This window comes from Pseudarthrobacter ribosi (assembly GCF_055412865.1).
The window spans coordinates 1-55,996 of record NZ_JBVAYZ010000021.1; the positions used below are offsets into that span (position 1 = coordinate 1).

Here is a 55,996-nt window from a genome sequence, read left to right on the forward strand (position 1 = left end):
CCAGCGCCGGCAAGGACAGCGGACGCTCCGGCGACCGCCGCCGTCGTCCGGCCGAGGCTGAAACCAGCACCGGCCCCGCCGCCGAGGCACCGGCCCGGTCCGCCGCGGCCGCGCCGACCGAGGTCGACCGCGCCACCCGCGCACGCCGACGCACCCGCACCCGCCGCCACAACGGGGAAGTGGTTGCCGGCGAGGCACAGGCCGGGGCTCCGGCAGGCAGCACCGAGGCCTAAACCCCCTCATGACTAACACCGTCTGGGCGCCGGACGGCAGCAACCTGGTGGTACACGCGGACAACGCCGCGTACCTCCCGACGCTGCCGGACGGCGCCTTCACACTCATTTACGTGGATCCGCCCTTTAACACCGGCCGGGTCCAGAAGCGCCAGGAAACTAAAATGGTGCTCAACACCGGCGGCGACGGCGACCGGGTCGGGTTCAAGGGCCGCTCCTACGACACGATCAAGGGCGCGCTGCACAAGTACGACGATGCGTTCAGCGACTACTGGACCTTCCTGGAACCGCGCCTCGTCGAGGCCTGGCGGCTGCTCGCCGACGACGGCACCCTCTACCTGCACCTGGACTACCGCGAGGTGCACTACGCCAAGGTGATGCTCGACGCGATCTTCGGCCGCGAGTGCTTCCTGAACGAGATCATCTGGGCCTACGACTACGGCGCCCGCGCCAAGTACCGCTGGCCCACGAAGCACGACAATATCCTCGTGTACGTCAAGAACCCGGCGAAATACCACTTCGACAGCGCCGAAGTGGACCGGGAGCCCTACATGGCGCCCGGGCTCGTGACTCCGGCGAAACGGGAGCTCGGCAAGCTGCCCACCGATGTCTGGTGGCACACCATCGTCTCCCCCACCGGCAAGGAAAAGACCGGCTACCCGACGCAGAAGCCCGAGGGGCTGATCCGCCGCGTGGTGGCAGCCTCCAGCCGGCCCGGTGACTGGTGCCTGGACTTCTTCGCCGGCTCCGGTACGCTGGGCGCCGTGGCCGCGAAGCTCGACCGCAGGTTCGTCTGCGTGGACCAGAACCAGCCGGCCGTCGACGTCATGGCCAAGCGGCTCGCCCCGCACGCCGCCTTCACGGTGTTTCCCAGTTAGCCCCATTGCGCTATCACTTGTGGCGGCCATTCCGGCTCGGTAGGGACCAAAGCTGCAAGGTCAACGGCCCGCGCAGGGGATCCGCTCTGTCAGCGCACCACCGGGGTTCCGGTTCCCTGGTCCTCGATCCGGGCAAACACTTCCGGTGAGGTCAGGTTCTCGCCCAGCCGGTTCGGTTTCCCGGCGCCGTGGTAGTCGGAGGACCCCGTGACCAGCAGCCCGTGCCGGTCCGCGAGTTTTTGCAGGAACGCCCTGCCCTCCTCGGGATTGTCGCGGTGGTAGATTTCCAGCCCGGCCAGCCCGGCGTCGATCATTTCCTGGTAGATGCGCTCCCCCACAATCCGTCCGCGGGCGGACGCCACCGGGTGGGCGAACACCGGCACGCCGCCGGCGGCACGGACCAGTTCGACGGCGAATGCCGGGTCCGGCGCGTAGTGCTGCACGTAATAGCGTGAGCGCGAGGTCAGGATGGAAGCGAATGCCTCGGTGCGGTCCGCCACCACGCCCGCGGCGACGAGTGCGTCGGCGATGTGCGGCCGGCCCAGGGTGGCACCCGGCGCCACATGGTGGATGACGTCGTCCCAGCTCAGCGGATAGTCCTCCGCGAGGAGGCTGACCATCCGCTCGGCCCGGGTGAAGCGCGCATCCTTGGCTTTAGTGATTTCCTCCAGCAGCCCGGGGTGCGCCGGGTCGTGCAGGTAGCTGAGGAGGTGCACGCTAATCCCCTCCATCGTCCGGCAGGAAATCTCCATCCCCGGAACCAGCGCTACACCGTGCCCGCGCGCGGCGAGGGCGGCCTCCGCCCAGCCGTCAGTGGAGTCATGGTCGGTCAGGGCGACGACGTCGAGCCCCGCCTCCGCCGCCGAGGCCATCACCGCGCCGGGCGCTTGGGTGCCGTCGGATACATTCGAGTGGGCATGCAGGTCAATCCTCACCTCACCAGCCTAATAGATCGCCGCCGCGGCGCCCGGGATGGACGCCGCCAGCCTGTTGGCCTAAGCCGCTCCGCTGGTGAGACTATGGGACGGTGAAAGATGCAGATAACACCCAAGTCTCCGCTTCCCAGCCCCTCGATGAGCGCGTCAACAACCGCTCCCAGCGGCCCAGCTCCGATGCCTTCAAGGCGTTTATGGCCAGCAACTGGGCCCCGTCCAGCGACCAACTCCCGGAACGCGACGCCGTCGCCGGCCACGCCGCCACCCGCCGGCGCGCCATCTCAGAGCAGTTCAAAGGCGAACGTCTGGTCATTCCCGCCGGCCCGCTGAAGGTCCGCTCGAACGACTGCGACTACCGCTTCCGGCCGCACTCCGGCTTCGCGCACCTCACGGGCCTGGGACTGGACCACGAGCCCGACGCCGTGCTCATCCTGGAACCCGTGGAGGCGGGCAAGGGCGACGACGGCGGCCACCACCACGCGACGCTGTACTTCCGCCCGCTGGCCGGCCGCGACACCGAGCAGTTCTACGCCGACTCCCGGTCCGGCGAATTCTGGATCGGCGCCCGCCCCAGCCTGGCCGAGTTCAACGCCCGTCTGGGCCTGGACACCGCGGACATCAGCGAACTCGAACTGGGCATCACCAAGAACGTGGGCGCCCCGGAAATCGGCGGGATCTCCATCCGGCTGGTGCGGAAGGTCGACGAGAACATCGACGCGCTCGTGGACACCGCCCGTTACAACACCGCCAAGGACCCGGAGAACCTGGACCTGGGCATCCTGGATGCCCTCGACGAGAAGCTCTCCGAGGCCCTCTCCGAACTGCGCCTGCTCAAGGACGAGTGGGAAATTGAGCAGATGAAGACCGCCGTCGCCGCGACGGTGCAGGGCTTCACGGAAGTCGTCAGGGTCCTGCCGCGGGCACTCACCCACCAGCGCGGCGAGCGTGTCGTCGAAGGCGCGTTCTTCGCCCGGGCCCGGGAGGAAGGCAACGAACTCGGCTACGACACCATCGCGGCCTCCGGCAACAACGCCACGGTGCTGCACTGGACCCGGAACACCGGCAAGATCAACGCCGGCGAACTGCTGCTGCTCGACGCCGGGGTCGAGGCGGATTCGCTCTACACCGCGGACATCACCCGCACCCTGCCGGCCACCGGCACCTTCTCCGAGGTCCAGCGCAAGGTCTACGAGGCTGTTCTGGACGCCGCCGACGCCGGTTTTGCCGCCGCCCAGCCCGGCACCCGGTTCCGCGACATCCACACCGCCGCGACCACGGTGCTGGCGGAACGGCTGGCCGCCTGGGGCCTGCTGCCGGTCTCCGTGGAGGAAGCCATCAGCGCCGAGGGCCAGCAGCACCGCCGCTGGATGCCGCACGGCACCAGCCACCACCTCGGCCTCGACGTGCACGACTGCGCCCAGGCCAAGCGCGAACTGTACCTCGACGGCGTCCTCACCCCCGGCATGGTCTTCACGATCGAACCCGGGCTGTACTTCAAGGACGAGGACCTGGCGATCCCGGAGGAATACCGCGGAATCGGCGTCCGCATCGAGGATGACATCCTGATGACCGCAGACGGCCCGGTCAACCTCAGCGCTGCCCTGCCCCGCAAGGCCGACGACGTCGAATCCTGGATGGCGGGAATCTACCAGGAAGCTGACGGCCCGGCGGCGTAAGTCCACGCCCGCCCGGCGGCGTAAAGCCCATGCCCGCCCGGCTTCGCTGGCGCACTGGCGCCGACACGCAGAAGGCCTCCGCCCGGATCGCTCCGGGGCGGAGGCCTTCTGCGTTGCCGGTCAGTGCTGCGAACCGCCCTCATCCGGACCCTGCTTGGGCGTATCGGTGACGCGGACGCCGTACTGCGGGCGGCCGTCCGGCAGGTCCGGGTAGGCGAACCCGGCCGTCTTGGGCGCCTCTTCCGTCTCCGCCGCGGTATGGCCAGGCTCTGCCGGCTGGTGGGCGGGCTGCTGGCCCGCGTCCGGCTCCTGGCCGGGCTGCTGCTGTCCAGCGGGCTGCTGGCCGCCGGCGTCGGGGGCGCGCTGGCCGTACGGGTCGTTCCAGGCCGCGGGGCGCTGCGGGGCGTTGCCCTGCTGGCCCGGCTCCTGGGCTCCCTGCCCGGGACCGGGCTGGTACGGCTGGTGCTGGTAGTCGCGCTGGGAGTAACCGGCCGACCCTGCGGACGCCGAGGCGTCACGCTGGGTCATCGGAAGCTGGTGGAGCAGCCGCCGTGCCTCGTTCGCCGCCTCGAAGGAGACCACGACGTCGTAGTTGGTCGCCACCACCTGGCTCGTGGACGTGAAGTCGCGTTTGCCCTTCTGCATCGCGTACGTGACGATGCCGAACAGCATAAAGAAGGCCGCGCCCATGAGCACGGAGGTCACGATCGAGAAATACCCCGGCGTGGTGGAGAAGAAGGAGAGCATGATGCCCACGAACAGGCCGAACCACATGCCGCTCAGTGCACCCGACAAGGCAACCCGGGGGTAAGTCAGCCTGCCGGTGACCCGCTCCACCATCTTCAGGTCATTGCCGACAATCGAGACCATCTGCACCGGGAACTGCTGGTCCGCGAGGTAGTCCACCGCCTTCTGGGCATCCAGGTAGGAATTGTAGGAACCGACCGTATCGCCCTTGGGGACACTGCGGGCCTCGTCCGGGCCGTTGGGGGCGCCAGACCTGGGAGCACCAAAAATGTTTGACATACGCCTATTCTTACCTATCCGGCTGGGCACCGGCTGTAAATTCAGCTAAAAGAGAGCGGACTCGGTAGCCTGTACAGGTGAGCACAAATCATACGCGGGTGTTTGTCGCGCGCCTCCTCGGACTGGACGTCTTTGACCCACTGGGCGACCGTCTGGGCCGGCTGCGCGACGTCGTCGTGCTCTCCCGCGGAACCCGGGGCGCCCCGCACGTGGTGGGCATCGTCGTCGAGGTTCCCGGGAAGAAGCGCGTTTTCGTGCCGATGACCCGGATCACTTCGATCGACCAGACCCAGATCATCTGCACCGGGCTGGTAAACCTGCGGCGCTTCGAACAGCGCGGCGCGGAAACCCTCGTGGTGGCCGAGATGTTCGACCGCCGTGTGACGCTCGCCGACGGCAGCGGGGACGCCACGATCGAGGACATCGCGATGGACAAGCACCGCTCCGGCGACTGGTTTGTCAGCAAGCTCTTCGTCCGCCGCGGCCATTCCCTCTCCCCGCTGAGCAGGCTGCGCCGCAACGAGACCCTCATCATTGACTGGGCCGACGCGCACCCGGACGCGCGCACCGAACCCCAGGCGGCCACCCAGTTCGTCGCGACCCACGAGGACCTCAATCCTGCGGACTTCGCCGAAGCCCTGCACGAGATGAGCGACAAGCGCCGCTTCGAGGTCGCCAGCGAACTGCAGGACGAACGCCTCGCCGACGTCCTGCAGGAGATGCCCGAAGACGACCAGGTGGAGATCCTCTCCGCCCTCGACGTGAACCGTGCCGCGGACGTGCTGGAGGAAATGGACCCGGACGACGCCGCCGACCTCCTCGCGGAACTGCCCAGCGCCCAGGCCGAACAACTGCTCCAGCTGATGGAACCCGAAGGCGCCGAAGACGTCCGCCGGCTGCTCGAATACGACGAGGACACCGCAGGCGGCTTGATGACCCCGGTCCCGGTTATCCTGCCCCCGGAAGCCACCGTCGCCGAGGCCCTGGCCCATGTCCGCCGTGAAGAGCTCTCCCCCGCGCTGGCGTCGTCGATCTTCATTGCCCGGCCGCCGCTGGAGACGCCGACGGGCCGGTTCCTCGGCGTCGTCCACATCCAGCAGCTGCTGCGCTTCCCGCCGCCCGAGCCGCTGGGCAACCTGGTGGACAAGACCCTGGAGCCGGTGTCAGACCTAGCCCACATCAGCGAGGTGGCCCGCACGCTGGCGACCTACAACCTCAACTCGCTCCCCGTCGTCAACAGCGACGGTCGGCTTGTGGGGGCGGTGACTGTTGACGATGTGCTGGATCATCTGCTGCCCGATGACTGGCGCGCCCACGAGGACGATGTCCCGATAAGGAAGCTTGGAGGCCGCATTGGCTGATAACAGCACACCCCGGAACCCCCACGTCCGGCCGGGCAGCAAATCGGCCAAGGGAAGCCTCGATACACCCCTGAGCGGCCGCCAGCGGATCCTGCCGAAGTTCTCACCCAACCCGGACGCCTTCGGCCAGACCACGGAAGGCTTTGCCCGCTTTATGGGCACGCCGCAGTTCCTGGTCTACATGACCGTCTTTGTCGTCCTCTGGCTCGTCTGGAACACCTTCGCCCCGGTGGAGTGGCAGTTCGACTCCCTGGCCCTCGGCTTCACCCTGCTGACCCTGATGCTCTCGCTGCAGGCCTCCTACGCCGCGCCGCTGCTGCTCCTGGCCCAGAACCGGCAGGACGACCGTGACCGTGTCTCCCTGCAGCAGGACCGCCAGCGTGCGGAACGCAACCTCTCCGACACCGAATACCTGACCCGGGAGCTCGCCTCGCTGCGGATCGCCCTGCGCGAAGTCGCCACCCGCGACTACGTCCGGGCCGAACTGCGCAGCCTGCTTGAGGACATGCTGGAGGCGCAGGAGGAACTGCGCACCCACGATCCTTCCGCCGGCGTCCACGAGACGCCGCGGGACAAGGTCAAGGACAAGCTGAAGGACCGCCGCGACAAGCAGCGCGGCCCGCGGACCCAGCAAATTCCCCGGGTCAAGTCCGAGGGCAGGAACGACCGCAAACCCGCCAGGAAACCCGACACCGCGCCGGACACGCTCCAGGGTGCCGGGCCGGACAACGCCGGTGCACCGGCGCACCCCGCTTCCCCCGAGAACTGAGCCGTCACCGCATGAACTCCAGCCAGGACAGCACCACCCAGGGCATCCCCGCGGCCTCCCCGCTGGACGGGGCCGTGCATGCCGCCCTCGCCACCGTCATCGATCCGGAGCTCCGGCGTCCCATCACGGAGCTCGGCATGGTGGACGCGGTGGAGGTTTCCGACGGCGGCCGGGTGCGGGTCGGGGTGCTGCTGACGATTGCCGGCTGCCCGCTGCGCGGAACCATCACCGCCGACTGTGAGGCGGCGCTGTCCGCCATCCCCGGGGTCACCGGCGTTGAGGTCGACCTGAAGGTGATGACGCAGGCGCAGCGCGATGTGCTCAAGGAGCAGCTGCGCGGCGCCGGCGGGCAGCGCGGGATCCCGTTCAACGCCCCCGGCTCGCTGACCAAGGTCTACGCCGTTGCGAGCGGCAAGGGCGGCGTGGGCAAGTCCTCCGTAACGGTGAACCTCGCCTGTGCGCTGGCCGCCCAGGGGCTGCGCGTGGGGATCGTGGACGCGGACGTCTACGGCTTCTCCGTCCCGGCGCTAATGGGGATCACCCAGACCCCCACCCGCGTGGATGACATGATCCTGCCGCCGGTGGCGTACGGGGTCAAAGTCATCTCGATTGGCATGTTCGTCACCGGCAACCAGCCGGTTGCGTGGCGCGGTCCCATGCTGCACCGCGCCTTGGAGCAGTTCCTCACCGACGTCTACTTCGGCGACCTCGACGCCCTGTTCCTGGACCTTCCGCCCGGTACCGGCGACATCGCCATCTCCGTGGCCCAGCTGCTGCCCAAAGCCCAGATCCTCGTCGTGACGACGCCCCAGACAGCGGCCGCGGATGTGGCCGAGCGGGCGGGCGCCATCGCGACCCAGACCGGCCAGAGCGTCGCCGGCGTCGTGGAAAACATGTCGTACCTGGAAATGCCCGACGGCGGCCGGATGGAACTGTTCGGAAGCGGCGGCGGCGCTGTGCTCGCCGAGCGGCTGTCCGCCACAGTAGGCACGGACGTTCCACTGCTGGGACAGATTCCGCTGGACATCCTGCTGCGGGAGGGCGGCGACGCCGGGATTCCCCTGGTGCTGGGCCGTCCCGAAACACCGGCGGCCGTGGCACTGCTGGACATCGCCGGGAGGCTCGCCTCGGTCCCGCGCGGGCTGAGGGGAAAGTCGCTGGGCCTGCAGCCTCGTTAGGTTGCTTCGGAATCGAAGGGTGCCGGCTCGCCGTCGGGGAGCCGCTCGACGATCCGGGCCGGCCGGCGTTCCGCGGCCGCCGCGGCGGCCGCCGCCACGGTGGCTACCGCCGGGGCACCGGCGCTGACCGGCTTGATGTCGTCGTCCAGCAGCGCTTCCTTGATGATCCGGCGCGGATCGTACTGCCGGGGGTCGTACTTCTTCCAGTCGACTTCATCGATATCGATGCCGACTTCTTCCTTGATCTGCTCCCGCGCGCCTGACGCCATCCGGCGGACTTCCTTGACGATGTTGGCAAGTTTCTGGGTGTATTCGGGCAGCCTGCTGGGACCAATCACCAGAAGGCCGATGATCAGCAGAAGTAAGAATTCCGGTCCATTGATTCCAAGCACTGTAGGAAGATTACCCTCTCAATCGGGACTGGGACGATTCGGCCGTGACACAGGGCTCATACCCGTGGCCGGCGCCGCCGCCGAGGTGAGATTTCGCGCCCATTGCGGAGCAGCCCATGGGCACGAGCTCTCACCTCGGGCCGGCATCGGCCCGTCACGGGGCCAGCAGCTCCATAATCCTGCCCAGTCCGCGCTCCAGCCGCGCGGCGAAATCGCTCCCGGTGCCGTCGGCTGTCTCGACCTGCCCGGATCCGCCGGGGCCGGCCGGCCCCGCTGCCGCGGCACGGGCCCGCACGAGGGCGGCCACGCCGTCGTCGGCCTGCTCGGCCGGCTGGTCCGAGACGTACGTGAAGGTGATGTCGCCCGCCTGGTAGATCGCGGCGAAGGGTGGGGCATGGTGGACCCACAGCGTCCCGCGCCCGGCCCCGGCACCGCCGCCCGCAGCGTGAGACACTGCCGGAACCGCTGCGGCGGTGAAGCCGTCCGACGTCGCCAGGCGGCCCGTGAGCACGTTGACCGGTGCCGGCGGGGCGGTTTGCGGGCTGCCGGAGTGCCCGGGCGCGCCGCTCTCCTGGGCGTCGCTGTCCGGCGCGCCGCTGTGCTGTTCCAGGACGGTCGCGAAACTCCGGCCGTCGGTGAGGCGCAGTTCCAGGATGTCGCCGCCGGCGAGCACCCCGGCCCTTGCCCAGACGAGGTGGTATCCGAGTTCGCGCAGCTCGGGGCAGGTCCAGCCCTCGGAGCGCAGGGAAGCGAGCTGTTCGTCCGTGAGTGCTCCGGCCGGGGTGAAATCGGGTTCGCCGGTGAGGCTCCACCCTGTCGGCGCCCCGGGCCCGGCGTCGACGGCGGCAGCAGCCCCGGAGGCGGCAAGGTCGCGCTGCAGAAAGACGGGGGCGGGTGCTCCGGCGGCCGTCGGGACGCGGTCCCCGCCCATCAGGTAGGCCGATCCGCCGAGCAGCGCGGTGGCGGCTGCCGCGCTCCCGGCGACGAGCACCGCTGCCCGAAGGGCAGGACGGAAACCGCGGGCCGGGCGGAGCCCGCCGGCGACCGGCAGGGCGGCTAGGGGTTCATCGCGGGCCAGATCCGCGGTGCGTGCCAGCAGCCGTGCGGTGAGGTCATCGCTGGCCACGGGCACTTCGGCACCGCGCAGCCGCTCCAGGTACTGGCGTTCCCGGCGCTGCCGAAGCCGGCATTCCGCGCACGAGTCCAGATGCCGGGGCCGCCGTTCGTGCGGGCCCCGGAGCAGTCGTTTCAGCAGACGCATTGCCTGGGTCAGAGGAGACCGGCGATGCGCGGCATCTTCAGCCGCGGCTTCAGCGAGGCCTTGGCGGCCGGCGGCCGCGGGTCGCGGTGTGCGAGCTTCTCCCGCAGCATGGTCCGGCCGCGGTGGATCCTGGAGCGGACCGTGCCGAGCTTGATGCCCAGCGCCTCGGCGACCTCGTCGTAGGACAGGCCTTCAAGGTCGCAGAGGACGACGGCGGCGCGGAAATCCGGGGGAAGTTCTTCCAGGGCGGCCTGCACGTCGACGTCCAGGTTGTTGAACTCGAAGCTCTGCTCGGGCCCGGGTTCGCGTCCAGGCAAACGGGATTCGGCGTCGTCGGCCAGTGCGTCGAAGCGGATCCGGCTCTTGCGCCGCGCCTGGTCCAAAAAGAGGTTGGTGGTGATCCGGTGCAGCCACCCATCGAGCGTTCCCGGCTTGAAGTTCTCCAGCGAACGGAAGACGCGGACGAACACTTCCTGGGTGAGGTCCTCGGCGTCGTACTTGTTGCCGGTGAGCCGGTACGCGAGGCGGTACACCTTCGCGGAGTGGTTGGTCACCACTTCCTCCCAGGTGGGCCGGACCCACTCGGCCTCTGCCGCGGGCTGGGACTCTTCAGTTGCAGGGACAGCTGCCACTATCGACATTGTCCGCTCCCCTCGTGGATGGTGCTTACGCCGTGGACGGTGCTTGCGGCTGCAAGCTCCTGCATCCTTTGATTCGGCGCCGATCACCTCGCGGATGAGCGGATATCCATCATTTCAAATCAAGCTGGGAATTACCTGACGCCGGCGGGCCTTCCGCCCACGGCAGAACCGGCCGCCGGGGCCGCAGTGTGACCGCCGCAGCGGGGGCGCCTCCCGGCGGGATACCACCTGACACAGTACGCTGGAGGGAACAATCCCCCCTGCCGCCCAGAAAGCGAAATCCATGAGCGCCGATAAGTCCACGAGCTGGTCCTACGCAGAAGATCTGCCTGCCGAGGATGAGGTCCTGTTGCACGCGCGCGAACGGTCCTTCGAACTGGGCGTCACCCCCGTCGGCCCGGGCGTGGGAGCCGTCCTGACCGTCCTGGCCGCCGCCTCAAAAGCCCAGACAGCTGTCGAAATCGGCACCGGCGCGGGCGTCTCCGGCGTCTGCATCCTGCGCGGCCTGGGTCGGCAGGCCGTACTGACCACCATCGACGTCGACGTCGAACACCTCAAAGCCGCACGGGAAGCGTTCCAGGAAGCCGGCAGCCCGGCCAACCGCACGCGGACCATTTCCGGCCGGGCCCGCGACGTCCTCCCCCGGCTGACCGACGCCGCCTACGACCTGGTCTTCATCGACGCCGACAAGCCGAACTACCCCGGCTACGTGGAGCAGGCCATCCGCCTGCTCAAGTCCGGCGGGCTGCTGATCGTCAACGATGCGCTGGACAAGGACCGCGTCGCCAACCCGGCCGCACGGGACGCCACCACCGTGATCCTGCGCCAGGTGGGCAGGGCCATCCGCGACGACGACCGCCTCGCCTCGGCGATGCTGCCCACCGGCGACGGCCTGCTGGTCGCCGTCAAGAAGTAGCCGACTGGAACTCACGGTCGAGGGCGGCGGGCAACTCCGCCGCAGGACAGCGAAAGCGGGCGGGGTCCGCAGCCATCCGGCTGCGTACCCCGCCCGCTGTCATGAGTTCGGTGACGCTATTCGGTAACGCCGACGAGGCATTCCTTCAGGTTGGCAGCTTCGGCGGAATTGAGTTCGACCACGAGCCGTCCGCCGCCTTCGAGCGGAACACGCATGATCAAGCTGCGTCCTTCTTTGGTAACTTCCATCGGGCCGTCGCCGGTGCGTGGTTTCATTGCCGCCATAAGGAATATCCCCTCCATTAGTCCAGTGACATAGCAGCCCGACCGGGCTGCGTCCGCTTAGTCAATCAAGCTGCCCGGCGGCCGTGATGGATGCCATCAGGGCCATAAACTCAGTTTGCTTCTTGTCCTTGCTTACCAACTATTATCGCGTAACAACGCGGCTGTAGCTAATCGTTGGACTTTCCGGCTCGCCGCGTCGCGCCGGGCCGGCAGCCGCCAAAGGTGCCGTGCGTCACGGCGGATAGTCCCCGCCGCCGGGCAGCGGAGCCCAGGCCCACAGCCACACGATCCAGACAATCTGCAGCAGCACGAACATGACCACCACCGTGCCGCGGTACGCGCGGGACCGGGAGATGAGGGCCGCGGCAAGGGCCAGCGGGAACAGCGGAAGCAGCATCCGGAAAGTACTCGTCTGCGGGTGCAGGAAAAGCAGCAGGTAGCCTATGTAGCAGGCACACCACAGCCGCAGTTCCGGGCCCAGCGCCCGCACCGGACGGCTCAGCAGGAGCAAGGCGAACAGGGCAACGAACACGAACGGTGCCAGCAGCCCCAGCACCGGCCCGAAGAGCAGGACGCCGGTGTCGAACCAGGGCTTGAACGGCACAAGGTCGTGGCCGCGCCAGACCGTTTCGGTCTTGGTGTAGGCCTCGATATCCCCGGTGACAGCCCAGGCGATCCCCGGCCACATCAGGGCCCCCAGTCCGCTGACCGCCGTCAGACCGGCGAGGGACCAGAGCTGGGTTCCGGTCTGCGGCACGACGGTGTGCGGCACACCGCCCGCCGCCGGGTCCGGGCCTACCCCGCGTGCCGTGCGGCGGGACGCCGAGTAGGCCTGCCACCCCCGGTAGAGGAACAGCAGCCCCGCCATCGCCGCGAACGGCACGCCGGTCGGCCGCGACAGGCACATCAGCACAACGACGGGCAGGGCCCACAGGTAACGGCGTGTCACCACCAGCAGCAGGGCAGAGGCCAGCAGGAGCAGGTTCAGCGCCTCGGCGTAGGGCACCTGGAGCACCGGGGACACCGGAAAGGTGGAAACGAACACCGTTCCCCAGAGCGCGCTCCGGTGCGATGCCTTGTGCCGGAACAGCCGGTAGATGACCAGCGCCGCGCCGAGCCCGCACGCCATAGCGATCAGCGTCAGGCTGAACGCCGGGTGCAGTCCGGTCACCGCGGCGACCACGCGGCCCAGCACCGGAAAGAGGGCATAGAACGCCCAGGCGTTCTCCTGGACGTTCCCGGCACCGTCAGTCGGAAGGACATCCGGATAGCCGTTCAGGAGGATCTCGCCGTACCAGCGGGCGTCCCAGATATTGACGAAGGACCAATAGTCCGGCTTCGCGGGAAACCAGGGGTTCACGCCCTGGTGCAGGGCCGCGGCCATGAAAATGCAGACACTGATGAACCGGGCGGCGACATAGAGGGCGCCCACCTGGACCCACCAGGGCCAGTGCGCCGCCCGGGCGGCCGCCGCTGCGACGCCGCCCCGGGCCGCGGCAGTCAGGTCTAGCAGCCCGGAGCTGCGGGTTCCGTCTGCCGGCTCCTCGCGGCTGTGCGGCTGCACCGCCGCCGGCAGGTGCGCCTTTGGCGGGTCGCTGCTCACGGGGCCTTCTCCGGTCCCCGTCGCCGGCGTCCCAGTTCGGTCCCGAGGTCCGCGATTATCCGGTCCTTGGTGGCGAGCTGGTCCCGCAGGTCGTCCAGCACCTGGTCCACCTGGTCCATCCGGTAGCCCCGCAGGCCGATGGCGAACCGGAGACGGTCGATGTCGGCCGGCTCCGCCTCGGCTGGCAGCAGCACCGGCGGGAGGTTGGCGACCGGCTGGTCGAAGCCGTCATCCAGGGCCCTGCGTTCACCGGCATCGGACCCGCGGCGGCCGCGGAAGAAGCTCGGCGCCCGGCCGGTGCCGAGGAGGAAAGCGGCGCCGACGAGCGCAATCGCCAGGAAGATCAGGAAGAAGCTCACTCCCCCATCGTGCCAGAAGCCGGCGGGTCCGACAGGTGGCCTGTCAGCCCCGCGTGCCGCCGGCGGGTCCGGTGCCGTTCCCGGCGGCGGAGCCGGTGCCGTTGGGGTTCCGGTGCCGGGCGGCGCCTTCGACCACGAGCTCCACGGCGTGTGCCGGATCGTCGACGACCTGCAGCAGGTCCAGGTCCTCCTCGGACATCATGCCCTCGGCCACCAGCGTGTCCTGGATCCACTCCACCATGGGGCTCCAGAACGCTGTTCCGATCAGGACAATCGGGAAGGAGGTGACCTTCCGGGTCTGGACCAGGACCATCGCTTCGAAGAGTTCGTCCAGGGTGCCGAGGCCGCCCGGCAGCACGATGAACCCCTGGGCGTACTTCACGAACATGGTTTTGCGGGCGAAGAAGTAGCGGAAGTTGATGCCCAGGTCCACCCACTGGTTCATCCCCTGTTCGAAGGGCAGTTCGATGCCGAGTCCCACGGACACCCCGTTGCCCTGCACGGCGCCCTTGTTGGCTGCCTCCATCGAGCCGGGACCACCGCCGGTGATCACTGCCAGCCCGGCTTCGGCGAGCTGGCGCCCCACCTCGACGGCGAGTTCATAGTTCGGGCTGCCGGGCAGGGTCCGCGCCGAGCCGAAGACGCTGACCGCCGGGCCCAGGTCGGCAAGCGCACCGAACCCTTCCACGAACTCGCTTTGGATCCTGAGGACACGCCACGGGTCAGTATGGACGAACTGTCCCGGCCCCTTCGTATCCAGCAGGGTCCGGTCGGACATCGTGACCTTGGCGGCTTTGCGCCGCAGCTCCAGCGGACCCTTGTGCCGGATCCCGGCCGGGGCCGGAATGTCGCGGGTTTCGCCGGTGGTCTTTGCGGCGGCCTGTCCGGCTGCCTCTTCGACTGGTTTACCGACAGATTTGCCGGCTGCTTTTCCGGCTGTTTTGCCGGTAGTGGCCGGGGGTCCTTGTTGCTGCGGATCGGTACTCATGCCCACAGGTTAGCGCGGATACGCGCCCGCGCCAGTCCGGCACGGCCCGGACATGCCGGCGCCCGTGCAGGAGGCCGTGGCCGGCCCCGGACACTACCCGAGGACACCGGTGGCAGGCTGACCTGCAGGTATCTCTTGAATCACGATCTGTAGGAAGTGGGAGTGATTGCGGTCATATTCGGCGGATGTTCGCTAGATTCTTCTTATGACTACTCAAGTGCCCGGCGATGCCCTCGTCTCCCTGAATGCCGTCAATAAGCACTACGGCGAGTTGCACGTCCTGAAGGACATCAACCTGAATGTCCGCAAGGGCGAGGTTGTAGTCGTCATCGGACCATCGGGTTCCGGCAAGTCAACGCTTTGCCGTGCCATCAACCGCCTCGAGACCATCGACGACGGCGTGATCAAGATCGATGGAAAGGTGCTGCCCGCCGAGGGCAAGGAACTCGCCAAGCTGCGCGCCGACGTCGGGATGGTCTTCCAGTCTTTCAACCTCTTTGCCCACAAGACGATTCTTGAGAACGTCACACTCGGCCCGATCAAGGTCAAGGGCCTCTCGAAGACCGAGGCCGACAAGGACGCCATGGCCCTGCTGGAGCGCGTCGGCGTCGGGCACCAGGCGCCCAAGCTTCCGGCCCAGCTCTCCGGCGGCCAGCAGCAGCGCGTCGCGATCGCCCGCGCCCTGGCCATGAAGCCGAAGGTCATGCTTTTCGATGAGCCGACCTCCGCCCTGGACCCGGAAATGATCAACGAAGTCCTCGACGTCATGATCCAGCTGGCCAAGGAGGGCATGACCATGATTGTGGTCACCCACGAAATGGGCTTCGCCCGCAAGGCCGCGCACCGCGTGGTGTTCATGGACGGCGGCCAGATCGTCGAGGACGACACCCCGGAAGAGTTCTTCACCAATCCCAAGAGCAGCCGCGCCAAGGACTTCCTCTCCAAACTTCTGACCCACTGAGTTCCCTCCGAGTTCGCACCCTGGCCGCCGCAAGGCGGCCTTCCAATGAAAGGTAAGTCATGATGGCATTTTTGACCCGAAGGAAATCCCTTCTGGTTGCCGCGTCCGCAGCTCTGGCCCTCAGCCTGAGCGCCTGCGGCGGCAGCACCTCCTCTTCCAACCCGCCCGTGGCCGAGAAGCCGAGCTTCGCTGCCGATTCAACCATGGCCAAGCTGTCATCCGCCGACAAGATCATCATCGGCACCAAGTTCGACCAGCCGCTGTTCGGCCAGAAGGGCCTCGACGGCAAGCCCATCGGGTTCGACGTCGAGATGGGCAAGCTGATCGCCGCCAAGCTGGGCATCGCCGCCGACAAGATCGAGTGGGTCGAGACGGTCTCCGCCAACCGCGAGCAGTTCATCAAGCAGGGCAAGGTCGACCTCATCGTCGCCACCTACACGATCAACGACAAGCGCAAGACCGAAGTTGACTTCGCCGGCCCGTACTACGAGGCCGGCCAGGCGCTGATGGTCAACAAGGACAACACGTCCATCACCAAGCCCGAAGACGTCAAGGGCAAGAACGTCTGCTCAGTGACCGGCTCCACTCCGGCCGCCACGATCGTCGAGAAGTATGGAGCGGTCCTCGTCCCGGCTGCCACGTATTCCGCTTGCCTCGAGCCGCTGCGCAACAAGCAGGTTGAAGCGATCACCACCGACAACGTCATCCTGGCCGGTTTCGTGGCCAAGGAGCCGGACGCCTTCAAGCTGGCCTCGGACGAGACCTTCACCAAGGAGCCCTACGGTATCGGCCTGAAGAAGGACGACACCGCCTTCCGCATGTGGATCAACGACCAGCTGGAAGCCTTCGACAAGGACGGTTCCTACAAGAAGGCCTGGGAAGACACCGCCGGAACGGTCATCAAGACCGCTCCCGCCCTTCCCACGATCGACCGCTACTAGCCCGGCGTGGCGGTTGCCGGTGCACGCGCCCGACGCGGCTCCGGTAACCGCCATTCCCGTCTCCCGCTCCACTTACCTCAAGGCAGCCTAAGGAACCTATGGACGTCATCATTGATAACCTTCCCGCTTATGTGGACGGTTTTCTCAGAACCCTCTTCCTGTCCGTGGTCTCGGGGATCTTCGCATTGATTTTCGGCACCCTGCTCGCAGCAGCCCGTGTCTCGCCCATCACCGCACTGCGCGGCTTCAGCATGACGTATGTGGAGATCGTCCGGAACACCCCGCTGACCATCGCGTTCTTCTTCGCCGCCGTGGTCCTTCCCCGGCTTGGGGTGACGTTCCAGCAGTTCGAGGTTGCCGCCATCATCGCCCTGAGCGCCTACACCTCGGCTTTCATCGCCGAAGCGGTGCGTTCCGGTGTCAACAGCGTCCCGGTGGGCCAGGCCGAAGCCGCCCGCAGCATCGGCATGAAATTCAGCCAGGTCCTCACCCTGATCATCCTGCCGCAGGCCCTGCGCACGGTGATCCCGCCCATGATCAACATCCTCATCGCCCTGGTAAAGAACTCCTCGGTGGCCGGCGCCTTCTACGTCCTGGAGCTTTTTGGCACCGGCCGTCAGCTCGCCAACGCCAACGGCGACGCCGTGCTGTGGGTCCTCGTCGGCGTTGCGTTCTTCTACCTGCTGATAACCGTCCCGCTTGGCTACCTCGCCAACCTGGTTGAACGAAAGGTGGCGATCGCCCGATGACTTCCGTCCTTTACGACGTCCCCGGCCCCAAGGCCCGCCGTGTCTCCCTGATCGGCTCTATCATCGGCGTCGTCGCGATTGCCGGGCTGCTCTGGTGGGCCATCTCCATCCTCGCCCAGCAGGGAATTTTCGAACCCGAACGCTGGGCCGTCTTCCAGATTCCCGAGGTCTGGGTGCTGATCGGCAACGGCATCGTGGCCACCCTCACCGCCGCGGCGGTCGCCGCGGTCATCGCCTTCCCGCTGGGGCTCGTGCTGTGTCTCATGCGCATCTCCGACGTCGCCTGGATCCGCATTCCCACCCGGATCGTGCTGGAATTCCTGCGCGGCATGCCCGTGGTCCTGATGATGTTCTTCGTGCTGCTGGTGTTCGCGACCGGTTCCTTCACCGCCGTCGTCGCCGGCCTGGTGCTGTACAACTCGGCGATCTTCGCGGAGATTATCCGCGCCGGTATCCAGTCCCTGCCGAAGGGCCAGCGTGAAGCCGGCCTCGCGATCGGCCTCACCAGCTTCGCCTCCCGGCGCAGCATCGAACTGCCCCAGGCGATCCGGCGCATGCTGCCGTCCCTCGTGGCGCAGCTCGTGGTGCTGCTGAAGGACACCTCGCTGGGCTACATCGTGTCCTACGAGGAACTGCTGCGCAAAGTGCAGATCATGGCCGACTTCCTCGGCCCGGACTACCTGTTCCCGGTGTTCTTCGTGGCGGCGGCAATCTACATCGCCATCAACTTCTCCGTCTCCCGGCTCGCGATCTGGATCGAGAAGCGCGGTTCCAAGAAGGCTGCCGGCGGCGTCGTGCACGTTCCGGTCGCAGGGATCCCGGTCAAGTAGGTTCCCGGCGGCGCATCCTGCGCCCCCATCAAGGCTGCACCGCACGCCAAAAGGTCCGGAATCCCGCGAGGGGTTCCGGACCTTTTGTGCTGTCAGTTGTATTGCCTGTGTCAGGCCGTGAGCCAGCTCCGCAGGACCCGCAGGCATTCGCGGACCGCGTCGGCCTCGACGTGTTCGTTGTCCTTGTGCGCCAGCAGCGGGTCGCCGGGTCCGAAGTTCACCGCCGGGATGCCCAGTTCGCTGAAGCGCGCGACGTCGGTCCAGCCGTATTTGGGCTTGGGCGCGGCCCCGACAGCGGCGACAAAGGACGCCGCGGCGGGGTGGTTGAGTCCCGGCCGGGCGCCGGCGGCGCTGTCGGTGCGGACGACGTCGAATCCCTCCAGCAGGTCCCGGACATGCTGCTCCGCCTCGTCCGGGGTTTTGTCCGGGGCGAAGCGGTAGTTGATTTCCACGACGCACCGGTCCGGGATGACGTTGCCGGCGGTCCCGCCGTTGACCTTCACGGCGTTGAGGCTTTCCCGGTAGTCCAGGCCGTCCACGGTGATGGTCCGGGGCTCGTAGGCCGCGAGCCGGGCCAGGATCGGCGCGGCGGCGTGGATCGCGTTGCTGCCCATCCAGGCCCGGGCGGAATGCGCGGCTTCGCCGAGCGTGGTCGCTTCGAAGCGGATGGTCCCGTTGCACCCGCCCTCCACGGTCCCGTGCGTGGGTTCGAGCAGGATGGCGAAGTCCCCGCCCAGCAGGTGGCCGTGGTTCCGCACCAGCCGGCCGAGCCCGCTCTTGACGGCTTCAACTTCCTCGTGGTCGTAGAACACGAAGGTGACGTCCTTCTCCGGCTCCGCGCCGCCGTCGAACAGCCCCGCGGCCAGCGCCAGCTGGACCGCGACACCGCCTTTCATGTCGGTGGTACCGCGGCCGTAGAGGATGCCCTCGCCGGGCGACCCCGAGGGCCAGTAGGACGGGACGGTCCCGAGGGATCCCTCCGTGGTCGGCAGGGGCACCGTGTCCAGGTGCCCGGCGAGGATGACCCGTTCGGCGCGGCCGAGGTTGGTGCGGGCAATGATCGAGTCGCCGTCGCGGACCAGCTCCAGCTGCGGGATGGAGCGGAGGGCATGCTCCACGGCGTCGGCCAGTTCCTGCTCCGCACCGGAGACGCTGTAGATGTCGATGAGCCTGGCGGTCAGCAGCGCCACATCCTGGCGGAGGTCCAACCGGGCGGCGGCGTGGGGGCGGGAGTTCGGGCGCGAGTTCAGGTCCGGTGCAGTCACCTCCCCACTTTATCCGCTGTACACCCCCGGTGGGCTGTCACGGGTTTCAGGGACGGCGGGCGCCGTCTATAGACTTGGGGGCATGACTGAAACCGCTTCTTCCGCTGTGCCCGCAGACGCCCGCTCCGCCTATGGTTACGGCGTCGCCACGATCGCCACCGGCAATGGTGACGCCACCGTGCTCGACGTCTGGTTCCCGGCACCGGCGCTCGGCAGCGCAACGGAGAGCCTCCGCGACGTCGCGAACGCGGACCAGTCGCTGCTCGACATCGCCGCGACCGGCGCCGACGCCGACCGCGGCACCGAGCAGAAGGTCGTGTTCGTCCAAATTAACCTCGACGAGGCCCCGGCCGACACCGCCGACGCCTACCTGCGCCTGCACCTGCTCTCGCACCGCCTGGTTCAGCCGAACAGCATCAACCTGGACGGCATCTTCGGCAAGCTCCCCAACGTGGTGTGGACCAACTTCGGGCCCGCCGCCGTCGAGGGTTTCGAACTGACCCGCGCCCGGCTGCGCAAACGCGGCGCCGTCACCGTCTACGGTGTGGACAAGTTCCCGCGCATGGTCGACTACGTCATCCCCTCCGGCGTGCGGATCGCCGACGCCGACCGGGTCCGCCTCGGCGCGCACCTGGCCGAGGGCACCACGGTCATGCACGAGGGCTTCGTCAACTTCAACGCCGGCACCCTGGGCACGTCAATGGTGGAAGGGCGCATCTCCGCCGGGGTGGTCGCCGGTGACGGGTCCGACGTCGGCGGCGGCGCCTCGATCATGGGGACCCTGTCCGGCGGCGGCAAGGAAAAGATCGCCCTGGGCGAGCGTGTCCTGCTGGGCGCCAACTCCGGCGTGGGCATCAGCATCGGCGACGACTCCGTCGTCGAGGCCGGCCTCTACGTCACGGCCGGAACCCGCGTCCGTGTGGTCGGGGCCAAAGACGCCGACGGCGAGGACACCAGCCAGATCGTCAAGGCCGTGGAGCTCTCCGGCGTCCCGAACCTGCTCTTCCGCCGCAACTCCTCCACCGGCGAGGTGGAGGTCCTCCCGCGCAAGGGCCAGACCGTCGAACTCAACGAGGCCCTGCACGCCAACTAAGGTTGGGTGCGGAAAGCCAACCGTTTTAGCAGCATGAACCGGCCCCGGACGGGCCTGAGGAGTAGTTTCGTGGCACGCAGAGGCAGCTTGCGCCGTTGGGTTGTGCTGCTGCTGACCCTGGTCATGGTGGCGGGCGGGGTGTACACCGCGGTGGCGTTCGTGCAACGCTCGGAAGTCCTCATCACCGAACGCTGCACGGCGGCGGGCGGCGGCACCTCGCAGCTTGCCACCGACCAGGCGGCCAATGCCGGACTTATCACGGCCGTCGCCGTCCGCCGCGGACTCCCGGCCCGTGCCGCCAGCATCGCGCTGGCCACGGCCATGCAGGAGTCCAAGATCCGGAATATCGGCCACGGGGACCAGGCCGGCCCTGACTCCCGCGGGCTCTTCCAGCAGCGGCCCTCGCAGGGCTGGGGGACCACGGAACAGGTGATGGACCCGTACCACGCGAGCAACGCCTTCTACGATGCCCTGGTGAAGGTCCCGGGCTACCAGACGCTGGAAATCACCGACGCCGCACAGCGGGTCCAGCGCTCCGCCTACCCGGACGCCTACGCCCAGCACGAGGCGATGGCCCGCGCCTTCGCTTCGTCGCTGACCGGACAGACCGCCGCGGCCCTCGACTGCACGCTGCGCGCCCCCGACGAGGCCGGCGACCCGGCGGCCGTGCTGGAACGCCTCACCTCCGACTTTGGCGCGGTCCCGGCGTCCACGGAGGGCGGCACCCTTGTGCTGGAGGCCGAGGGAGACCGGGCGTGGGCTGTGGCGCAGTGGGCGGTGGCCAACGCCAAGGCCCTCTCCATCACCGAAGTCCAGACGGACGGGCGCAGCTGGACGCGGCAGGACCGCAACGGCTGGCAGGCCTCAGAGGTCCCGGCGGGACAGGTCAGGGTCACCGTCGCCGGGACGCCGACGCAGTAGCGGCACGTCCCCGGGTGGGTCCTGGCGGACTCAGACCAGCAGGTCCACTACCGGCCGCACATAGCTGCGGAACAGTTCCGGCTGGGACAGCAGATCCGAGCTCATAATAATCTTGTCCGGCTCCAGGTACCAGGCCCGCGGCTCGGCCAGCGGCAGCTCGATGATCGTCAAGTTGAAATCATTGGCGGCACGGCCCACCTCCAGCAGCCGGTCGTCCACCATGTCCTGCAGCAGTTGCACCCCGCCGGCGGCTTCACGCTCCGCCTCCACGGCCAGGTACTCACCGCGGCGTTCCCGGGCCCAGGACAGCGCCGCACCGAAATGCGCCTGCAGCACACGCCGAAGGGCCGGGGAATTACTGAACGCACGGAAGCCGGGCGGACCCAGTTCAGGCGACATCTCGGGATGCGCCTTGAGGAGCTGCTCCCACCAGGCTTCCCACTCCGTCTTGAGCGCACTGACTCCGCCCACCTCCGCAATGAGGTGCGTGTGGTCCGCGGGCCGGATCTTCGGTGCCGCGTGGCAGAGTGCCGGGTGCCCCGCGCTGTCCAGGCCGGCGGCGTCGCGAACATACAGTGCAATGAGCATGGGACCCGAAGTGTCCATGGTGATCCGCCAGCCCGGCCCGCCTGTGTGGTGCATCCAATTGCCTCCTTGGCAAGACGTACGTTTCCAGTGTATTCCCCAAGTTAACGCACGTTAATGCCTGCCAGCGTAGCTGCCCAGTCCGTTGAGGTGGGACTCCAATACGTCGCTGCACATCTGCGCGGTCATCCATTCGGGCTGCAGCAGGGCGTGCAATGTGAGCCCGTCCAGGGTGGCCAACAGCCGCTCCGCCTCGGTGACCAGGCGCTGCTGCGCCATCGCTGCATCGGCCCCGTCTCCGTCGTCGCCGGACATGTCGGCTCCGGCCGCGCCGGGCCCGGCTCCGGTGGACAGTTCCATCACGAGCCGCCCGACGATCGCGGCCACGGCACGGTGGCTCCGGTCTGCTTCCGGGGCGAGGAACGGTTTGGTCCTGGCCGCGGCCTTGAACGCCATCCACACGCAGGCGTCGACGGCGCGCTCCTCATCCAGGGGAAGAAACTCACCCAGCAGGGTTAATACACCCTCGTGGTGCTCCGGGGTGCCGGGGTGCGCCTCCGCAAGGCGTTCATCGGCAACCGTCAGCCGGAGGACGATCCGGTCCACGACGACCCCGAAGGAGTGGGCCAGCAGCTCATCGCTGCTGGCGAAGTAGTGCCGGACCGATCCGACCGCCAGTTCCGCCTCGTCCGCGACTTCGCGGAGCGAAGCCCTTTCGAGTCCGTCTGCTGCGACGATCCGGAAGACCGCTTCGACCACTTCTTGGCGCCGCAAAGCGGCGTCGACAAATTTGGGCATTCGTCTTTTTTAGCACGGATGTGCCCGAACGGCAGCGGGCCACACCGTCGGCAGTCCCCCGGGCCGCGCAATGGGCGCCGGCCGCGCGACCGGCCGCGGGACCCAAGCGCCAACGACGCCGGCCGCCCACCCCGTGAGGTGAGCGGCCGGCGTCGTACTTTTTGTTGCTGCTTTTGTTTACCAGGGACTACACGGAAGGGTAGTTGCGCTCCGGCTCACCGATGTAGAGCTGCCGCGGGCGGCCGATCTTGGTGTTGGGGTCTTCGATCATCTCGCGCCACTGCGCGATCCAGCCCGGAAGGCGGCCGATCGCGAAGAGCACGGTGAACATCTTCTCCGGGAAGCCCATGGCCTTGTAGATCAGGCCGGTGTAGAAGTCCACGTTCGGGTAGAGCTTGCGCTGGATGAAGTAGTCATCATTCAGGGCCTTCTCTTCGAGGCGCAGGGCGATCTCCAGGAGTTCGTCGTTGCCGCCGAGCTTCGTGAGGATTTCGTGGGCCGTGGCCTTGACGATCTTGGCGCGCGGGTCGTAATTCTTGTAGACGCGGTGTCCGAAGCCCATGAGACGGACGCCGTCCTCCTTGTTCTTGACCTTTTCCATGTAGTCCTCGGGCTTGGTGCCGTCGGCCTGGATCTGACGCAGCATCTTCAGCACGGCCTCGTTGGCGCCGCCGTGGGCGGGGCCGAAGAGGGCGTTGATGCCGGCGGACACGGAGGCGAAGAGGTTCGCGTTGGAGGAGCCAACCAGCCGGACCGTGGAGGTCGAACAGTTCTGCTCGTGGTCGGCGTGCAGGATGAGGAGCAGGTCCAGTGCCTTGGCGACGACCGGGTCCACCTCATACTGCTCGGCCGGGAGGCCAAAGCTGAGGCGCAGGAAGTTCTCCACGAGGTTGTGGGAATTGTCCGGGTAGAGCATGGGCTGGCCGATGCTCTTCTTCAGGGCGTACGCGGCGATGACCGGCATCTTGGCCAGCAGCCGGTAAGTGGAAACTTCCACCTGCTCGGCGTTGAACGGATCCAGCGAGTCCTGGTAGAACGTGGACAGCGCGGACACGGCCGAGGACAGCACCGGCATGGGGTGGGCGTCGCGCGGGAAGCCGCTGAAGAAGCCCTTGAGCTCTTCGTGCAGCAGGGTGTGGTGGCGGATCCGCTGGTCGAAAGCTTCCAGCTCCGTGGCGCTCGGCAGGTTGCCGTAGATCAGCAGGTAGGAAACTTCCAGGAAGCTGGAGTGCTGCGCCAGCTGCTCGATCGGGTACCCGCGGTACCGCAGGACACCGGCGTCGCCGTCGATGTAGGTGATGGCGGAGGTAGTTGCTGCGGTGTTCATAAAGCCGGGGTCAAAGGCAACGGCACCGGTCTGCTTCAGCAGCTTGGAAACGTCGTAGCCTTCGTTTCCTTCTACAACCTGGATGCGCGGGAGTACAAGCTCGCCGCCGGCATGGCGCAGGGTTGCGCTGGTGGTGTCAGTCATGGAGTCTCCTCATGAGGCGTCGGGGCCTCTGTAGAAAGCTGGTCCAACTTGTGGTGAAGCCGCCCACGGAACCCAGTTTTAGCCACGGATTCCAACAGCTGCGCTGCCTTCTTGTGGAAAGCCACCATTGATAGTCAGTTAAAAACTACCGTCAGTTTCCGGGTGGCACTAATCCAAGGCCATTCGGAACTACCCAAAACGCACCAGTTGTGGCACGTGTCACAGCATTGTTACGCGCCTGCGGCCAGCCGGGAGGCGGCGGCGTCGATCCGCTCGTCGCTTGCCGTCAGCGCGACGCGGACAAATCCGTTGCCGGCTTCGCCGTAGAACACTCCCGGGCCAACGACGATCCCGCGGTCCGCGAGCCGGCCAACCGTGTCCCAGGTGTCCTCGCCCGCGGTGGCCCAGAGGTAGAGTCCGGCCCGGGATTCGTGGATGGTCAGTCCGAACCGCTCCAGCGCCGGGACGATCCGTTCCCGGCGTCCGCGGTACAGGTCCTTCTGCGCCTGGACGTGGGCATCGTCGCCAAGGGCAACCCGCATGGCTTCCTGGACGGGGTAGGGAACGATCATGCCCGCGTGTTTGCGGCTGTTGACCAGGTTCGCCACGATGGCGGGGTCACCGGCGACGAAGGCGGCGCGGTAGCCGGCCAGGTTGGACTGTTTGCTCAGCGAGTACACGGCCAGGAGGCCCTCATGTGAGCCCTCCGCGACCTGCGGGTCCAGGACGCTGGGCACCGAGGAGCCGCCGCGCTGGGGGTCCCATTCGCCCCAGCCCAGTTCGGCGTAGCATTCGTCCGAGGCCACGACGGCACCGAGTTCGCGGGCCTGCCGGACGATTCGGCGCAGCGATTCGGCGTCACGCACGCTGCCGGTGGGGTTCGCCGGGGAGTTGATCCAGACCAGGCGCACCCGGGCACGGGTGGCGGCGTCGAGCTCGTCCAGGTCGTCCGCGGCGATGTGCTCGGCGCCGGCGAACGTGGCGCCGATGTCGTAGGTGGGGTAGGCGACCGTCGGGCGGACGACGACGTCGCCCGGTTTGAGGCCGAGCAGGAACGGGAGCCAGGCCACGAGTTCCTTGGAACCCACGGTGGGCATGATGTCCTGGGGATCGAGCCCGGGGACGCCGCGGCGGCGCGCAAACCACGCCGCGATGGCTTCCCGAAGCCCGGCCGTGCCGTGGACCGTCGGGTAGCCGGGAGCGTTGGCCGCCGCGCGCAGGGCCTCCTGCACGACCGCTGGGGTGGCGTCCACCGGGGTGCCGATGGAGAGGTTCGCGAGTCCCCAGGGGTGCTCGGCGGCGCGGGCCAGATACGGCGCCAGGGCTTCCCACGGGTAGTCGGGCAGGCTGAGGCCGAAGCTGCGCAGCGCAGAAGTCACCGACGCCCCGCCTTAGCTCTCTTGGTTCTGCGGCGGCAGGGCGGCGATCATCGGGTGGTCGGTGTGGGTGTTCCCGACCTTCGCGGCCCCGCCCGGGGACCCCAGATCGTCGAAGAACTCCACGTTGGCCTTGTAGTAATCGGCCCATTCCTCGGGCGTGTCATCCTCGTAGTAGATGGCCTCGACAGGGCAGACCGGCTCGCAGGCCCCGCAGTCCACGCACTCGTCGGGGTGGATGTACAGGGAACGCTCACCCTCGTAAATGCAATCGACGGGGCACTCTTCAATACATGCCTTGTCCTTGACATCTACACACGGCTGCGCGATTACGTACGTCACGTCCCTGGCCTCTCCACGTTGGTTCCGGCGACTGGCCGGATCACTGCCCCCGGCCTGAGCGCCGGGCTGCTGTCTTCTGAGCCTATTATCTCCCAGCCGGTTCCCGCGAACCTAGCCGGGCGTCACACGTGTCCGCACTCTGGAATCCAACCGACCTAGTATGAACGGGTGAGTTCCTCGAAGCCGTCGCCCCAAGAGTTCCTGGCCGCCGCCGAGCCCAGCACCCGGGTGGTGGTCAGGTACCGGATTGAGGGCGGGCTGACGGACGCCCTGGGCGAGCTGGTGGCGCGCACCGAGGACGGCTGCACCATCCGCACCCGGCGCTCCGACGTCGTGATCCCGCTGCCGCTGGTGGTGGCCGCGAAGCAGGTCCCGCCCTCGCCGCCCCGCCGCGCCCCGCGCCAGCAGCACTGACCACCCCGCCCCGCTCCTGCCCCTCCCCCGCCCACTGGACATGCCCTCCCCTGGCGTCGGCCAATGGACATATAGCCACTATGTCCATTCGCGCCTGCACCCGCTGGACATGTCCCCGCGGTCCGGTCGGCGCACGCTGGACATGTCCAGCCGTGGCTGTGAGCGCTGGACTGGTGCGTGTATGTGAACCGCGACCCCGGAGGACATGTCCAGCGTTAGGCCGCCGCGGAGATGCTGTTGAGCGCGTCGCGGACCATTGCGATGAATTCATCGGGCCGGTTCAGGAGTAGCGGGTAGCTGACCACAAGCGTCGGGATGCCGAGCCGGGTTGTGACGTTCCAGCGGCGCCGGTCCTCCTCGAAGCTGGTCCGGTCCATGTGGAAGGCCGCCCCGTCGGTCTCAATGCCGAGCCGGCCGTCGACCATGAGGTCAAGGTGGCCCATGCCGGGGATGTTGACCTGGGACTCCACATGGAACCCTGCCCTTCGGAGCCAGTACCGGGCGATGCACTCCATGATGGACTGCGATTGCGGGACGATCCTGTCCACCAGCCGGCGCTCCCTCGCGTCGTTGCGCCCGGCCAGCCGCTGCCGCAGCTCCGAGAGACTTAAGCCTTTGACAACGACGGCGGATTCGGCAATGACGAGACCGTCGAGTTCCGGGAGGCATCGCAGGCTTTGAACAACGCTGTCCAGCAGGGTGGGCGGCGCGGCGGAACGGTGGCAAATGAAGCCTGGATAGGGGCGGCTGTGGGTGATCGCAATGTGGGGTTGCCCGGGCGGTTCGAGCACCCAGAGGCCCTGGAATTGCGCCGCCGTGGCGCAGGCGGGTTCGGCCGGTAACGACCGGATTGCGATGAGCCGGACATCAGCTCCCGGGACGGCGTACACGCCGCGGGCCACCCGGGAGACGGCGCCCCGGGCCAGGGCCGCCCTGAGCTGGAAGTCAGAGACCCCCGCGGCAGCGAGGTGTTTGGCGCGGGCGACGCCGTCGTAATTTGAAAGGATTTCCGTGATATTTGCCATGCGGACATCGTGGCGCCGGATCCCCGGGCCGGAACAGGGCCGGGACCCGCTATGTGCAGAAGGGCATGCGCAGCGGACCGGGCCGGGTGGGGACATGTTCCGCGTCCGCGCTGGTCCACGTCCCGGTCAGCGCCGGGCATGTCCGCGGGCAGTGTGCGGGGAATGGACATGACCCCGGCCGCGGGCGGAGCGAAGGAGGGACATGTCCCGCGCCGCGTGCAGCCGATGGACATAATGCCGTTATGCCCACTCTTGGCCACGAAAAAGGGACATGTCCCCCGGGGCTGTGATGCGGGGCGGCGGTGCCTATGCCGTGGCCGGCCGGTAGCGCCGGCACCAGGCCAGCATGCCGATGGTGACGACGGCGATGCCGTAGATCCAGAGGTTCCCGGCCAGGTCGCCGACGATCAGCCGCTTTCCGTTCTCCAGGGTGGACCACCAGCCGGCCAGCGCGTAGCAGAGCGCGCCGCAGACCGCCGTCGGGACCGCGGAACGGAACCGGGCACCGAGCCACAGCTCAACGGAACCCAGCAGCACCAGCGCGGCGGCGGCACCCCACGGCACCTCGACGCCCGCGACCAGGGTGTCCTGCCCGTGCAGCACCGTGCCGGCGAGGGCAGCAAAAAGAGCTGCCGGCACGGCGGCGGCAATACCGCCTGCCGTGCCGGCAGCTCTCTTATTCACTAACGATCCGTTGGTTCAGCGCAGAACGCGGTACCTAGACCTTCGCGCGGGCGCGGTTGGACTTGGCGCGCTGGTTGACGTCCAGGATGAGCTTCCGGATTCGGATGGATTCCGGGGTGACCTCGACGCACTCGTCCTCGCGGGCGAATTCGAGCGACTCTTCGAGGGTCAGGTCGCGCGGGGGCGTCAGGTTCTCGAAGGTGTCGGAGGAAGCGGCACGCATGTTGGTGAGCTTCTTTTCCTTCGTGATGTTGACGTCCATGTCGTCGGCGCGGGAGTTCTCGCCGACGATCTGGCCCTCGTAGACCTCGGAGGTGGGGCGCACGAAGAAGGATCCGCGTTCCTGCAGGTTGATCATGGCGAACGGCGTCACAACACCGGCGCGGTCAGCGATCATCGAACCGTTGGTGCGGTATTCGATCGGGCCGGCCCAGGGCTCGTAGCCCTCGGAGATGGACGCTGCGATGCCGGCGCCGCGCGTGTCCGTGAGGAACTTGGTGCGGAAACCGATCAGGCCACGGGCCGGAACGATGAACTCCATGCGGCACCAGCCAGTGCCGTGGTTCGCCATGTTGGTCATCCGGCCCTTGCGGGCAGCCATGAGCTGCGTGACGGCGCCGAGGTACTCTTCCGGCACGTCGATGGTCATGTGCTCCATCGGCTCGTGGACCTTGCCGTCGACGATCCTGGTAACAACCTGCGGCTTGCCGACGGTCAGCTCGAAGCCTTCGCGGCGCATCTGCTCGACCAGGATGGCCAGCGCGAGCTCGCCACGTCCCTGGACTTCCCAGGCGTCCGGGCGCTCGGTCGGGAGCACCTTGATGGAGACGTTACCGATCAGTTCCTTGTCCAGGCGGTCCTTGACCTGGCGGGCCGTGACCTTGGCACCCTTGACCCGGCCGGCCAGCGGCGAGGTGTTGATACCGATGGTCATGGAGATGGCCGGGTCGTCAACGGTGATCAGCGGCAGCGGCTGCGGGTTGTCGACGTCGGTCAGGGTCTCACCGATGGTGATTTCCTCGATGCCGGCGACGGCGACGATCTCGCCGGGGCCGGCGGACTCGGTCGGGACGCGGTCCAGCGCCTTGGTGGCCAGCAATTCGGTGATCTTGACGTTCTTCAGTTCACCGTTGGCGCGCGCCCAGGCAACGGTCTGGCCCTTCCGCAGGGTGCCGTTGTAGATACGCAGCAGCGCCAGGCGGCCGAGGAACGGGGAGGCGTCCAGGTTGGTGACGTGCGCCTGCAGGACGCCGTTCGGGTTGTAGGTCGGGGCCGGGATGTGCTCGATAATGGCCTGGAACAGCGGCTCGAGGTCCTCGTTCTCCGGGGCGGAGCCGTCGGCGGGCTGCTCGAGGGACGCGCGGCCGACCTTGGCGGCGGCGTAGACGACGGGGACGTTGAGGATCTTGTCCAGGTCGAGGTCCGGAACTTCGTCGGCGAGGTCGGAGGCCAAGCCCAGGAGCAGGTCCATGGACTCGTGCACGACTTCGTCGATCCGCGCGTCAGGACGGTCGGTCTTGTTGACCAGGAGGATCACCGGCAGGTGCGCGGCGAGGGCCTTGCGGAGGACGAAGCGGGTCTGGGGCAGCGGGCCCTCAGAGGCGTCAACGAGGAGGACAACGCCGTCGACCATGGACAGGCCGCGCTCGACCTCGCCACCGAAGTCGGCGTGGCCGGGGGTGTCGATGACGTTGATGGTGATGGTCTCGCCCTTGGAGGACGGTCCGTTGTAGGCCACCGTGGTGTTCTTGGCCAGGATGGTGATGCCCTTTTCACGTTCGAGGTCACCGGAGTCCATGACCCGGTCTTCGAGGTGGTTGTGGGCGGCAAAGGAGTTGGTCTGCTTGAGCATGGCGTCGACCAGGGTGGTCTTGCCGTGGTCAACGTGGGCCACGATCGCGACGTTGCGCAGGTCACTGCGCGATGCAGTGGCTACCGCGGTGTTGGTGGTGGTTTCAGACATGCGTTATTGCTCGATTCAGTGGTGAAGTCAGCTGTTGTATCGCGACATTTCCAACCGGAACGCACGACGGATACGCCCCTTTGGCACAGGGCACCTTCATCCATTCTAAACGCTAAGGCATTTATTGGCCTAAAATCCCTCATTCCCGGCATCCCGGCCGGGTAGTCAGGGCGCGAGATCGGCGCGCCGGGTGTGACTAAAATCACTGGATATTCCGGCCCCTATGCCCCATCATTGCTCTGACAGCAGCAGCCAGCACGGAGACATCAATGCGCAACGCCTCGGCTCTGTCCCGCTTGGCCGCACCGATGATCGCCGTAGGCATCCTTGTTGCCGGCTGCGGACAGACACCCCCCACCCGCACCGCCGACTCCGGCGCCGCGCCGGTCGGCGGCCTCTCTGCCCAGCGGGTCCCCGCAGCTGCCGGGGCTCCCGGGGAGCCGCTGGCCGCGGGCGCGAACGGCAACCGGAAACTGACGCAGGCGACGCCGGGAACCCTGCCGGCGGGCAGCATTTACCGCAATCCCGCCAATGGCCGCAATGAGGTGGTCGTGGAGGACATCGCCCGGACCGCCGTGCTGATCGGCGATTCCCAGGCCGAACCCATGCTTTCCTGGCCCCGGGCGGCATTGGCCAGTCTGGGCTACAGGGTCCACTTCTGCGGCCGGGGCGGCACGGGATTTGTCACGTCCAACGGCGCGACCGGCAACTACATTGATGCCCTGCAGCGGGGCGACTGGCTGCTGCCCTACGGATCGCCGCCCCTTGTTGTCATTGCAGGCGGCGGAAACGACGCCTCCCGCGGCGCCACCGACGAGCAGATCTCAGCCAACGCCGAGCGGCTGATCGCCAGCGTCCGGCAGCGTTATCCCGAGGCCCGGCTGGCGATGGTGGGGACCCTCGCCCGCGGGGCTGCCGACGGCGGCGGCCGCCGCACCGAGGTTGACGCGCTGCTGGGCACGGTGGCGGCCAGCCATTCGATTCCGTTTGTCGGCGTCGGGGACTGGCTGACGCGCCACAACCTCACCGGGCTGATGGCCGATGGCGTGCACATGGGTCCTGAGGGGCACGCCGCCCTGGCCGTGCTGCTGGCCCGGCAGCTGGGCGATTTCGGGTTCCGCGCCGCGGACCCCGGGCCGGCGGAGCCCGCGGCAAACCGCTGAGAGCGGCCCGCGCGAGGAATCGCGAGGAATCGCGAGGAATCCAGTCAGCCGAAAGCACCCTGCACCTGGTCCCGGATGGCTCCTATCACCGGCGCCGATCCCTGCGTCCGGTAGACGTCGATGGGCCGGGCGCCCAGCTGCACGTTGGGGCTGCACATCCAAAAGATTGCCTGGGCCGGCGTAAAAGCGCTGTGAAGGTGGCCGACAAGGGCATCCAGGTCCGCAAGCTGGAGGCGGCCGTCCGTGTCCGGCGCATCCTGGCCGGACGCCCAGCGATCCAACATTTCCACACTGACGCCCAGCAGGGGTGCGGCAGCATCGGCGCCCAGCGAGTTGATGAGTCGGTCGGAGATTGCCCTCGGGCCATACCCTGGGGCGTCCCGCAACTCTGCGAGACTGGCGAAAACCGTCGTGGCAGACAACGCCGGTTCTTCGGCGCCCGGTTCGTGTAGTAGTTCCATGGCGCCATGATATGGATTGGCGCCCCCTTCGAGTAGGGCCGCAGGTCCTCCCCCGGCGGACACCCGGGCAGGGTCGGTACAACAGGAGCCGGCGTCCACCCCCAGGGGGCGGACACCGGCTCCAGTGTCAGGTCAGCTGCGTACGTTCAGCCGCGTGCACACAGCTCAAGCAACTTCCGGAGGCAGCATCAGGCGAGCGCCGGGGATGGCATGGAGCAGCGCCTTGGTGTAGTCCTGCCGCGGCGCGTCGAAGACGTCGTCGGTCGAGCCCGTCTCCACCAGTTTGCCCTTCTCCATAACGCACACGTGGTCGGCAATCTGCCGCACCACCGCGAGGTCGTGGGTAATGAACAGGTACGTCAGGCCCAGCCGGGACTGCAGTTCCGCGAGCAGGTTCAGCACCTGCGCCTGCACCAGGACGTCCAGGGCGGACACGGCCTCGTCACAAATGATCACCTCCGGATCCAGCGCCAGGGCACGTGCGATCGCGACGCGCTGGCGCTGGCCGCCGGAGAGTTCGTTCGGGTACCGCTGCATGGTGGACTGCGGCAGCGACACCTGATCGAGCAGCTCGCGGACCTTCTTCTCGCGGCTCACCTTGTCCCCGATCTTGTGGACCCGCAGCGGCTCCTCGATGGTCCGGTAGATGTTGTACATCGGATCGAGGGAACCGTAGGGGTCCTGGAAGATCGGCTGCACCCGGCGGCGGAAAGCGAAGATCTCCTTGCTGTTCAACGCGGAGGTGTCCACGCCGTCGAAGATGATCTTGCCGGAGGTCGGCTCAAGCAGGTTCAGCACCATCTGCGCGACGGTGGACTTGCCGGAACCCGATTCGCCCACGATCGCCGTCGTGGTTCCGCGCTTGACGCTGAAGGAGACGTCGTCGACGGCGGTGAAGTCGGTCGACTTGCCGAACCCCGAGCGCAGCTTGAACACCTTGCTCAGGTTCTGGATCTGCAGCACGTCTTCCGTCATCGCCGGTTCCACGGCAACGGCCCCGGCCGGGTTCAGCAGCTCGTCCGTCGCGACACCGAGCTGCTTTGCCACCTGGATGCGCCGTGATGCCAGCGACGGCGCCGAGGCCACCAGCCGCTGGGTGTAGGGGTGCTGCGGGTTCTGCAGCAGCTCCAGGGACGGGCCGGCCTCGACGACGTTGCCGCGGTACATGACCACGACCTTGTCGGCACGCTCGGCGGCCAGGCCCAGATCGTGGGTGATGAGCAGCACGGAGGTGCCCAGTTCCGAGGTCATCTTCTCGAGGTGGTCCAGGATCTGGCGCTGCACCGTGACATCCAGGGCCGACGTCGGCTCATCGGCGATGAGCAGGCGCGGCTGGCAGGACAGGCCGATGGCGATCAGTGCGCGCTGGCGCATGCCGCCGGAGAACTCGTGCGGGTACTGCTTGGCCCGCCGGGCGGCGTCCGGCAGTCCGGCCTGGGCCAGGACCTTGGCGACGTCGTCCGGGCCGCTGGGGCGGCCGTTGGCCTTCAGCGTCTCCCTGACCTGGTCGCCGATCTTCCAGACCGGGTTCAGGTTGGACATCGGGTCCTGCGGGACCATGCCGATGACGTTGCCGCGCAGTTCGATCATGCGCTTCTCGGAAGCGTTGGAGATGTCTTCGCCGTCGAGCAGGATCTGCCCGCCGGCGACACGGCCGTTGCCGGGTAGCAGGCCGATCGCGGCCAGCGCCGTCGTCGACTTCCCGGATCCGGACTCGCCCACAATGGCAACTGTCTCGCCGGGCATGATGGTCAGGTGGGCGTTGCGCACGGCCTGGACCTCGCCGCTGCCGGTCTTGAAGGAGATCGCGAGGTCGCGGATTTCCAGCAGTGGCCGGTCGGCCCGGGTTCCGGCCTCGTGAATCGTGACGTCGGACATTGTCATGCTTGCCTCCTTCATCGCTGACGGCTCTTCGGGTCAAGCGCATCACGCAGGGCATCGCCCAGCATGATGAAGCTCAATACGGTGATGGACAGGGCCGTTGCCGGGTACAGCAAAACGGCCGGGTTGGTGCGGATCGACGCCTGCGCGGCGGAGATGTCATTGCCCCAGGACATCACGGAGCCGGGCATGCCGATTCCGAGGAACGAGAGCGTGGCTTCGGCGACGATGAAGACGCCGAGTTCCATGGTTGCGAGCACGATGATCGGCGCCAGCGCGTTCGGGAGCACATGGCTGACCAGGGATCCGAGGCGGGAGACACCGAGCGACCGGGCCGCGGTCACGAAGTCGGCGTTGCGGACCTCGATGACGGCACCGCGGGTGATGCGGGCCATTTGCGGCCAGCCAAGCACCACGAGGACCAGGACCACGGTCCAGACTCCCCGGTTCTCCCGCATCAGCGGGAGCTGGGTGAGGACCAGGGCGCCGAGGACGATGGGCAGGGCGAAGAAGATGTCGCCGAGGCGGGCGAAGAACGTATCCACCCAGCCGCCGAAGAAGCCGGCCAGGGCGCCGAAGGTGACGCCGATGATCAGCACGGAAATCACGGAGAACACACCCACCATGAGCGATGCCTGGGTGCCGTGGATGATCCGCGAGTAGATGTCGCAGCCCTGGAACGTGAAGCCCAGCGGGTGCCCTTCCGTGGGAGCCCCGTTGGAGTTCGCCAGCTCGCAGCCGTTGTCCGGGGCAACCTGGGTGAAGAGCCCCGGGAAGATGGCCACCACGATGATCAGCGCGATCATGACCGCGGAAATGATGAAGAGCGGACGACGGCGGAGCTTGCGCCAGGCATCTGCCCAGAGGCTCAGCGGGGCCTCGTCGACCTTGACGGCATCCGTTGCCAGCAGGGGGGTTTCCTCGACCGGGGCAACAAAGTGCTCGAATGTTCGATTAGTTTTCATAGCGGATCCTCGGGTCAAGCCAGGCGTACAGCAGATCGACCAACAGGTTGGCGAGAACGAAGACCAGCACCAGGACGCTCACAATGGCGACCACGGTGGGGCCTTCACTTCGGAGAATGGCCTGGTAAAGCTTCTGGCCGACGCCGGGGACATTGAAGATGGCTTCGGTCACGATTGCGCCGCCCATCAGGCCACCCAGGCTCGCGCCGAGGTACGTGATCACAGGGATCAGCGAGTTGCGCAGGACGTGGGTGGTCACGACCTGGCGGCGTGACAGGCCCTTGGCGGTGGCAGTGCGGACGTAGTCGGCGTTCATGTTTTCGATGACGGACGCGCGCGTCAGGCGGAGCACGTAGGCGAAGGACACCATGCCAAGCACCACCGCGGGGAGGATCAGGCTTCCCCAGGTGACATTCGAGCCGACCGTGGGTTTGGCCCACCCCAGTTGGACCCCGACCAGCAGTTGCAGCGCGAAGCCGAGCACGAAGGTCGGGATGGCGATCACGACGAGTGACAGCACGAGAACGGAGCTGTCGAAGATGCCGCCCTTGCGCAGTCCGGCGACGAGGCCGAAGGCGATGCCGAACACGCCCTGGATGATGAGGGCCTCGATGGCGAGCATCGCCGTGACCGGGAAGACGCGCGCCAGGGTGTCGGCAATCGGCTGGCCGGTGAAGTCGACGCCAAGGTTGAAGGTGAAGAGGTTTTTCAGGAACAGTCCGTACTGGACCCAGAACGGTTCGTCCAGGTTGTACTGCTGGCGCAGCTGGGCGATGACCGCCTCGCTCGGCGGGCGGTCGCCGAAGAGCGCGCGGATGGGGTCGCCCGGAAGGGCAAAGACCATGAAGTAGACGAGCAGGGTGGTTCCGAGGAAGACCGGAATGACCTGCAGCAGGCGCCGGAGGATGAACTGGATCACAGCTGCGCCTCCGGTGAGATGGTGGAACCAAGGGGAATCATGGGACAGCTTCCTGCCGGTTTCAGGCATGTGGGGGCCCGGCCAGGCCGGACCCCCAAGCTTTAGTGATGTGTGAACGAGTTCCGCAGAACTCATGAACTACTTGGCCGTGATGGCCCAGTACTGCAGAACGCCGTTCCAGCCGGAGTCAACGTTGCTGACATTCTGGCTCCAGACAGCCTGGCGTGCGGAGTACCACAGCGGCAGGTTGGGGAGGTCCTTGAACAGGATCTCCTGCGCCTCGGTGAACTTCTTGTTGGCGTCGTCCGTGGACTGGGCGCCCAGGCCTTCGTTGAGGAGCTTGTCGAACTCAGGGTTCGAGTAGCCCTCGTAGTTGGCGCTGGATCCGGTCTTCAGGAGCGGGCCCAGGAAGTTGTACAGCGACGGGTAGTCGGCCTGCCAGCCGGCGCGGGTCAGGCCCGGCAGCTCCTTGGCGGTGCGCAGCTTCAGGATTTCAGCGAACTTGGCGAACGGCTGGCCTTCGGCCTTGATTCCCAGGTTGTTCTTGAAGTTGTTGGCAACGGCGTCGATCCATTCCTTGTTGCCGCCGTCGGTGTTGTACGCGAGCTGCAGGGTCTTGTCTGCGGGCCACGGGCTGATGGCGTCAGCCTTGGTCCAGAGGTCCTTCGCCTTGGTGGCATCGAACTTCAGGACCTCGGAGCCGGCAACGTTATCGTTGTAGCCGTCAACGGCCGGGGAGGTGAAGTCCTTGGCCGGGATGCGGGTGCCGGAGAAGATGACCTTGGTGATCTCGTCGCGGTTGATCGCCATCGAGAGAGCCTGGCGGCGCAGCTGGCCCGCTTCGCCCTGGAACTCGGGCAGGTAGCCCGGGATGTTCAGGGTGGAGTTGCCGGCGTACGGCTTGTTCAGGTTATTCTCCGGGAAGTCCATGGTGTAGGTCTTCAGGGCATTCGTCGGCAGAACGTCCGTGACGTCCAGGTTGTTGGCCTGGATGTCCGTGTAGGCCGGGGCCGGATCGGTGTAGAACTTGAAGGTCACGCCGCCGTTTTTGGCTTCGCGGGCGCCCTTGTAGTCAGGGTTCTTGACCAGGGCGATCTGGCTGTCGTGCTGCCAGGCGCCTTCCTTCTCCATCTTGTACGGGCCGTTGCCGACCGGGTTTTCGCCGTACGCCTTCGGATCCTTGATGGCGTCGGCGGGCAGCGGCATGAACGCCGAGTAGCCCAGGCGCAGCGGCCAGTCGGCTTCCGGCTGCGACAGCTTGACCGTAATGGTGGAATCATCCGTCAGGACGAGGCCGGAGAGGGTCTGGGCGGTGGGTGCGGGAACCTCGGTTTCCTTGCCATCCGCTCCCATCTGCTTCGCGGTGGCGCTGACGGCGTCGTAGCCTTCGACGGATTCAAAGAAGCTGCTGTTGCCCTGCGCGTTGGTGCTCAGCGCGGCAAAATTCCAGGCATCAACGAAGCTCTTGGCGGTGACTTCCTCGCCGTTGGTGAACTTGGCGCCCTTCTTGACCTTGATCGTGTAGTTCTGGCCGTCCGGTGATTCGATGGACTCGGCCAGGGCGTTGACCGACTTGCCACTGGGGTCGTAGCTGGTCAGGCCTTCGAAGAGGAGTTCGACGACGCGGCCGCCATAGACCTCGCCGGTGTTGGCGGGCATCAGCGGGTTCTGGGGTTCGTTGCTGTAAGCAGTGATGACCTTGTTGGGGTCGCCGGCAGCCTGGCTGGCACCGCTTGAGGTGCCGCCTCCGGCGCCGCATCCGGTCAGGGCGAGAGCGGCGATAGCCACCATGCCCAGTGCTTTGGAAGTGCGCGAAAAACGCATTCCGCCTCCTATGAGTTGTGGGAGTTCGTGAGGGAAAAACTTATGCTTCCCCGCAGGCAGGCACAGGGATATCCCTGTGACGTGGCCTACATATACGAGTAGCCTAACCCCAGACTGTCCAGATGGTGGAACTCTGTTGCCAAACCGTGACCCAACAAAAAACGTGACTTAAACGTCAAGTGCGGCGTATTACAGGTCACACGCTACCGGCTGGTAGTATTCGCGGCCGGGCGGCCCCGGTTATGGCGGGTTAACTCGGTCCGGCGGCCAGCAGCTGGGCACGCAGCTCGCGACGCTCCCGCTGCTTTTCCGGGTCAGGCAGCGGCACTGCGGCCAGGAGACGCTGCGTGTAGGGCTCCTGCGGATTGCGCAGGATCTGGTCCCGGGTGCCCTGCTCGACGATGCGGCCGCGCTGCATCACGCAGATCCGGTCCGCCAGCACGTCGACGACGGCGAGGTCGTGGGTGACGAAGAGGCAGGCAAAGCCCAGTTCCTTCTGCAGGTTCTGGAACAGGTCGAGCACCTTGGCCTGCACCGACACGTCCAGCGCCGAGGTCGGCTCATCGGCGACCATCAGCTTCGGCTTCAACGAGAGCGCCCGGGCGATGCCCACCCGCTGCTTCTGCCCGCCGGAGAGCTCGTGCGGGTACCGGTTGCGGTAGTTCCGCGGGAGCTCCACCTGGTCCAGCAGCGCCTCGATCCGTTGCTGGAGCTCGGCGCCTTTCGCCACTCCGGCCAGGAACATCGGCTCACCGATGCTCTCGCCGATCGGAAGCCTCGGGTTCAGCGACGACGACGGGTCCTGGAACACCATGCCAACATGGCGGCGCATCTCATGAAGCTGCCGGCCGTTCCTCTTGGCCGCGGAAATGTCCTGCCCGACGACCTTCATGGTGCCGGCCGCAACCGGCAGCAGCCCGACGGCGGCGCGGCCGATGGTTGTCTTGCCGGACCCGGACTCCCCCACCAGCCCGACAACCTGGCCCGGGTAGATCACCAGGTTGGCGCCCTCCACGGCGCGGAACGCGGGCACGCGGCCCTGTTTGGGGTACTCGATCGCAACGTCCGTGAGCTCCAGCACCGGCTCTCCCTGCGGCTTGGCCGCCGCCGCCGCGGCCAGGGCCGCGGCGTTTTCACGCTCGCGCCGGAGCAGCTGCTCTTCGGGGATGGAGCGCAGTTCGGCGTGGGTGGCGGCGGCGAGGGCGGCGGTGACGTCGACTTCCTCGGCGGAGTCCGGGCCGCCCTGGCCGAGGTGCGGAACAGCGGCCAGCAGGGCCTTGGTGTATTCGTGCTGGGGGTTGTGGAAGATCTCGGCTGCGGTCCCGGTCTCCACGATGACACCGCGGCGCATCACGGCGATCCGGTCCGCCAGGTCGGCAACGACGCCCATGTCGTGGGTGATCAGGACGATCGCGCTGTCCAGCTTGTTCCGCAGGTTGCGCATGAGGTCCAGGATTTCCGCCTGGACGGTCACGTCGAGAGCCGTGGTGGGCTCGTCGGCGATCAGGAGCTTGGGATCGCAGGACAGCGACTGGGCGATCATGGCGCGCTGCCGCTGGCCGCCGGAAAGCTGGTGGGGGTAGGACCGGAAGGCTTTCTCCGGGTCCGGCAGCTCCACGAGCTCCAGCATGCGCAGGGCGCGGTTCCGGGCCTCGTCGGGACTGACCTCGCTGTGCAGCCGGACGGTCTCCACGATCTGGGCACCGACGGTGTACACCGGGTTCAGGGCGGTCATGGGTTCCTGGAAGATCACGGCCACTTCCTTGCCGCGGACGGCCCGGATGTTCGCCTCGTCCGTCCCCAGCAGCTCCTGTCCGGCGAGCTTGACGCTTCCGGTCACCCGGCTGTTGGTCGGCAGCAGGCCCAGCAGGGCCATCGAGCTGGCGCTCTTGCCCGAGCCGGACTCCCCCACGATTGCGAGCACTTCGCCGGCGCGCACCTCGTAGTTCAGGCCGATGGCGGCAGGCACCCACTTTTTGTCCACGCCGAAGTCGACGCTGAGGCCGCGGACCTCCAGTACGGGTTCGCTCTTGCCGGGAGCCGGGGTGACGGCCGGATCGAGGGTGATGAAGTCAGTCATGATGGGGCTTTCCTTCCACCCGGGCCGCCGGTCCACCGGGGATTAGTGCTGCGGCTCGGAATACTGAAATATTGGGGGCATGAGCTCTGCGCCGCATGCCGGTACCGTTGAAATCTTCAAGGCCCGAACGAACGCCTGGTTCGCCTGGCTGTCCTGGGCGGTCGCGGCCCTCGGCGTCGCCGTCACGGTGGTCACTGCCGGCCCGGCGGCCCTGGCCGGAACGGCCCCGTTGCTGCTGATCGCGTTCCTGGGCTGGCAGCTGTTCTGGATGCCCGCCGTTGTGGTGCACGACGGCGGGGTCATCCTGGAGAACCCGTTCCGGTCGATCCATGTGCCCTGGGAGGCCCTGGTGCATGTGGACACCCGCTTCGCCCTGACCCTGGTCACGGCCCGCAAGAGCTACGTGGCCTGGGCGGCCCCGGCGCCGGGGATCCTGGGCGGGCGCAATGCCCGCCCGGAAGACCTCCGGGGCCTGCCGGCAACCACGTACGGTCCCGGTCAGTCCGTGCGGCCCGGAGACCTGAAGACCACGGACTCCGGCCAGGCAGCCCGGCTGGTGCGGGAGCGCTGGCATGGACTGGTGGAGAGCGGCAAGCTGGCCGCCGGCGACGCCGCCACCACGCCGGTGAAGGTGACCCACCGCTGGGTGGCGGCCGCCGTCGTCGTACTGTTGCTGGCGGCCAGCTACTGGTCGATCGCCGCCCGGTAGCTCAGCCGTGCGGGCACTGCGGGGGGCCGGCACCTAATCGTCCTTGGTTCCGTCGAACGCGGTGACGGGTGTCGCCACGAGGGGATGCTTGCCGGTGTCCTTGGCCTTCTTGGCGTTGAACTTCTTCTGCCGCGGATCGAACGCGTCCCGCAGGCCGTCACCGATGAAGTTGATGCTCAGGCAGATCAGCACGATGAACAGGCCGGGGAACCAGAACAGCCACGGCCGGGTGGCGAAAGCCTCCTGGTTCTGCGAAATCAGGAGCCCGAGCGACGTGTCTGGAGCCTTGACGCCGACGCCGAGGTAGCTCAGGGCGGTCTCGGTGAGGATCGCGGCCGACATGGTCAGCGTGACGTTGACGATCAGCACACCGACGGCGTTCGGCAGGATGTGCTTGAAAATGATCCGGGCATTGCTGGCCCCGGAAATCCTGGCCGCGTCGACGAATTCGCGTTCGCGCAGCGAGAGGAATTCCCCGCGCATCAACCGGGCAAGTCCCACCCAGGTGATCAGTCCGAGGAAGATACCCAGGGCCAGGATGCCGTTGCTGCTAGCGAAGGAGGCAAACCAGCTGCCGGAGTCCCGCCGGCCGGCCATCTGTGCCATCACGGCGGCGAGCAGCAGCCCCGGAATGATAATGATGACGTCGGTGAGGCGCATCAGGATCGCTTCCGTCCAGCCGCGGAAGTAGCCGGACAGGGCACCGACCACGACGCCGACCAGGCCGGCGATCAGGCCGATCACCAACATGACGGTAATGGACTGCTGGGCACCGCGCATGGTCATGGCGAAGAGGTCGCGGCCGATCCGGTCCTGGCCGAAGGGGTGTTCGCCCCAGGCCAGCGGCCACAGCGAGGCGGTGGGCACGCCGTCGTTGACCAGGGGGGTGACCTGGTCGTGGGTGTATTTCCACCAGCCGGGGATGCCCCAGTAGCCGACGGAGGTAAAGGCCGTGACAAAGATGATGGCGAACACGACGAGCCCGATGATGGCCCCGGAGTGGCCCATGAACCGTTTCCGGACGATCTGTCCCTGGCTCAGGCCCTTGGCTTCGAGGATCGGCTCGATGCCGACCGCCGGCAACCCGGCTTCTTCGGCCATGATTTCGTCCTGCTGACTTGGCTGGCTCATGCTTTTACCCTTACGCGCGGATCAAGTGCGGAATACGCCAGGTCCGCAATGAGGTTGAAACCCATGGCTGTGATGGCCACACAGATGAAGACGCCCATCACGGGGTTGGGGTCGGTGTGCGAGATCCCGTCCAGGAACAGGAAGCCCATCCCCCGGACCGAGAACACGGTCTCGGTGATGACGGCGCCGCCGATCAGCCCGCCGATGTCGAAGGCCACGATGGTGGCGATCGGGATCAGCGCGTTGCGGAAGGCGTGGCGCATGACGACGGTCCGTTCGGACATGCCCTTAGCCCGGGCGGTGCGGATGTAGTCCATGTTCATGATTTCCAGCATTGAGGCCCGGGTGAAGCGGGTGTAGCCGGCCAGCGAAATCAGGATCAGTGCCATGGTCGGCAGGATCAGGTGCGTGAAGGAGTCCAGGCTCAGGATCCAGAAATCGCCCTCGATGTTCGGGGTGCTGGCGCCGATGGTGGCGATGGGGCGGCCACGGACCCGGCTGTTGTTGAAGTACGTGGGCCACGCCTGCATGTAGCGGTCCAGCAGGATCAGGAATCCGACCAGAAACGAGGTGAGCGCGGCGGCCCGCATGGACTGCCCGCGGTCGTAGCCGCCCATCAGGAAGCCGATGCCCAGCCCGACGAGGACCGCTGCGACCGCGAGGAGCACGATCATCAGGACGGTTGCCTCGTTGAGCAGCGGCTGGATGACGAAGTAGACGACCAGTCCGACGCCAACGGCAATCAGCGCTGACTGCAGTGCCTTGCGGTTCTTGAGCCCCGCCGACAGCAGGGTCACGGCGAACGCAATGCCGACCCCGGCAATCGCGATGACCACCGGGCCCAGCCCCGGGGTCTTGAACCACTCGGTGGCGGAGAAGTACATCAGCACGGCGGCCGCGAACAGGAAGGCGACGCCGCCGATGAGCAGCCGGCGTTTCATCTCGCCGCCGACGGTCACGGCCGTCAGGACACCGATGACGGCGCCGATGGCGAGGGCTGCCAGGATCGGTATCTCGGGATTCCGGAGGAAGTTGTTGAACCCGATGGCGCCGTACTCCTTCAGGAGCACCGCGACCCAGAAGATCGGGAGGGAGAAGAACAGGAAGGCCATGAACGTCACGCCGTAGTCCAGCGTGCTGTACTGGCGCAGGGCGGTGATGATGCCGAGCGTGATGCCGATCAGAATCGCGAGCACGGTGGCTCCGGTGACCAGGGTCAGGGTCTGTACCAGTGCGTGTCCCAGGGCATCGGTGATGGGCTGGCCCGCGATGTTCTTGCCCAGGTCGCAGGAGTTGGCGAACGGGATGAGGCACTGTGCCGCACCGCCGAGCCAGTGGAAATACCGGATGGGGGCGGGCGTGTCCAGCTGCAGCAGCTCGGTGCGCGCGTCCATCAGCTGCTGTTTGTTGGGTGCGCTGCTGGCGCGGAATTCTTCCAGGGGATCGCCTGACGCCGCTGTCAGGAGATACACCAGGAAGGATGCGCCGAGAAGTATGAGGGCGGCAGTGATGAGCCGCCGGACTATGTAGGTCACCATGGGTAAGAACCTCGGTATTCGGGGCCAGGGGTTGCCCGGACCGGTCGCAGAGTTGGCCTTTCCCCCGCGGATGACGGGCTAAGGCCCGCCATCGTCAGGGGGTGTCGCTAGAAAGGCGTCGGAACCAGAATGCCCGGTTCCGACGCCTTTAGCTAGCAAGTATCACTTGCGGTCGTCGGCTACTTCTGCGCCCACTCCCAGAAGTTCCACCAGACACCGGTCTGGTTCGGCATGTACTTCACGCCGGTGATGCGGTCGCTGTACGCGTCCACGCCAACTGCCTGGAACAGCGGCAGGCCGTAGGAGGAAGCCCAGATCTTCTGGTCGATCTGCTTGATCAGCTCATCCTGCTTGCCCTTGTCGGTGGTGACAATCAGTTCGTCCATCAGCTTGTCGGCTTCCGGATCGCTGAACAGGTTGAAGTTGGAGTCGTTAGCCGTCTTGAAGATCTGCGGGACGCCGGAGACGCCGACACCCGAGTTGATCCAGCCGAAGATGGTGGCATCGTAGCTGCCGTCGCCGAGGGCCTTGCCCCAGTCCGACTTGCCGAGCCCGCCGTCAACGATCTTGAAGCCTGCCTTGGTCGCCGACTCGCTGATCAGGGCGAACATGTCCGCACGGTTCGGGTTGTCCTTGTTGTACATGATGCGGACTTCCGGCGTGGCACCGGCGAGCAGCGACTTTGCACCCTCGATGTCGACATCCTGGTAGGCGGACGAGCCGTTGGCCTTGACAGAGTCGGTGTAGAGGGCCTGGTCCGGCACGAACAGCTGCGAGTCGAGCGGCTTAGCCTCGGGGTCCAGCTTCTTGACGATCTTGTCGACGATGTCCTTGCGCGGGACGCTCTTCATGAACGCTTCGCGGACATTCTTTTCGGCAAAGACGCCGCTGAAGTTGAGGTCGATGTGGTCATAGGAAAGCTGGTTTCCGACCTCCACCGTGACGCCCTGGCTTTCGAGGGCCTTGAGCTGCTCCACCGTGTCAGCCGAAGCCTGCGGTGCGATGATGTCGGCTTCGCCGTTCTTGAGCGCCTGCACCTGGGCCGGAGCGGAACCGATGTAGCGGACGGTGATTTCGTCCAACTTGGCTTCCGGACCCCAGTTGTAGTCCTTGTTCTTGACCATGGTCAGGGACTGGTCCTGGTTGACACCCTTGACGATGTAGGGGCCGTTGGAGAGGTAGAGGCTCGGGTCCGCCGGCAGGGTCTTGGAGTCGAAGCCGGTGTTCCACATCTCTGCCATGGCCTGGAGCTGGGCGTTGGCCGGCTGGGGAGCCGCCGAGTCGCCGCGCGGCATGCCCTTGACCAGGTCAACGAAGGCCTTAGCGTCCGCCAGTCCGGCCTTTTTGGCGAGAACGTGGGCCGGGATGTCGATGCCCGGGCCGCCCAGCGCGATTTCCCAATCCGAGAACGGCTTGGAGTACTTGACCGTCATGGACTTGCCGTCGTCACTGAGCTCCGGGAAGTCCGACAGGGCGATACCGGTGGGGTCGCCGGCGTAGGAGAAGTAGGACGTTCCGGTCTTTGCCTCGGCGTCGGCGTCGTTGTAGTAGCCGGAGAACGCGGCCCACTGCAGCAGAAGATCGGCAGTGGTCACGGGCGTGCCGTCGGACCACTTCACGCCGTCGTTGATGGTGTACTTCACCGTCAGCGGGTCGTCCGAGACCTTTTCCATCTTGCCGAACTTCTCATTGCGGACAACGTTCAGTTTGTTGTCGATGTAGAAGAAACCCGAGTGGGTGGCGTAGCTGACCTTCGAGTTGATGTCCGTGTTGCCATCAGCGGTGTTCGGGTTGAAGGTGTTGAACGCGTTCACCTCGACGACTGTTGCAGATCCCCCTGATTTGCTTGCTGCCGCAGCAGTGGTCGGGGTTGTCCCGCCGCTGTTGCCTGCGCAGGCGCTGAGGGCCAGGGCAGCTGCTGCTGCCACGCCCACTGCTTTCGAAATACGACCGAAGCGCATTCCGCCTCCTTGTTTCTGTGGTGTGGATGAGACCGAAGCCGTAGGCACCGGGCAGACGTCCACACTCCCCCAGCGGCAGTGTGGTCCGTCTCACATGGGATGTAGCGTAAACCCGAAATTCAGCGCTTGGCGATGAAAGTTGACCGACTGTAAAGTTCGTTACAGAGCTGCAACATTGGACCGCGGTTCACAAGTCGGCTTCATCACGGTCTATTGACGTCCCTCAGACCCGGGGCTAATGTTCCCGGGCACAGGAAAAGCCCCGATTCACGAATCGGGGCTCCTCGAGTTAATCCTTAATTACTTGATGAATTCATCAATCCGTCACACGTTGAAGCGGAACTCCACGACGTCGCCGTCGACCATGACATATTCCTTGCCTTCGATCCGGACCTTGCCGCGGGACTTCGCCTCCGCCATGGATCCGGCTTCGATGAGGTCGTCGAAGGAGACGACCTCGGCCTTGATAAAACCGCGCTGAAAATCGGAGTGGATGACGCCGGCCGCCTGCGGGGCGGTGTCGCCCTGATGGATGGTCCACGCCCGGGTTTCCTTGGGTCCTGCGGTCAGGTAGGTCTGCAGCCCGAGGGTGTGAAAACCGACGCGGGCCAGCTGGTCCAGGCCGGACTCGTCCTGGCCGTTCATCTCCAGCATTTCGCGGGCCTCTTCCTCGTCCAGTTCCACGAGGTCAGATTCGAGCTTGGCGTCCAGGAAGATGGCGTCCGCCGGGGCCACCATGGCGCGGAGTTCTTCCTGCTTTTCCGGGCTGCCCAGAATGCCCTCGTCCGCGTTGAAGACGTAGATGATGGGCTTGGCGGTCAGGAGGCTGAGCTCCCTAAGGTGCTCCATCTCCAGCTTGTCGCGCTTGACCGAGGCGAAAATGGTGTCACCGCGTTCGAGGACGGCCTGGGCGGCCTTGATGGCAGCCAGCTCGGCGGCGTCCCGCTTCTTGATCTTGACTTCTTTTTCGATCCGGGGAATCGCGTTTTCAATGGTCTGAAGGTCGGCCAGGATCAGTTCGGTGTTGATGATCTCCATGTCCGAGCGGGGATCCACCTTGCCGTCGACGTGGATAACGTCGGGGTCATCGAACACGCGGACAACCTGGGCGATGGCCTCGGCTTCGCGGATGTTGGCGAGAAACTTGTTGCCCAGCCCTTCACCCTCCGAGGCACCCTTGACGATCCCGGCGATGTCGACGAAGGACACCGGGGCGGGCAGCTGGCGCTGCGATCCGAACACTGCTGCCAGCTTGGCAAGCCGCGGGTCCGGCAGGTTGACCACACCGACGTTCGGCTCGATCGTGGCGAACGGGTAGTTCGCTGCGAGCACCTGATTGCGGGTCAGTGCGTTGAAAAGAGTTGATTTGCCGACGTTGGGCAGTCCGACGATGCCAATAGTAAGAGCCACGAGTAGTAATTCTACCTGCTGCGGCCGGGGTCCCCTGCGACGGCCCGGTTCGACCTCCGGCAGGGCGTCGGCGCGAAACTGTCGGAGGGGCATGCCACAGTGAAGTCATGGACGCTTTTGCACTGATTCTTGCCCTGCTCATGCTGCTCGTCGGCGCGGTCGCCGGCGCCGCCGTGGTCTTTCTGCTGATCCGGCGCCGCACCCTCGCGGTGGAGCAGGATTTCGACGCCGTGTCGGCCCGGCTTTCCGAGGTCAGCGCGCAGTTCGCCGCGGCCGACGCCGAGAGGCGCCTGCTGGCGGCCCAGAACCGGGACCTTGGCGAGTCCCGGAATCAGGACGGCAGCGTGCTGCGGGCCCTGGCACCGGTGGCCGAGAAGCTCACCGCGGTGCAGCATCAGGTGTCGCTGCTGGAGCGCGACCGCCTTGAGCAGTACGGCCAGCTGGCCCAACAGCTGCAGGAAGCCCGGTTGTCCGACGAACAGCTGCTGCGCTCAACCCATGCCCTGGAGTCCGCGCTGCGGTCCAACAGCGCCCGCGGCCAGTGGGGGGAAGTCCAGTTGCGCCGGGTGGTCGAGGCTGCGGGGATGCTGCGCCACGTCGATTTCCACGAGCAGGTCCACAGCGGTCAGCAGCACGGCGCCGGGTCGGAGAGCAGTATCCGGCCTGACCTCGTTGTGCAGCTCCCCGGTCAGAAGCAGCTCGTGGTCGATGCCAAGGTGCCGCTTGCGGCATATCTTGCGGCGCAGGAACTCGGAGCGTCCGCCCCGGGGCTGCAGCACGCGCAGTCCCTGAGCGGGCAGCAGGCCCATCTGCTGGCCCACGCCAAGGCCCTGAAGGCCCATGTGGACGCGCTGAGCAACAAGAAGTACTGGGACATCCCGGGCAACTCCCCGGAGCTGGTGGTCTGCTTCCTGCCGGCCGAGTCGATCCTGGCGGCCGCGCTCTCGGCGGACCCGGCCCTGCTGGACTACGCCCTGTCCAGGAACGTGGTGCTGGCCTCGCCCTCGACCCTGCTGGCGGTCCTGAAGTCCGTGGCCTTCACCTGGCGCCAGGACGTCCTGACGGACAGCGCGCGGGAGCTCTTCGAACTGGCCCACCAGCTCTACGAGCGGATGGGAACGCTCGGCGAGAACGTCACCAAGCTCGGCGCCTCCCTCAAGACGTCCGTGGACCGGTACAACTCCATGGTGGGCACGCTGGAGGCCCGGGTGCTGCCGACGGCCCGGAAGCTCAACGCCCTGGATGCCACCGGGCTGGCCACTCCCGCGGCCGTCGAGGTGACGCCGCGATCCGTGGCTGCTCCGGAGCTCCAGTCCGGGACCGGGCCGGAACTTGGGTCCGTGCGGCCGGCGAACGAAGCGGCGAACGATTCGGGCGCGGAGGATCAGGAGTCCGCCGCCTAGGACCGGCGTTGTGCGCCCGTCCTAGGTTGTGTGCCCGTCCTAGGAGGTCTGGGCGGGGCGTGTCCCGCGGCCTCCGAGGGCGCGCGTGACATCGCCGGCCTGCTTCAGGGTGGCGCGGAGCTCCTTCGGCAGCGAGAAGAGCAGGTCCTCTTCGGCCGTGACGACTTCCTCGACCGCGCCGTAGCCGTAGTCGGCGAGCAGGCGCAGGACGTCCTTGACCAGGACCTCCGGGACCGAGGCGCCGGAGGTCACACCGACGGTCGCCACACCCTCGAACCAGGATTCGTCCACCTCATTGGCGAAGTCCACGCGGTACGAGGCCTTGGCGCCGTATTCCAGCGCCACTTCCACGAGCCGGACGGAGTTCGAGGAGTTGGCCGATCCGACGACAATCACGAGCTCGGCCTGGGGCGAGATCTTCTTGATGGCCACCTGGCGGTTGGTGGTCGCGTAGCAGATGTCGTCGCTGGGCGGGTCCTGCAGGGTGGGGAACCGCTCCTTGAGCAGGCGGACCGTCTCCATGGTTTCGTCCACGCTGAGGGTGGTCTGGGAGAGCCAGATAACCTTCTCCGGGTCCCGGACCGTGACCTTGTCGACCTCGTGCGGGCCGTTGATGATCTGGATGTGTTCGGGGGCCTCGCCGGCGGTCCCCTCGACTTCCTCGTGGCCGTCATGGCCGATCAGCAGGATGTCGAAGTCGTCCTTCGCGAAGCGCACCGCCTCTTTGTGCACCTTGGTCACGAGGGGGCAGGTGGCGTCGATGGTCCGCAGCCCCCGGTCCTCGGCGGACTGGACCACGGCGGGAGAGACGCCGTGGGCCGAGAAGATCACCAGGGCGCCCTCGGGGACCTCGTCGGTCTCGTCAACGAAGATGGCGCCTTTTTCCTCCAGGGAACTGACGACATGCACGTTGTGGACGATCTGTTTGCGCACGTAGACCGGCGGACCGTAGTGCTCCAGCGCTTTTTCCACCGCGATGACCGCCCGGTCGACGCCGGCGCAGTAGCCGCGCGGGGCCGCGAGCAGGACCCTTTTCGGGCCGCCGACGGGGGCTGCAGCCAGGACTTCTTCCGGCGTGCGCCGCCGGCGCGGAACGGTTGGCATCGGAATGGAAACAGCAGTGGAAGTCATGCCCCAATGCTACCGGTGTTGGACGGGCCGCCGATCTGGCCGCTGCGCAGGCGCGGCGGCGGACGCTCAGGCGCGGCGCCGCCCGCCGACAACGCGCACCACGAGGCCAACTGCCAGCAGGACGCCGCCGACCACGGCGGCCGCCAGGGTCCACTGTCCGAAACTTGAGCTGGCGGCCGCAACGAATTCGCTCTTGAAGATCTCCGCGACCGCGTTGCCGCTGCTCGTTGCCGTCACGGCACCCCCGGCGGCGTTGGCGGCCAGCTGCCAGGCGCCGGCCAGCACCAGGCCTCCGAGCCCAATGCCGGCCAGCACGGTCCAGCGCCGCCGTGCGGAAACAAAGGCCAGCGCGAAGGCGATGAGGGCGCCTACGGCCAGGGCGTAGCCCATCGGCGCGAAAGCGGATACCCGGTCGAGGAGCTGCCGGTGCTCGGGCTGCCCGATCGTGATTAGCATCTGCTCCGGGGACTCCAGCGGCAGGGTGGTGGCGTCCGCCACCTGCTTCGCCACCAGACCGACGAGGGGAGCCAGGTCCAGTGTCAACGAGGTGGCCGTGCCGGCCTCGGCTGGCGGTGCGCCGGGGTCGGTGAAGTTCAGCTGGTGGCTTTTGCGCAGCGTTTCGGTCCAGGCCTCCGGGTAACCGGGCATGCTCGTCAGCGACCGGGCCGCGCTTTCCAGGATCGGAGTGACCAGCCCGCTGAGCGCTGCAGGGATCCGCTCCGCGCCGAGACTGCCGACGGCGGCCGCGGCCAGCCGCTTCTGAAACACGGGATCCTTGCCCAGCGGCGCGGTGAACGCCACGAAGCCCTCCTGCTGGACGATGTTCCGGTCCACCCACATGGCCGGAACAGCGACAGCCGCCAGGGCAAGCCCGATAAGTACCGCTACGGCCGAGACAAAAGTGCGCACGAGAAGTCCTAGGTGGTTGGTGGGTAGTGCCCATCCTACGGGGGGGCGGCCTGCGGAACGATAAAGTCGGCCCCCGATGATAAAGCTATGGATAGAGTTGAAACCGACAAGTTCGAGTTGTCGGCCGGTAGCCTTTCCTGACGCGCAGTCGCCGGGGCCGCACCTGCTGACAGCCCCGCCCCGGCAAAGGACACCGACGCATATGCACCAGGCCATCTCCGCCCCGGGACCCCGGCATGTCTGAGGAGGCCGCGGCAGCAACGACGGTTCCCGCCACGGCGGCGGAAACCAGCCCCGATAACCCCTGGCCGCTGCAGCTGTTGTCGCAGAAACTCAAGATGCACATTGACCGCGCGCCTTCCGCCTGGGTCGAAGGCCAGGTCATCGAACTGAACCGGAGAGGCACGAACGCTTACCTGACGCTGCGGGACATCGATGCGGAGATCTCCCTCCCCGCCTCCGTCTGGACCAAAGTGCTGGACCGCCAGGAAACCCCGCTGGAACGCGGCTCCCGGGTGGTGGCCCTGATCAAGGCCGAATTCTGGCTCAAGACGGGCCGGCTGAACATGTCCGTGAAGGACATCCGGCCGGTGGGCCTCGGGGACCTCCTCGCCAGAATCGAGCGCCTGCGCCACGCCCTCGCCGCGGAAGGGCTGTTCTCCGACGCCCGCAAGAAGCGCCTGCCCCTGCTCCCCCACCGGATCGGCCTGATTACCGGCCGTGACTCGGACGCCAGGAAGGACGTGCTGCGCAACGCGGCGCTGCGCTGGCCCGCGGTCGAATTCGAGATCCGCGAAGTGGCCGTCCAGGGCAACACCGCCGTCGCGCAGGTCATCGCCGCGCTGCGCGAGCTGGATGCGCATCCCGAAGTGGACGTGATCGTCATCGCCCGCGGCGGCGGCGCCCTGGAGGATCTGCTGCCTTTCAGCAACGAAGAACTCATCCGGGCTGTGTCGGACGCTTCCACGCCGGTGGTCAGTGCGATCGGCCACGAGGCGGACCGGCCGATCCTTGACGATGTCGCGGACCTGCGCGCCTCCACACCGACGGACGCCGCCAAACGGATCGTCCCGGACGTCGTCGAAGAGCTCGCCCGCGTCCGCCAGGCCCGGGACCAGCTCCGGCGTGGTGCTACCCGGTTGGTGGAACGCGAGACGGACCGCCTGGCCTCGCTGCGCTCCCGGCCGGTGCTGGCCTCCCCCGAAGTCATGGTCAGCCACCGCCACGACGACGTCGAACGGCTCAAGGGGCGCTCCCGGGCGGCGGTCACGACCGCCGTCGTCCGGGCCGCCGACCAGCTGGTCCACCTCAAGGCCCAGGTCCGGGCACTTTCGCCGCAGAAGACCCTGGATCGGGGGTACGCCGTCGTGCAGCTTGCCGGCGGCGACACGGCTCCCGGAACCCGCGGGGACGTCGTCCGGCACCCTGACCAGGCGCCGTCGGGCACCCCGCTGACCGTCCGGGTGGCCGGTGGCCGGTTCACCGCGGCGTCGACCCGCGGCCAGGAACCCGCCGACGACTAATAGACCACCCACCCGAACGATCCGTCCCGCGGGACACAGCAAGGAGCAGCACGCCATGACAGCAGAAACGAAGCCCAACACCGACATCGAGGGCCTCAGCTACGAGGAGGCCCGCGAGCAGCTCGTCGGCATCGTCACCCGACTCGAAACCGGCGGGGCGAGCCTTGAGGAGTCCCTGGCGCTCTGGGAACGCGGCGAGGCACTGGCCAAGCGCTGCGAACAATGGCTCGAAGGTGCCCGCAAGCGCCTGGCCGCGGCGCGCGACCAGGCCTCCCCGGCCGGCTAGCCCCGCGCCGGCCGGTCAGGAGCGTTCGACCAGTTCCCGTTCCAGCTCGACGTCCAGGTCCGGCACCGGCCACTGCAGCTTGAGTCCCTCCATCGCGTCCAGCAGCAGCTGCTGGACGGCGATCCGGGCAAACCACTTCTTGTTGGCCGGGACGACGTGCCAAGGGGCGGCCTCGGTGCCTGTCTTCTCGAATGCCTTCTGGTATGCGTCCATGTAGTCGTCCCAGAACGCGCGCTCTTTCAGGTCATTGCTGCTGTATTTCCAGAGTTTGGCCGGGTCATCCAGCCGCGCAAGCAGCCGTTCCTTCTGCTCATCGCGGCTGATGTGGAGCATGACCTTGACGATCCTGGTGCCGGCAGCCGTCTGCCTTGCCTCGAATTCGTTGATCGCGTTGTAGCGGCGCTCAAGTTCCTCCGGCTCCGCCCAGCCGTGCACCCGGTGGATCAGGACGTCCTCGTAGTGCGACCGGTCAAAGACGCCCACCATGCCGGCGGCCGGCGCTTCCTTCTCGATCCGCCACAGGAAGTCGTAAGACTTCTCTTCCGGGGTGGGCGCCTTGAACGACTTCATCTGGACGCCCTGCGGGTTCATCGCCCCCATGACGTGGGTCACGATCCCGCCTTTGCCGGCGGTATCCATGGCCTGCAGGATCAGCAGGAGGCGCTTGGTGCCGCCGAGGCGGGATTCGGCGAACAGCTGCTCCTGGAACAGGGCGAGGTTGTCATCGAGGTCGTCGAGCAGCACCTCACCGTCGTTCTTGTCCCCCGGGTAGCCCGGGGTGGAGTCCGGGTCCGTGTCCTCTAGCCTGAAGCCTTTGCCCACCTTCAGGGTCTCAGAGGGGCGCTCCTTGAATCCCACGACGTCTGACATCACTTGCCTCTTTCCGGTTCAGGCAGCTCCGTTCGGACCGCCGGACCATCGCCCGCGCCGCGCTGCTGAGCTCAGGCTAGTTCCCCTTGTACCGGCTCAGGAAGTCCGCCATGCGGTTGATTGCCTCTTCCAGGTCCTTCACGAGGGGAAGGGTGACCATCCGGAAGTGGTCCGGGCGGACCCAGTTGAAGGCCCGGCCGTGGGAGACGAGGATTTTCTGTTCGCGCAGCAGGTCCAGGACGAACTTCTCGTCGTCGCGGATCCGGTAAACCTCGGGATCGAGCTTCGGGAAGAGGTACATGGCGCCCCGGGCCTGCTGGGTGCTGACCCCGGGGATCGCGTTGAGCATGTCGTAGGCCTTATTCCGCTGCTCGAGCAGGCGCCCGCCCGGCAGGATGAGGTCGTTGATGCTCTGGTATCCGCCGAGTGCTGTCTGGATCGCGTGCTGGGCCGGGACGTTGGCGCACAGGCGCATGTTCGCCAGCAGGCTGATGCCCTCGAGGTAGTCGGCGGCGTCCTTCTTCGGCCCGGAAATGGCCATCCACCCCGCCCGGTAGCCGCACACGCGGTAGGCCTTGGACAGTCCGCTAAACGTCAGGCACAGGACGTCGTCGCCGGTAAGGCTGGCCATGTTCACGTGGACCGCGTCCTCGTAGAGGATCTTCTCGTAAATCTCGTCGGCGAAGAGGACCAGGCCGTGCTTCTCCGCCAGGGCGACGATCTTCTTGAGGGTGTCTTCCGGATAGACGGCGCCGGTGGGGTTGTTCGGGTTGATCACCACGATGCCCTTGGTGCGCGGCGTGATCTTCGCTTCGAGGTCTTCCAGGTCCGGCTGCCAGCCCGAGTCCTCGTCGCACAGGTAGTGCACGGGCCGGCCGCCGGCCAGGGCGACCGAGGCGGTCCACAGCGGGTAATCGGGGGTGGGGATCAGGACTTCGTCGCCGTCATCCAACAATGCCATCAGGGACATCGTGATGAGCTCGCTGACGCCGTTGCCCAGGTAGATGTCATCCACGTGGATGTTCTGGATCCCGCGGGTCTGGTAGTACTGCGACACGGCTGTCCGGGCCGAGAAAATGCCCCGGGAATCGCTGTAGCCCTGCGCATGCGGCAGGTGGCGGATCATGTCCACCAGAATCGCGTCCGGCGCTTCAAATCCGAACGGGGCCGGGTTTCCGATGTTCAGTTTGAGGATGCGGTGACCCTCTGCCTCCATCTGCTGGGCGGCCTGAAGAATCGGTCCACGGATGTCGTAAAGGACATTATGAAGCTTGGTGGACTGCTTGAATTCTGCCATCCATCAAATATGCCATACGGAGGATGTACTTCCGCCGAGATCTGCCTCACAGGGGGTGTCATGACGTCACCGGCGGCACACCCCGGCAGGAAAAGGTCTCGGCGGCTGCCGGGCTCCCCCGTGAACCGGAGGAGTCCGGCAGCCGCCGTCGTGCGTCAAAGCGGTCTGGACGGGCCTCTTACTGGACCAGTCCCTTTTCCTTGAGCCAGGCCGCCGCAGCGTCCTTGGGGTTCTGCTTCTGGCTGCCGCTGACGGCGCGGTTGAGGTTGATCAGGTCCTCGGTGGTGAGGACCTTGGACACGGCGTTCAGGGTTTCCTTCGCCTTGTCCGTCATCTTGGCCGTGTTGTACAGCGGAAGGACCTGCTGGGCGATGAAGTTGTTCTTCGGGTCCTCAAGGACCACCAGGTCGTTGTCCGCGATGGAGGGGGTGGTGGTGTAGATGTCAGCCACCTGGACCTGGTCCGAGAGCAGGGCCTTGAGCGTGACGGCCCCGCCGCCGTCGCTGAACGGCTCCAGCTTCTTGGGCACGCAGCCGTAGTTCTTCTCCAGGCCCGGAAGCCCGTAAGCGCGTTCGGCGAAGGTCGCCGGGGCGCCCACCACGATTTCGCTGCAGACCTTGGCGAGGTCCTCGATAGATTTCAACTGGTACTTCTCCGCGGTGGCTTTCGTGACGACCATCGCGTCCTTGTCCTCGGCCTTGGACGCCTCCAGCACCGCCAACCCCTCGGGCAGCTTGCCCGGCAGCGCCTTGTAGATGTCCTCGGCCGAGACCTCCGCGGCGTCCTTGCTGACGTGCAGAAGCAGGTTGCCGCTGTAGTCGGGGATGATGTCCACCGACCCGTCCTGGACGGCCTTGAAGTACACCTCGCGGGAACCGATGTTGGGCTTGGTGCTCGCCGTGACGCCGGCTCCGTTCAGGGCGCCGGCGTAGACCTCGGCGATAATCTGGCTCTCGGTGAAGTCGGCGGAACCGATCACGAGGGCCGAGCCCGAACCGGAGGCGGCTCCGCCGGTGGCGGGGGACGTGGAGAGCGGATCGGATGAGCCTGAGCAGGCGGACAGTGCCATGGCCAGGCCTACGCCGGCGGCCAGGCCGCCGAATGCGCGCCTGCCGAGTGCTCGTTGGCGGGTTTCCTTCATGACGTACCTCCTTGAACAACAGTCCCCACGGGTACGGGGTCTGTGAGATCAACCGCAGCCTGCTGGCTCCGGTCTGGCTGGGTTGAGGCTCCCTGGGACAGGAACAGCCTCTGGATGAGGGCAAGGACAAGGTCGACGGCGATGGCCAGCCCGGCGATGAGCAGGGACCCGCCCAGCATCTGCGGGAAGTCGGACAGCACCAGTCCGTCGAAGAGGTACCGTCCGAGGCCGCCGAGGTTGATATAAGCCACCACCGAGACGGTGGCGATGGCCTGGAGCACACCGGTCCGGAACCCGCCGAACATCACGGGCAGGGCGTTGGGGAACTCGGCGCGGAACAGCACCTGGAGCTCCGTCATGCCCATGGCGCGCGCGGCGTCCACGACGTTCCGGTCCACGCTGGCGATGCCGGCATAGGTCCCGGCGAGCAGCGGCGGTACCGTCAGGATCACGAGGGCCCAGATCGGCGGCATCAGCCCGATGCCGGCCAGCAGCACGAAGAGGGTCAGCAGGCCGAGGGTCGGCAGGGCCCGGAGGGCTCCGGCGACGGCCACGGCGGCGACCCGCCCGCGGCCGGTGTGTCCCACGTACAGGCCGATGGGCACGGCGATGGCCGTGGCGATCAGCATCACCAGCCCGGTGTACAGCAGGTGCTCGGCCAGCCGGGCCGGGATTCCGGCGCTGCCGGACCACTGCTCCGGGTCGGCGAGCCAGGCGAAGGTGTCGTTGACGACGCTCATGAGGCACCGCCGGTGGTCTGCGCATCGGACACCCGCGGCGCCGCAGCAGCGGGGCCGGTCTTGCCCTCGCCGGTGCCGGAGTCGGCGCCGGCGCCCGGGCCGGTGGCGGCCGCGGCGCGGGTCCAGGGGGTCAGCAGCCGCTCGAGGAGGACCAGGACGGCGTCCATCAGCAGCGCGAGGATGAGGATGGCGATGATGCCCACCACCACTTCGGTGATGAAATCGCGCTGCAGGCCGGAGGTGAACAGCATTCCGAGGTTCCCGATGCCGAGCAGCGCCGCGACGCTGACCAGCGAGATGTTGCTGACCGAGACCACACGCAGCCCGGCGAACAGCACTGGCAGGGACAGCGGCAGGTCGATCTGCAGGAACCGTGCGAGGGGTTTGAACCCCATGGCGACGGCGGCCTGCCGGAGGTCCTCGTCCACCGAATCGAAGGCGTCCAGCGTGGCGCGCACCAGTAGGGCGACGGCGTAGATGGTCAGGGCCACGACCACGTTGACGGGGTCCAGGATCCGGGTTCCGAGGATGGTCGGCAGGATGATGAACAGCGCCAGGGACGGGATGGTGTAGAGCAGGGAGGAAGCCGTCAGGACCACGGAGCGGAGTCCGCGGCTCTGCCGGGCCAACTGGGCCAGCGGGACGGCAATGAGCACCCCGAACACCATCGGCAGGATGGCCAGGACAAGGTGCTGGCCGGCGAGGCTGAAGACCTGCTCGCTGTTGGCCAGGAACC

The 55,996-nt window shown here is 66.9% G+C and carries 53 protein-coding genes and 1 pseudogene (1 of these 54 cut by a window edge); 19 read left to right on the forward strand and 35 right to left on the reverse strand.

Annotated elements, in window-relative coordinates:
- Together ACZYZ5_RS16855 and ACZYZ5_RS16860 are read left to right on the forward strand one after the other, a co-directional pair.
- Window positions 1–233 (forward strand): annotated as a pseudogene (locus tag ACZYZ5_RS16855) (DEAD/DEAH box helicase); the annotation flags it as partial.
- Between the two features lie 8 nt (window positions 234–241).
- Entirely contained in the window at window positions 242–1,111 is an 870-nt protein-coding gene (locus ACZYZ5_RS16860; RefSeq protein WP_463903264.1) for a DNA-methyltransferase, read from the forward strand.
- A gap of 89 nt (window positions 1,112–1,200) precedes the next feature.
- Here the strand turns inward: ACZYZ5_RS16860 and ACZYZ5_RS16865 are convergent, their stop codons facing one another.
- A complete protein-coding gene (locus ACZYZ5_RS16865) occupies window positions 1,201–2,046 on the reverse strand; it encodes a PHP domain-containing protein (RefSeq protein ID WP_463903265.1) in 846 nt (281 codons plus the stop codon).
- 92 nt (window positions 2,047–2,138) lie between these two features.
- On the opposite strand from ACZYZ5_RS16865, the gene ACZYZ5_RS16870 reads away from it, so the two are divergent.
- On the forward strand, window positions 2,139–3,722 hold the full coding sequence (locus ACZYZ5_RS16870; protein ID WP_463903266.1) for an aminopeptidase P family protein: 1,584 nt from the start codon (window positions 2,139–2,141) through the stop codon (window positions 3,720–3,722).
- 120 nt (window positions 3,723–3,842) lie between these two features.
- Here ACZYZ5_RS16870 and ACZYZ5_RS16875 read toward each other — a convergent pair whose 3' ends face one another.
- Window positions 3,843–4,748 (reverse strand): YflT domain-containing protein, encoded by a 906-nt coding sequence (locus ACZYZ5_RS16875; RefSeq protein ID WP_463903267.1) that lies wholly within the window; start codon window positions 4,746–4,748, stop codon window positions 3,843–3,845.
- A gap of 77 nt (window positions 4,749–4,825) precedes the next feature.
- Between ACZYZ5_RS16875 and ACZYZ5_RS16880 the strand changes: the two genes are divergently transcribed.
- Genes ACZYZ5_RS16880 through ACZYZ5_RS16890 form a run of 3 tightly spaced genes read left to right on the forward strand, consistent with a single transcriptional unit; the run spans window position 4,826 to window position 8,056 of the window.
- Window positions 4,826–6,109, forward strand: coding sequence for a magnesium transporter MgtE N-terminal domain-containing protein (locus ACZYZ5_RS16880; protein ID WP_463903268.1), 1,284 nt, complete (start codon window positions 4,826–4,828; stop codon window positions 6,107–6,109).
- Window positions 6,102–6,878 (forward strand): DUF1003 domain-containing protein, encoded by a 777-nt coding sequence (locus ACZYZ5_RS16885; RefSeq protein ID WP_463903270.1) that lies wholly within the window; start codon window positions 6,102–6,104, stop codon window positions 6,876–6,878. Before ACZYZ5_RS16880 ends, ACZYZ5_RS16885 begins: the two co-directional genes overlap by 8 nt.
- Window positions 6,879–6,889: 11 nt before the next feature.
- Window positions 6,890–8,056: an Mrp/NBP35 family ATP-binding protein gene (locus ACZYZ5_RS16890; protein ID WP_463903271.1), complete on the forward strand. Its 1,167-nt coding sequence runs from the start codon at window positions 6,890–6,892 to the stop codon at window positions 8,054–8,056.
- On the opposite strand, the gene ACZYZ5_RS16895 is transcribed toward ACZYZ5_RS16890, so the two are convergent.
- The 3 genes from ACZYZ5_RS16895 to sigE all read right to left on the reverse strand — a co-directional run bounded on the left by ACZYZ5_RS16895 (window position 8,053) and on the right by sigE (window position 10,350).
- Complete coding sequence (locus ACZYZ5_RS16895; RefSeq protein WP_463903273.1) at window positions 8,053–8,448, reverse strand: twin-arginine translocase TatA/TatE family subunit; 396 nt, start codon at window positions 8,446–8,448, stop codon at window positions 8,053–8,055. The two genes, ACZYZ5_RS16890 and ACZYZ5_RS16895, sit on opposite strands and share 4 nt — an antisense overlap.
- 154 nt (window positions 8,449–8,602) lie before the next feature.
- Window positions 8,603–9,709 (reverse strand): hypothetical protein, encoded by a 1,107-nt coding sequence (locus ACZYZ5_RS16900; protein ID WP_463903274.1) that lies wholly within the window; start codon window positions 9,707–9,709, stop codon window positions 8,603–8,605.
- 8 nt (window positions 9,710–9,717) lie between these two features.
- Window positions 9,718–10,350, reverse strand: a complete 633-nt coding sequence (sigE, locus tag ACZYZ5_RS16905; RefSeq protein WP_463903275.1) for an RNA polymerase sigma factor SigE — start codon at window positions 10,348–10,350, stop codon at window positions 9,718–9,720.
- A 283-nt stretch (window positions 10,351–10,633) separates the two neighbouring features.
- Here sigE and ACZYZ5_RS16910 point away from each other — a divergent pair, with 283 nt between their 5' ends.
- Window positions 10,634–11,266 carry an O-methyltransferase gene (locus ACZYZ5_RS16910; protein WP_463903277.1) on the forward strand — a complete coding sequence of 211 codons (633 nt, stop codon included), beginning with the start codon at window positions 10,634–10,636 and terminating at the stop codon, window positions 11,264–11,266.
- Between the two features lie 116 nt (window positions 11,267–11,382).
- On the opposite strand, the gene ACZYZ5_RS16915 is transcribed toward ACZYZ5_RS16910, so the two are convergent.
- From ACZYZ5_RS16915 to ACZYZ5_RS16930, 4 genes are all read right to left on the reverse strand, one after another.
- Window positions 11,383–11,550: a DUF3117 domain-containing protein gene (locus ACZYZ5_RS16915; protein ID WP_160664543.1), complete on the reverse strand. Its 168-nt coding sequence runs from the start codon at window positions 11,548–11,550 to the stop codon at window positions 11,383–11,385.
- A gap of 232 nt (window positions 11,551–11,782) precedes the next feature.
- Window positions 11,783–13,054 (reverse strand): putative hexosyltransferase, encoded by a 1,272-nt coding sequence (locus tag ACZYZ5_RS16920; protein ID WP_463903359.1) that lies wholly within the window; start codon window positions 13,052–13,054, stop codon window positions 11,783–11,785.
- Between the two features lie 95 nt (window positions 13,055–13,149).
- Window positions 13,150–13,512, reverse strand: a complete 363-nt coding sequence (locus ACZYZ5_RS16925; RefSeq protein WP_463903279.1) for a DivIVA domain-containing protein — start codon at window positions 13,510–13,512, stop codon at window positions 13,150–13,152.
- Window positions 13,513–13,555: 43 nt separating this feature from the next.
- Window positions 13,556–14,290, reverse strand: coding sequence for an LOG family protein (locus tag ACZYZ5_RS16930; RefSeq protein ID WP_463903360.1), 735 nt, complete (start codon window positions 14,288–14,290; stop codon window positions 13,556–13,558).
- Window positions 14,291–14,705: 415 nt separating this feature from the next.
- Here ACZYZ5_RS16930 and ACZYZ5_RS16935 point away from each other — a divergent pair, with 415 nt between their 5' ends.
- From ACZYZ5_RS16935 to ACZYZ5_RS16950, 4 genes are all read left to right on the forward strand, one after another.
- On the forward strand, window positions 14,706–15,461 hold the full coding sequence (locus ACZYZ5_RS16935) for an amino acid ABC transporter ATP-binding protein (protein WP_463903281.1): 756 nt from the start codon (window positions 14,706–14,708) through the stop codon (window positions 15,459–15,461).
- Between the two features lie 59 nt (window positions 15,462–15,520).
- On the forward strand, window positions 15,521–16,402 hold the full coding sequence (locus ACZYZ5_RS16940) for a glutamate ABC transporter substrate-binding protein (RefSeq protein ID WP_463903282.1): 882 nt from the start codon (window positions 15,521–15,523) through the stop codon (window positions 16,400–16,402).
- Between the two features lie 98 nt (window positions 16,403–16,500).
- The gene (locus tag ACZYZ5_RS16945; protein ID WP_463903284.1) at window positions 16,501–17,151 is read left to right on the forward strand and encodes an amino acid ABC transporter permease; all 651 of its coding nucleotides are present in this window, start codon (window positions 16,501–16,503) and stop codon (window positions 17,149–17,151) included.
- Window positions 17,148–17,981 (forward strand): amino acid ABC transporter permease, encoded by an 834-nt coding sequence (locus tag ACZYZ5_RS16950; RefSeq protein WP_463903285.1) that lies wholly within the window; start codon window positions 17,148–17,150, stop codon window positions 17,979–17,981. Before ACZYZ5_RS16945 ends, ACZYZ5_RS16950 begins: the two co-directional genes overlap by 4 nt.
- Before the next feature lie 110 nt (window positions 17,982–18,091).
- Here the strand turns inward: ACZYZ5_RS16950 and dapE are convergent, their stop codons facing one another.
- Window positions 18,092–19,246 (reverse strand): succinyl-diaminopimelate desuccinylase, encoded by a 1,155-nt coding sequence (gene dapE / locus ACZYZ5_RS16955; RefSeq protein WP_463903286.1) that lies wholly within the window; start codon window positions 19,244–19,246, stop codon window positions 18,092–18,094.
- A gap of 82 nt (window positions 19,247–19,328) precedes the next feature.
- Here dapE and dapD point away from each other — a divergent pair, with 82 nt between their 5' ends.
- Window positions 19,329–20,339 carry a 2,3,4,5-tetrahydropyridine-2,6-dicarboxylate N-succinyltransferase gene (gene dapD / locus ACZYZ5_RS16960; protein WP_463903288.1) on the forward strand — a complete coding sequence of 337 codons (1,011 nt, stop codon included), beginning with the start codon at window positions 19,329–19,331 and terminating at the stop codon, window positions 20,337–20,339.
- 69 nt (window positions 20,340–20,408) lie between these two features.
- Window positions 20,409–21,260 carry a hypothetical protein gene (locus tag ACZYZ5_RS16965; RefSeq protein WP_463903289.1) on the forward strand — a complete coding sequence of 284 codons (852 nt, stop codon included), beginning with the start codon at window positions 20,409–20,411 and terminating at the stop codon, window positions 21,258–21,260.
- A 30-nt stretch (window positions 21,261–21,290) separates the two neighbouring features.
- On the opposite strand, the gene ACZYZ5_RS16970 is transcribed toward ACZYZ5_RS16965, so the two are convergent.
- The 5 genes from ACZYZ5_RS16970 to fdxA all read right to left on the reverse strand — a co-directional run bounded on the left by ACZYZ5_RS16970 (window position 21,291) and on the right by fdxA (window position 25,832).
- Complete coding sequence (locus ACZYZ5_RS16970; protein WP_463903290.1) at window positions 21,291–21,902, reverse strand: hypothetical protein; 612 nt, start codon at window positions 21,900–21,902, stop codon at window positions 21,291–21,293.
- Window positions 21,903–21,959: 57 nt separating this feature from the next.
- Window positions 21,960–22,643 (reverse strand): TetR/AcrR family transcriptional regulator, encoded by a 684-nt coding sequence (locus ACZYZ5_RS16975; protein WP_463903292.1) that lies wholly within the window; start codon window positions 22,641–22,643, stop codon window positions 21,960–21,962.
- Between the two features lie 187 nt (window positions 22,644–22,830).
- Window positions 22,831–24,114 carry a citrate synthase gene (locus ACZYZ5_RS16980; protein WP_463903293.1) on the reverse strand — a complete coding sequence of 428 codons (1,284 nt, stop codon included), beginning with the start codon at window positions 24,112–24,114 and terminating at the stop codon, window positions 22,831–22,833.
- Window positions 24,115–24,344: 230 nt separating this feature from the next.
- Window positions 24,345–25,493 (reverse strand): succinyldiaminopimelate transaminase, encoded by a 1,149-nt coding sequence (dapC, locus tag ACZYZ5_RS16985; protein ID WP_463903294.1) that lies wholly within the window; start codon window positions 25,491–25,493, stop codon window positions 24,345–24,347.
- Window positions 25,494–25,505: 12 nt separating this feature from the next.
- Window positions 25,506–25,832, reverse strand: coding sequence for a ferredoxin (fdxA, locus tag ACZYZ5_RS16990; protein ID WP_226762298.1), 327 nt, complete (start codon window positions 25,830–25,832; stop codon window positions 25,506–25,508).
- Window positions 25,833–26,000: 168 nt separating this feature from the next.
- On the opposite strand from fdxA, the gene ACZYZ5_RS16995 reads away from it, so the two are divergent.
- Window positions 26,001–26,246, forward strand: coding sequence for a putative acetyltransferase (locus ACZYZ5_RS16995; protein ID WP_463903295.1), 246 nt, complete (start codon window positions 26,001–26,003; stop codon window positions 26,244–26,246).
- Between the two features lie 215 nt (window positions 26,247–26,461).
- Here the strand turns inward: ACZYZ5_RS16995 and ACZYZ5_RS17000 are convergent, their stop codons facing one another.
- The 3 genes from ACZYZ5_RS17000 to typA all read right to left on the reverse strand — a co-directional run bounded on the left by ACZYZ5_RS17000 (window position 26,462) and on the right by typA (window position 29,918).
- Window positions 26,462–27,271 (reverse strand): type IV toxin-antitoxin system AbiEi family antitoxin domain-containing protein, encoded by an 810-nt coding sequence (locus ACZYZ5_RS17000; RefSeq protein ID WP_463903297.1) that lies wholly within the window; start codon window positions 27,269–27,271, stop codon window positions 26,462–26,464.
- 306 nt (window positions 27,272–27,577) lie between these two features.
- A complete protein-coding gene (locus ACZYZ5_RS17005) occupies window positions 27,578–27,955 on the reverse strand; it encodes a hypothetical protein (protein WP_463903299.1) in 378 nt (125 codons plus the stop codon).
- 34 nt (window positions 27,956–27,989) lie between these two features.
- Complete coding sequence (gene typA / locus ACZYZ5_RS17010) at window positions 27,990–29,918, reverse strand: translational GTPase TypA (protein WP_463903300.1); 1,929 nt, start codon at window positions 29,916–29,918, stop codon at window positions 27,990–27,992.
- Between the two features lie 269 nt (window positions 29,919–30,187).
- On the opposite strand from typA, the gene ACZYZ5_RS17015 reads away from it, so the two are divergent.
- Window positions 30,188–31,081 carry an SGNH/GDSL hydrolase family protein gene (locus ACZYZ5_RS17015; RefSeq protein WP_463903301.1) on the forward strand — a complete coding sequence of 298 codons (894 nt, stop codon included), beginning with the start codon at window positions 30,188–30,190 and terminating at the stop codon, window positions 31,079–31,081.
- A 44-nt stretch (window positions 31,082–31,125) separates the two neighbouring features.
- Here ACZYZ5_RS17015 and ACZYZ5_RS17020 read toward each other — a convergent pair whose 3' ends face one another.
- The 6 genes from ACZYZ5_RS17020 to ACZYZ5_RS17045 form a co-directional block, all read right to left on the reverse strand.
- Complete coding sequence (locus tag ACZYZ5_RS17020; RefSeq protein ID WP_463903303.1) at window positions 31,126–31,542, reverse strand: hypothetical protein; 417 nt, start codon at window positions 31,540–31,542, stop codon at window positions 31,126–31,128.
- 165 nt (window positions 31,543–31,707) lie between these two features.
- A complete protein-coding gene (locus ACZYZ5_RS17025; RefSeq protein ID WP_463903305.1) occupies window positions 31,708–33,426 on the reverse strand; it encodes an ABC transporter ATP-binding protein in 1,719 nt (572 codons plus the stop codon).
- 11 nt (window positions 33,427–33,437) lie between these two features.
- Window positions 33,438–34,388, reverse strand: coding sequence for an ABC transporter permease (locus ACZYZ5_RS17030; RefSeq protein ID WP_463903306.1), 951 nt, complete (start codon window positions 34,386–34,388; stop codon window positions 33,438–33,440).
- Window positions 34,378–35,307: an ABC transporter permease gene (locus tag ACZYZ5_RS17035; RefSeq protein ID WP_463903307.1), complete on the reverse strand. Its 930-nt coding sequence runs from the start codon at window positions 35,305–35,307 to the stop codon at window positions 34,378–34,380. Before ACZYZ5_RS17035 ends, ACZYZ5_RS17030 begins: the two co-directional genes overlap by 11 nt.
- 138 nt (window positions 35,308–35,445) lie before the next feature.
- Window positions 35,446–37,131, reverse strand: a complete 1,686-nt coding sequence (locus ACZYZ5_RS17040; protein ID WP_463903308.1) for a peptide ABC transporter substrate-binding protein — start codon at window positions 37,129–37,131, stop codon at window positions 35,446–35,448.
- 250 nt (window positions 37,132–37,381) lie between these two features.
- Window positions 37,382–39,211, reverse strand: coding sequence for an ABC transporter ATP-binding protein (locus ACZYZ5_RS17045; RefSeq protein ID WP_463903309.1), 1,830 nt, complete (start codon window positions 39,209–39,211; stop codon window positions 37,382–37,384).
- Between the two features lie 79 nt (window positions 39,212–39,290).
- Between ACZYZ5_RS17045 and ACZYZ5_RS17050 the strand changes: the two genes are divergently transcribed.
- On the forward strand, window positions 39,291–39,920 hold the full coding sequence (locus tag ACZYZ5_RS17050; RefSeq protein ID WP_463903311.1) for a PH domain-containing protein: 630 nt from the start codon (window positions 39,291–39,293) through the stop codon (window positions 39,918–39,920).
- A gap of 33 nt (window positions 39,921–39,953) precedes the next feature.
- Here ACZYZ5_RS17050 and ACZYZ5_RS17055 read toward each other — a convergent pair whose 3' ends face one another.
- The 4 genes from ACZYZ5_RS17055 to ychF all read right to left on the reverse strand — a co-directional run bounded on the left by ACZYZ5_RS17055 (window position 39,954) and on the right by ychF (window position 45,960).
- Window positions 39,954–41,051: an ABC transporter permease gene (locus tag ACZYZ5_RS17055; RefSeq protein ID WP_463903312.1), complete on the reverse strand. Its 1,098-nt coding sequence runs from the start codon at window positions 41,049–41,051 to the stop codon at window positions 39,954–39,956.
- Window positions 41,048–42,589: an ABC transporter permease gene (locus tag ACZYZ5_RS17060; protein ID WP_463903314.1), complete on the reverse strand. Its 1,542-nt coding sequence runs from the start codon at window positions 42,587–42,589 to the stop codon at window positions 41,048–41,050. Before ACZYZ5_RS17060 ends, ACZYZ5_RS17055 begins: the two co-directional genes overlap by 4 nt.
- 179 nt (window positions 42,590–42,768) lie before the next feature.
- Complete coding sequence (locus ACZYZ5_RS17065; RefSeq protein ID WP_463903316.1) at window positions 42,769–44,550, reverse strand: ABC transporter family substrate-binding protein; 1,782 nt, start codon at window positions 44,548–44,550, stop codon at window positions 42,769–42,771.
- Window positions 44,551–44,874: 324 nt separating this feature from the next.
- Window positions 44,875–45,960: a redox-regulated ATPase YchF gene (gene ychF / locus ACZYZ5_RS17070; RefSeq protein WP_463903318.1), complete on the reverse strand. Its 1,086-nt coding sequence runs from the start codon at window positions 45,958–45,960 to the stop codon at window positions 44,875–44,877.
- A gap of 107 nt (window positions 45,961–46,067) precedes the next feature.
- On the opposite strand from ychF, the gene ACZYZ5_RS17075 reads away from it, so the two are divergent.
- Window positions 46,068–47,363, forward strand: a complete 1,296-nt coding sequence (locus ACZYZ5_RS17075; protein ID WP_463903320.1) for a DNA recombination protein RmuC — start codon at window positions 46,068–46,070, stop codon at window positions 47,361–47,363.
- 39 nt (window positions 47,364–47,402) lie between these two features.
- On the opposite strand, the gene ACZYZ5_RS17080 is transcribed toward ACZYZ5_RS17075, so the two are convergent.
- Window positions 47,403–48,494, reverse strand: a complete 1,092-nt coding sequence (locus ACZYZ5_RS17080) for a 4-hydroxy-3-methylbut-2-enyl diphosphate reductase (protein ID WP_463903322.1) — start codon at window positions 48,492–48,494, stop codon at window positions 47,403–47,405.
- A gap of 66 nt (window positions 48,495–48,560) precedes the next feature.
- Window positions 48,561–49,403 (reverse strand): hypothetical protein, encoded by an 843-nt coding sequence (locus ACZYZ5_RS17085; protein WP_463903324.1) that lies wholly within the window; start codon window positions 49,401–49,403, stop codon window positions 48,561–48,563.
- Window positions 49,404–49,639: 236 nt separating this feature from the next.
- Between ACZYZ5_RS17085 and xseA the strand changes: the two genes are divergently transcribed.
- Both xseA and ACZYZ5_RS17095 read left to right on the forward strand, forming a co-directional pair.
- Window positions 49,640–50,926, forward strand: coding sequence for an exodeoxyribonuclease VII large subunit (gene xseA, locus ACZYZ5_RS17090; protein WP_463903326.1), 1,287 nt, complete (start codon window positions 49,640–49,642; stop codon window positions 50,924–50,926).
- Between the two features lie 55 nt (window positions 50,927–50,981).
- A complete protein-coding gene (locus ACZYZ5_RS17095; protein WP_463903328.1) occupies window positions 50,982–51,212 on the forward strand; it encodes an exodeoxyribonuclease VII small subunit in 231 nt (76 codons plus the stop codon).
- Window positions 51,213–51,227: 15 nt separating this feature from the next.
- On the opposite strand, the gene ACZYZ5_RS17100 is transcribed toward ACZYZ5_RS17095, so the two are convergent.
- The 5 genes from ACZYZ5_RS17100 to ACZYZ5_RS17120 form a co-directional block, all read right to left on the reverse strand.
- Window positions 51,228–52,082 (reverse strand): PPK2 family polyphosphate kinase, encoded by an 855-nt coding sequence (locus ACZYZ5_RS17100; RefSeq protein WP_463903330.1) that lies wholly within the window; start codon window positions 52,080–52,082, stop codon window positions 51,228–51,230.
- A gap of 76 nt (window positions 52,083–52,158) precedes the next feature.
- Window positions 52,159–53,379 carry a pyridoxal phosphate-dependent aminotransferase gene (locus ACZYZ5_RS17105; protein WP_463903332.1) on the reverse strand — a complete coding sequence of 407 codons (1,221 nt, stop codon included), beginning with the start codon at window positions 53,377–53,379 and terminating at the stop codon, window positions 52,159–52,161.
- A 178-nt stretch (window positions 53,380–53,557) separates the two neighbouring features.
- Window positions 53,558–54,520, reverse strand: a complete 963-nt coding sequence (locus ACZYZ5_RS17110; protein ID WP_463903334.1) for an ABC transporter substrate-binding protein — start codon at window positions 54,518–54,520, stop codon at window positions 53,558–53,560.
- Entirely contained in the window at window positions 54,517–55,260 is a 744-nt protein-coding gene (locus ACZYZ5_RS17115) for an ABC transporter permease (protein WP_463903336.1), read from the reverse strand. The genes ACZYZ5_RS17110 and ACZYZ5_RS17115 overlap by 4 nt, the downstream gene beginning before the upstream one ends.
- Window positions 55,257–55,996, reverse strand: the 3' portion of a protein-coding gene (locus ACZYZ5_RS17120) for an ABC transporter permease (protein WP_463903338.1). 7 nt of this gene lie beyond the right edge of the window; 740 of the gene's 747 nt are visible here — the last part of the coding sequence; its start codon lies beyond the right edge, outside the window — the gene reads right to left on this strand; its stop codon occupies window positions 55,257–55,259. Before ACZYZ5_RS17120 ends, ACZYZ5_RS17115 begins: the two co-directional genes overlap by 4 nt.

Bases quoted from the DNA above. Each gene is read 5' to 3' on its own strand.
- ACZYZ5_RS17045 (WP_463903309.1), bottom strand. From the start codon at position 39,211: ATGACTGACTTCATCACCCTCGATCCGGCCGTCACCCCGGCTCCCGGC.
- ACZYZ5_RS16910 (WP_463903277.1), top strand. From the start codon at position 10,634: ATGAGCGCCGATAAGTCCACGAGCTGGTCCTACGCAGAAGATCTGCCT.
- sigE (WP_463903275.1), bottom strand. From the start codon at position 10,350: ATGTCGATAGTGGCAGCTGTCCCTGCAACTGAAGAGTCCCAGCCCGCG.
- ACZYZ5_RS16980 (WP_463903293.1), bottom strand. From the start codon at position 24,114: ATGACTGACACCACCAGCGCAACCCTGCGCCATGCCGGCGGCGAGCTT.
- ACZYZ5_RS16860 (WP_463903264.1), top strand. From the start codon at position 242: ATGACTAACACCGTCTGGGCGCCGGACGGCAGCAACCTGGTGGTACAC.
- ACZYZ5_RS17110 (WP_463903334.1), bottom strand. From the start codon at position 54,520: ATGAAGGAAACCCGCCAACGAGCACTCGGCAGGCGCGCATTCGGCGGC.
- ACZYZ5_RS17055 (WP_463903312.1), bottom strand. From the start codon at position 41,051: ATGAGCCAGCCAAGTCAGCAGGACGAAATCATGGCCGAAGAAGCCGGG.
- ACZYZ5_RS16975 (WP_463903292.1), bottom strand. From the start codon at position 22,643: ATGCCCAAATTTGTCGACGCCGCTTTGCGGCGCCAAGAAGTGGTCGAA.
- ACZYZ5_RS16940 (WP_463903282.1), top strand. From the start codon at position 15,521: ATGATGGCATTTTTGACCCGAAGGAAATCCCTTCTGGTTGCCGCGTCC.
- ACZYZ5_RS16970 (WP_463903290.1), bottom strand. From the start codon at position 21,902: ATGCACCACACAGGCGGGCCGGGCTGGCGGATCACCATGGACACTTCG.
- ACZYZ5_RS17020 (WP_463903303.1), bottom strand. From the start codon at position 31,542: ATGGAACTACTACACGAACCGGGCGCCGAAGAACCGGCGTTGTCTGCC.
- ACZYZ5_RS17040 (WP_463903308.1), bottom strand. From the start codon at position 37,131: ATGCGTTTTTCGCGCACTTCCAAAGCACTGGGCATGGTGGCTATCGCC.
- ACZYZ5_RS16945 (WP_463903284.1), top strand. From the start codon at position 16,501: ATGGACGTCATCATTGATAACCTTCCCGCTTATGTGGACGGTTTTCTC.
- ACZYZ5_RS17025 (WP_463903305.1), bottom strand. From the start codon at position 33,426: ATGACAATGTCCGACGTCACGATTCACGAGGCCGGAACCCGGGCCGAC.
- xseA (WP_463903326.1), top strand. From the start codon at position 49,640: ATGTCTGAGGAGGCCGCGGCAGCAACGACGGTTCCCGCCACGGCGGCG.
- dapD (WP_463903288.1), top strand. From the start codon at position 19,329: ATGACTGAAACCGCTTCTTCCGCTGTGCCCGCAGACGCCCGCTCCGCC.
- ACZYZ5_RS17105 (WP_463903332.1), bottom strand. From the start codon at position 53,379: ATGGCAGAATTCAAGCAGTCCACCAAGCTTCATAATGTCCTTTACGAC.
- ACZYZ5_RS16900 (WP_463903274.1), bottom strand. From the start codon at position 9,709: ATGCGTCTGCTGAAACGACTGCTCCGGGGCCCGCACGAACGGCGGCCC.
- ACZYZ5_RS16890 (WP_463903271.1), top strand. From the start codon at position 6,890: ATGAACTCCAGCCAGGACAGCACCACCCAGGGCATCCCCGCGGCCTCC.
- ACZYZ5_RS16950 (WP_463903285.1), top strand. From the start codon at position 17,148: ATGACTTCCGTCCTTTACGACGTCCCCGGCCCCAAGGCCCGCCGTGTC.
- ACZYZ5_RS16915 (WP_160664543.1), bottom strand. From the start codon at position 11,550: ATGGCGGCAATGAAACCACGCACCGGCGACGGCCCGATGGAAGTTACC.
- ACZYZ5_RS17115 (WP_463903336.1), bottom strand. From the start codon at position 55,260: ATGAGCGTCGTCAACGACACCTTCGCCTGGCTCGCCGACCCGGAGCAG.
- ACZYZ5_RS17050 (WP_463903311.1), top strand. From the start codon at position 39,291: ATGAGCTCTGCGCCGCATGCCGGTACCGTTGAAATCTTCAAGGCCCGA.
- ACZYZ5_RS17075 (WP_463903320.1), top strand. From the start codon at position 46,068: ATGGACGCTTTTGCACTGATTCTTGCCCTGCTCATGCTGCTCGTCGGC.
- ACZYZ5_RS17095 (WP_463903328.1), top strand. From the start codon at position 50,982: ATGACAGCAGAAACGAAGCCCAACACCGACATCGAGGGCCTCAGCTAC.
- ACZYZ5_RS17065 (WP_463903316.1), bottom strand. From the start codon at position 44,550: ATGCGCTTCGGTCGTATTTCGAAAGCAGTGGGCGTGGCAGCAGCAGCT.
- ACZYZ5_RS16935 (WP_463903281.1), top strand. From the start codon at position 14,706: ATGACTACTCAAGTGCCCGGCGATGCCCTCGTCTCCCTGAATGCCGTC.
- ACZYZ5_RS16875 (WP_463903267.1), bottom strand. From the start codon at position 4,748: ATGTCAAACATTTTTGGTGCTCCCAGGTCTGGCGCCCCCAACGGCCCG.
- typA (WP_463903300.1), bottom strand. From the start codon at position 29,918: ATGTCTGAAACCACCACCAACACCGCGGTAGCCACTGCATCGCGCAGT.
- ACZYZ5_RS17030 (WP_463903306.1), bottom strand. From the start codon at position 34,388: ATGAAAACTAATCGAACATTCGAGCACTTTGTTGCCCCGGTCGAGGAA.
- ACZYZ5_RS16930 (WP_463903360.1), bottom strand. From the start codon at position 14,290: ATGTCCGACCGGACCCTGCTGGATACGAAGGGGCCGGGACAGTTCGTC.
- ACZYZ5_RS17100 (WP_463903330.1), bottom strand. From the start codon at position 52,082: ATGTCAGACGTCGTGGGATTCAAGGAGCGCCCCTCTGAGACCCTGAAG.
- ACZYZ5_RS17060 (WP_463903314.1), bottom strand. From the start codon at position 42,589: ATGGTGACCTACATAGTCCGGCGGCTCATCACTGCCGCCCTCATACTT.
- ACZYZ5_RS17000 (WP_463903297.1), bottom strand. From the start codon at position 27,271: ATGGCAAATATCACGGAAATCCTTTCAAATTACGACGGCGTCGCCCGC.
- ACZYZ5_RS17080 (WP_463903322.1), bottom strand. From the start codon at position 48,494: ATGACTTCCACTGCTGTTTCCATTCCGATGCCAACCGTTCCGCGCCGG.
- ACZYZ5_RS17015 (WP_463903301.1), top strand. From the start codon at position 30,188: ATGCGCAACGCCTCGGCTCTGTCCCGCTTGGCCGCACCGATGATCGCC.